The sequence below is a fragment of the Xanthomonas arboricola pv. guizotiae genome (assembly GCF_002940205.1).
Lineage (GTDB): Bacteria > Pseudomonadota > Gammaproteobacteria > Xanthomonadales > Xanthomonadaceae > Xanthomonas > Xanthomonas arboricola_C.
The window spans coordinates 1-56771 of the sequence record NZ_MDSK01000027.1 but is presented as its reverse complement, the minus strand read 5'-3'; the positions used below and the strand labels follow the sequence as shown (position 1 = coordinate 56771).

At 66.7% G+C, this 56771-nt stretch carries 44 protein-coding genes, 7 pseudogenes and 1 riboswitch (1 of these 52 running past the window's edge); of the genes and pseudogenes, 20 read left to right on the top strand and 31 right to left on the bottom strand.

What is annotated here, in order from left to right; translation table 11 throughout:
* Window positions 1–764 carry the 3' portion of a 4-oxalomesaconate tautomerase gene (locus XarbCFBP7408_RS15855; RefSeq protein WP_104563766.1) on the top strand. Its footprint begins 292 nt before the window's first position, so only the last 764 of its 1056 coding nucleotides appear in the window; the start codon falls outside the window, past its left edge; its stop codon occupies window positions 762–764.
* A gap of 366 nt (window positions 765–1130) precedes the next feature.
* On the top strand, window positions 1131–2153 hold the full coding sequence (locus XarbCFBP7408_RS15850; protein ID WP_104563786.1) for an amidohydrolase family protein: 1023 nt from the start codon (window positions 1131–1133) through the stop codon (window positions 2151–2153).
* 345 nt (window positions 2154–2498) lie between these two features.
* Here the strand turns inward: XarbCFBP7408_RS15850 and rpmG are convergent, their stop codons facing one another.
* The 8 genes from rpmG to rsmG form a co-directional block, all read right to left on the bottom strand.
* Window positions 2499–2666: a 50S ribosomal protein L33 gene (gene rpmG / locus XarbCFBP7408_RS15845; RefSeq protein ID WP_002809462.1), complete on the bottom strand. Its 168-nt coding sequence runs from the start codon at window positions 2664–2666 to the stop codon at window positions 2499–2501.
* A 13-nt stretch (window positions 2667–2679) separates the two neighbouring features.
* Window positions 2680–2916 (bottom strand): 50S ribosomal protein L28, encoded by a 237-nt coding sequence (gene rpmB, locus XarbCFBP7408_RS15840; RefSeq protein ID WP_002809459.1) that lies wholly within the window; start codon window positions 2914–2916, stop codon window positions 2680–2682.
* 202 nt (window positions 2917–3118) lie between these two features.
* Window positions 3119–6298, bottom strand: a complete 3180-nt coding sequence (locus tag XarbCFBP7408_RS15835) for an efflux RND transporter permease subunit (RefSeq protein WP_104563765.1) — start codon at window positions 6296–6298, stop codon at window positions 3119–3121.
* A gap of 380 nt (window positions 6299–6678) precedes the next feature.
* On the bottom strand, window positions 6679–7950 hold the full coding sequence (locus tag XarbCFBP7408_RS15830) for an efflux RND transporter periplasmic adaptor subunit (protein ID WP_104563764.1): 1272 nt from the start codon (window positions 7948–7950) through the stop codon (window positions 6679–6681).
* 209 nt (window positions 7951–8159) lie between these two features.
* Window positions 8160–9431 carry a TolC family protein gene (locus XarbCFBP7408_RS15825; RefSeq protein ID WP_104563763.1) on the bottom strand — a complete coding sequence of 424 codons (1272 nt, stop codon included), beginning with the start codon at window positions 9429–9431 and terminating at the stop codon, window positions 8160–8162.
* Window positions 9432–9486: 55 nt separating this feature from the next.
* Window positions 9487–9870 (bottom strand): hypothetical protein, encoded by a 384-nt coding sequence (locus XarbCFBP7408_RS15820; RefSeq protein ID WP_181106652.1) that lies wholly within the window; start codon window positions 9868–9870, stop codon window positions 9487–9489.
* Window positions 9871–10663: 793 nt separating this feature from the next.
* Window positions 10664–12484: a DUF885 domain-containing protein gene (locus tag XarbCFBP7408_RS15815; RefSeq protein WP_104563762.1), complete on the bottom strand. Its 1821-nt coding sequence runs from the start codon at window positions 12482–12484 to the stop codon at window positions 10664–10666.
* A gap of 135 nt (window positions 12485–12619) precedes the next feature.
* On the bottom strand, window positions 12620–13261 hold the full coding sequence (gene rsmG / locus XarbCFBP7408_RS15810) for a 16S rRNA (guanine(527)-N(7))-methyltransferase RsmG (protein WP_104563761.1): 642 nt from the start codon (window positions 13259–13261) through the stop codon (window positions 12620–12622).
* An 84-nt stretch (window positions 13262–13345) separates the two neighbouring features.
* Here rsmG and XarbCFBP7408_RS15805 point away from each other — a divergent pair.
* Together XarbCFBP7408_RS15805 and XarbCFBP7408_RS15800 are read left to right on the top strand one after the other, a co-directional pair.
* Window positions 13346–13510 (top strand): annotated as a pseudogene (locus XarbCFBP7408_RS15805) (alkaline phosphatase D family protein); the annotation flags it as partial.
* A gap of 258 nt (window positions 13511–13768) precedes the next feature.
* Complete coding sequence (locus tag XarbCFBP7408_RS15800; RefSeq protein ID WP_104563759.1) at window positions 13769–15355, top strand: alkaline phosphatase D family protein; 1587 nt, start codon at window positions 13769–13771, stop codon at window positions 15353–15355.
* A 108-nt stretch (window positions 15356–15463) separates the two neighbouring features.
* On the opposite strand, the gene XarbCFBP7408_RS15795 is transcribed toward XarbCFBP7408_RS15800, so the two are convergent.
* The gene (locus XarbCFBP7408_RS15795; protein ID WP_104563758.1) at window positions 15464–16060 is read right to left on the bottom strand and encodes a 4'-phosphopantetheinyl transferase family protein; all 597 of its coding nucleotides are present in this window, start codon (window positions 16058–16060) and stop codon (window positions 15464–15466) included.
* A 126-nt stretch (window positions 16061–16186) separates the two neighbouring features.
* On the opposite strand from XarbCFBP7408_RS15795, the gene XarbCFBP7408_RS15790 reads away from it, so the two are divergent.
* Entirely contained in the window at window positions 16187–16438 is a 252-nt protein-coding gene (locus XarbCFBP7408_RS15790; RefSeq protein WP_016901812.1) for a GlsB/YeaQ/YmgE family stress response membrane protein, read from the top strand.
* A gap of 61 nt (window positions 16439–16499) precedes the next feature.
* Here the strand turns inward: XarbCFBP7408_RS15790 and XarbCFBP7408_RS15785 are convergent, their stop codons facing one another.
* Genes XarbCFBP7408_RS15785 through XarbCFBP7408_RS23210 form a run of 5 tightly spaced genes read right to left on the bottom strand, consistent with a single transcriptional unit; the run spans window position 16500 to window position 20679 of the window.
* Window positions 16500–16937, bottom strand: coding sequence for a GFA family protein (locus XarbCFBP7408_RS15785; protein WP_104563757.1), 438 nt, complete (start codon window positions 16935–16937; stop codon window positions 16500–16502).
* The gene (gene xth, locus XarbCFBP7408_RS15780; protein WP_104563756.1) at window positions 16934–17713 is read right to left on the bottom strand and encodes an exodeoxyribonuclease III; all 780 of its coding nucleotides are present in this window, start codon (window positions 17711–17713) and stop codon (window positions 16934–16936) included. Before xth ends, XarbCFBP7408_RS15785 begins: the two co-directional genes overlap by 4 nt.
* A 56-nt stretch (window positions 17714–17769) precedes the next feature.
* Window positions 17770–19026: a phosphodiester glycosidase family protein gene (locus XarbCFBP7408_RS15775; RefSeq protein ID WP_104563755.1), complete on the bottom strand. Its 1257-nt coding sequence runs from the start codon at window positions 19024–19026 to the stop codon at window positions 17770–17772.
* Window positions 19016–19828 (bottom strand): TonB-dependent receptor domain-containing protein, encoded by an 813-nt coding sequence (locus tag XarbCFBP7408_RS23215; protein ID WP_258072149.1) that lies wholly within the window; start codon window positions 19826–19828, stop codon window positions 19016–19018. Before XarbCFBP7408_RS23215 ends, XarbCFBP7408_RS15775 begins: the two co-directional genes overlap by 11 nt.
* Window positions 19825–20679: a TonB-dependent receptor plug domain-containing protein gene (locus tag XarbCFBP7408_RS23210; protein WP_258072148.1), complete on the bottom strand. Its 855-nt coding sequence runs from the start codon at window positions 20677–20679 to the stop codon at window positions 19825–19827. The genes XarbCFBP7408_RS23215 and XarbCFBP7408_RS23210 overlap by 4 nt, the downstream gene beginning before the upstream one ends.
* Before the next feature lie 159 nt (window positions 20680–20838).
* Here XarbCFBP7408_RS23210 and XarbCFBP7408_RS15765 point away from each other — a divergent pair, with 159 nt between their 5' ends.
* Window positions 20839–21984, top strand: coding sequence for an ROK family transcriptional regulator (locus tag XarbCFBP7408_RS15765; protein WP_104563784.1), 1146 nt, complete (start codon window positions 20839–20841; stop codon window positions 21982–21984).
* Between the two features lie 77 nt (window positions 21985–22061).
* Here the strand turns inward: XarbCFBP7408_RS15765 and XarbCFBP7408_RS15760 are convergent, their stop codons facing one another.
* The 6 genes and pseudogenes from XarbCFBP7408_RS15760 to XarbCFBP7408_RS15735 form a co-directional block, all read right to left on the bottom strand.
* Complete coding sequence (locus XarbCFBP7408_RS15760; protein WP_429001395.1) at window positions 22062–22868, bottom strand: hypothetical protein; 807 nt, start codon at window positions 22866–22868, stop codon at window positions 22062–22064.
* 13 nt (window positions 22869–22881) lie between these two features.
* Window positions 22882–23761: pseudogene (locus tag XarbCFBP7408_RS15755) on the bottom strand (peptidylprolyl isomerase).
* Window positions 23762–23852: 91 nt separating this feature from the next.
* A pseudogene (locus XarbCFBP7408_RS15750) lies at window positions 23853–24959 on the bottom strand (glycerophosphodiester phosphodiesterase family protein).
* A gap of 428 nt (window positions 24960–25387) precedes the next feature.
* A complete protein-coding gene (locus XarbCFBP7408_RS15745) occupies window positions 25388–27115 on the bottom strand; it encodes a cation acetate symporter (RefSeq protein WP_104563754.1) in 1728 nt (575 codons plus the stop codon).
* Window positions 27112–27429, bottom strand: a complete 318-nt coding sequence (locus XarbCFBP7408_RS15740; RefSeq protein WP_104563753.1) for a DUF485 domain-containing protein — start codon at window positions 27427–27429, stop codon at window positions 27112–27114. Before XarbCFBP7408_RS15740 ends, XarbCFBP7408_RS15745 begins: the two co-directional genes overlap by 4 nt.
* Before the next feature lie 85 nt (window positions 27430–27514).
* The gene (locus tag XarbCFBP7408_RS15735) at window positions 27515–28897 is read right to left on the bottom strand and encodes a DcaP family trimeric outer membrane transporter (protein ID WP_181106654.1); all 1383 of its coding nucleotides are present in this window, start codon (window positions 28895–28897) and stop codon (window positions 27515–27517) included.
* A gap of 292 nt (window positions 28898–29189) precedes the next feature.
* Between XarbCFBP7408_RS15735 and acs the strand changes: the two genes are divergently transcribed.
* Window positions 29190–31133: an acetate--CoA ligase gene (gene acs / locus XarbCFBP7408_RS15730; RefSeq protein ID WP_104563752.1), complete on the top strand. Its 1944-nt coding sequence runs from the start codon at window positions 29190–29192 to the stop codon at window positions 31131–31133.
* Between the two features lie 301 nt (window positions 31134–31434).
* Window positions 31435–32103, top strand: coding sequence for a response regulator transcription factor (locus XarbCFBP7408_RS15725; RefSeq protein WP_016901792.1), 669 nt, complete (start codon window positions 31435–31437; stop codon window positions 32101–32103).
* Window positions 32104–32402: 299 nt separating this feature from the next.
* On the opposite strand, the pseudogene XarbCFBP7408_RS15720 reads toward XarbCFBP7408_RS15725, so the two are convergent.
* Window positions 32403–32680 (bottom strand): annotated as a pseudogene (locus tag XarbCFBP7408_RS15720) (DUF4424 family protein); the annotation flags it as partial.
* A gap of 161 nt (window positions 32681–32841) precedes the next feature.
* Between XarbCFBP7408_RS15720 and XarbCFBP7408_RS15715 the strand changes: the two are divergent.
* Window positions 32842–33438, top strand: a complete 597-nt coding sequence (locus XarbCFBP7408_RS15715; protein ID WP_104563751.1) for a peroxiredoxin family protein — start codon at window positions 32842–32844, stop codon at window positions 33436–33438.
* A gap of 382 nt (window positions 33439–33820) precedes the next feature.
* On the opposite strand, the pseudogene XarbCFBP7408_RS15710 reads toward XarbCFBP7408_RS15715, so the two are convergent.
* Window positions 33821–34111 (bottom strand): annotated as a pseudogene (locus XarbCFBP7408_RS15710) (family 43 glycosylhydrolase); the annotation flags it as partial.
* Between the two features lie 10 nt (window positions 34112–34121).
* Complete coding sequence (locus XarbCFBP7408_RS23205) at window positions 34122–34601, bottom strand: hypothetical protein (RefSeq protein WP_258072153.1); 480 nt, start codon at window positions 34599–34601, stop codon at window positions 34122–34124.
* On the opposite strand from XarbCFBP7408_RS23205, the gene XarbCFBP7408_RS23525 reads away from it, so the two are divergent.
* The 6 genes from XarbCFBP7408_RS23525 to XarbCFBP7408_RS15675 all read left to right on the top strand — a co-directional run bounded on the left by XarbCFBP7408_RS23525 (window position 34519) and on the right by XarbCFBP7408_RS15675 (window position 39883).
* Complete coding sequence (locus XarbCFBP7408_RS23525; protein WP_104563750.1) at window positions 34519–34716, top strand: hypothetical protein; 198 nt, start codon at window positions 34519–34521, stop codon at window positions 34714–34716. The genes XarbCFBP7408_RS23205 and XarbCFBP7408_RS23525 overlap by 83 nt on opposite strands.
* Window positions 34713–35720 (top strand): aldo/keto reductase, encoded by a 1008-nt coding sequence (locus tag XarbCFBP7408_RS15695; protein ID WP_104563749.1) that lies wholly within the window; start codon window positions 34713–34715, stop codon window positions 35718–35720. The genes XarbCFBP7408_RS23525 and XarbCFBP7408_RS15695 overlap by 4 nt, the downstream gene beginning before the upstream one ends.
* Window positions 35717–36589, top strand: a complete 873-nt coding sequence (locus XarbCFBP7408_RS15690; protein WP_104563748.1) for an amidohydrolase family protein — start codon at window positions 35717–35719, stop codon at window positions 36587–36589. Before XarbCFBP7408_RS15695 ends, XarbCFBP7408_RS15690 begins: the two co-directional genes overlap by 4 nt.
* On the top strand, window positions 36586–37356 hold the full coding sequence (locus tag XarbCFBP7408_RS15685) for an SDR family oxidoreductase (RefSeq protein ID WP_104563747.1): 771 nt from the start codon (window positions 36586–36588) through the stop codon (window positions 37354–37356). Before XarbCFBP7408_RS15690 ends, XarbCFBP7408_RS15685 begins: the two co-directional genes overlap by 4 nt.
* Window positions 37357–37498: 142 nt before the next feature.
* Window positions 37499–38356 (top strand): fumarylacetoacetate hydrolase family protein, encoded by an 858-nt coding sequence (locus XarbCFBP7408_RS15680; RefSeq protein WP_104563746.1) that lies wholly within the window; start codon window positions 37499–37501, stop codon window positions 38354–38356.
* Between the two features lie 204 nt (window positions 38357–38560).
* Window positions 38561–39883: an L-fuconate dehydratase gene (locus XarbCFBP7408_RS15675; RefSeq protein WP_104563745.1), complete on the top strand. Its 1323-nt coding sequence runs from the start codon at window positions 38561–38563 to the stop codon at window positions 39881–39883.
* 420 nt (window positions 39884–40303) lie between these two features.
* Here the strand turns inward: XarbCFBP7408_RS15675 and XarbCFBP7408_RS15670 are convergent, their stop codons facing one another.
* Complete coding sequence (locus tag XarbCFBP7408_RS15670) at window positions 40304–40669, bottom strand: L-fucose mutarotase (RefSeq protein WP_104563744.1); 366 nt, start codon at window positions 40667–40669, stop codon at window positions 40304–40306.
* Window positions 40666–41970 carry an L-fucose:H+ symporter permease gene (gene fucP, locus XarbCFBP7408_RS15665; protein ID WP_104563743.1) on the bottom strand — a complete coding sequence of 435 codons (1305 nt, stop codon included), beginning with the start codon at window positions 41968–41970 and terminating at the stop codon, window positions 40666–40668. Before fucP ends, XarbCFBP7408_RS15670 begins: the two co-directional genes overlap by 4 nt.
* Before the next feature lie 180 nt (window positions 41971–42150).
* On the opposite strand from fucP, the gene XarbCFBP7408_RS15660 reads away from it, so the two are divergent.
* The 3 genes from XarbCFBP7408_RS15660 to XarbCFBP7408_RS15645 all read left to right on the top strand — a co-directional run bounded on the left by XarbCFBP7408_RS15660 (window position 42151) and on the right by XarbCFBP7408_RS15645 (window position 44262).
* Window positions 42151–42900 (top strand): IclR family transcriptional regulator, encoded by a 750-nt coding sequence (locus XarbCFBP7408_RS15660; RefSeq protein ID WP_104563742.1) that lies wholly within the window; start codon window positions 42151–42153, stop codon window positions 42898–42900.
* Between the two features lie 215 nt (window positions 42901–43115).
* Entirely contained in the window at window positions 43116–43382 is a 267-nt protein-coding gene (locus XarbCFBP7408_RS15655) for a hypothetical protein (RefSeq protein WP_104563741.1), read from the top strand.
* 119 nt (window positions 43383–43501) lie between these two features.
* A riboswitch (yybP-ykoY riboswitch) is annotated at window positions 43502–43667 on the top strand.
* A gap of 10 nt (window positions 43668–43677) precedes the next feature.
* The gene (locus XarbCFBP7408_RS15645; protein ID WP_104563739.1) at window positions 43678–44262 is read left to right on the top strand and encodes a manganese efflux pump MntP family protein; all 585 of its coding nucleotides are present in this window, start codon (window positions 43678–43680) and stop codon (window positions 44260–44262) included.
* 95 nt (window positions 44263–44357) lie between these two features.
* Here the strand turns inward: XarbCFBP7408_RS15645 and XarbCFBP7408_RS15640 are convergent, their stop codons facing one another.
* The 3 genes and pseudogenes from XarbCFBP7408_RS15640 to XarbCFBP7408_RS15630 all read right to left on the bottom strand — a co-directional run.
* The gene (locus XarbCFBP7408_RS15640) at window positions 44358–47807 is read right to left on the bottom strand and encodes a hybrid sensor histidine kinase/response regulator (RefSeq protein ID WP_104563738.1); all 3450 of its coding nucleotides are present in this window, start codon (window positions 47805–47807) and stop codon (window positions 44358–44360) included.
* A 246-nt stretch (window positions 47808–48053) separates the two neighbouring features.
* Window positions 48054–50453, bottom strand: a pseudogene (locus XarbCFBP7408_RS15635) (GH36-type glycosyl hydrolase domain-containing protein); the annotation flags it as partial.
* 4 nt (window positions 50454–50457) lie between these two features.
* A pseudogene (locus XarbCFBP7408_RS15630) lies at window positions 50458–51837 on the bottom strand (MFS transporter); the annotation flags it as partial.
* Between the two features lie 158 nt (window positions 51838–51995).
* Here XarbCFBP7408_RS15630 and XarbCFBP7408_RS15625 point away from each other — a divergent pair.
* Window positions 51996–52580 carry a gluconokinase gene (locus XarbCFBP7408_RS15625; RefSeq protein WP_104563736.1) on the top strand — a complete coding sequence of 195 codons (585 nt, stop codon included), beginning with the start codon at window positions 51996–51998 and terminating at the stop codon, window positions 52578–52580.
* 571 nt (window positions 52581–53151) lie between these two features.
* Complete coding sequence (locus tag XarbCFBP7408_RS15615) at window positions 53152–54882, top strand: PQQ-binding-like beta-propeller repeat protein (protein WP_181106658.1); 1731 nt, start codon at window positions 53152–53154, stop codon at window positions 54880–54882.
* A gap of 191 nt (window positions 54883–55073) precedes the next feature.
* On the opposite strand, the gene XarbCFBP7408_RS15610 is transcribed toward XarbCFBP7408_RS15615, so the two are convergent.
* Genes XarbCFBP7408_RS15610 through XarbCFBP7408_RS15600 form a run of 3 tightly spaced genes read right to left on the bottom strand, consistent with a single transcriptional unit; the run spans window position 55074 to window position 56176 of the window.
* The gene (locus XarbCFBP7408_RS15610; protein ID WP_016903869.1) at window positions 55074–55301 is read right to left on the bottom strand and encodes a hypothetical protein; all 228 of its coding nucleotides are present in this window, start codon (window positions 55299–55301) and stop codon (window positions 55074–55076) included.
* Complete coding sequence (locus XarbCFBP7408_RS15605; RefSeq protein WP_181106660.1) at window positions 55282–55731, bottom strand: 3-dehydroquinate dehydratase; 450 nt, start codon at window positions 55729–55731, stop codon at window positions 55282–55284. Before XarbCFBP7408_RS15605 ends, XarbCFBP7408_RS15610 begins: the two co-directional genes overlap by 20 nt.
* Before the next feature lie 10 nt (window positions 55732–55741).
* Entirely contained in the window at window positions 55742–56176 is a 435-nt protein-coding gene (locus XarbCFBP7408_RS15600; protein ID WP_104563734.1) for a hypothetical protein, read from the bottom strand.
* Window positions 56177–56771: the final 595 nt, after the last annotated feature.

Here is a 56771-nt window from a genome sequence, read left to right as displayed (position 1 = left end):
TGGCCGGGGTTGCACCGTTCGCGCTGGAGCGCGGCCTGTTGCCGGCACGCGATGGCCACACCGAGGTGCGCATCTTCATGCGCAACACCGGCACGCTGGCCACCGCCAGCGTGCAGACGCCCGGTGGCCAGGTGCGCTACGACGGCGACGCCCGCATCGACGGCGTGCCCGGCACCGCTGCGCCGATTGCGCTGGCATTTGCCGATATCGCCGGCTCCTCGTGCGGCGCCTTGCTGCCGACCGGCAACAGGGTCGACACCCTGGCGGGCGTGGAGGTCACGCTGATCGACAACGGCATGCCCTGCGTGGTGCTGCGCGCCCGCGATCTCGGCATCAGCGGTTACGAAGACCGCAGCACCCTCGATGCCGATGAGGCGCTGAAGACCCGCCTGGAATCGCTTCGCTTGCAGGCCGGTCCGTTGCTGCAGCTGGGCGATGTTGCCGAGGCCACCGTGCCCAAGATGATGCTGGTCGCCGCACCGCGCCATGGCGGCGCGATCAACGTGCGCTCGTTCATTCCGCACCGCTGCCACGCCTCGATCGGCGTGCTCGGCGCCGTCACCGTGGCCACCGCCTGCCTGCTGCCCGGCTCGCCCGCGCATGCCTTGGCGCAGCTGCCTGGCGGCACCACCCAGCAGCTGGAGGTGGAACATCCCAGCGGTGCGAGCAGTTGCGTCATTACGCTGGATGCGCACGGTGAGGTGGTGCGCGCTGCAGTGCTGCGCACTGCACGCAAATTGTTCGATGGTGAGCTGTTTGCTTGAGCACGGCCGCCAGCATGCGATGCGGCAGTCGGCATCACGCTGGCCTGAACCCGGGTCGTCGACGCGTGGTTTGCGGCATCCTGCAGTCTGCGCATCTGCTACTACCGATCGCGCGCCGCGCGCTCTCCACCCACTCGAGCGACGCAACTGGCTTTTCGGGCCACTGGCCGGATATCAGCACGGCGTTGCGGTTCGCTCGGGTGCGATGCGTTGCTTCGCCGATAACTGCACACCGATGGCAATGCATACGCGCAGTTGCATGGCTGCCAAATCCATGCAGCTGAATCCAGACGTCCGCCCACATGCGCACTGCACATCTTTCGGTCGGATGCGCAGCGCGCTCTGCGCACCTTAATGAGCATTCCCATGATCATCGACTGCCACGGCCACTACACCACCGCGCCCGCGGCGCATGACGTCTTCCGCAAGGCGCAGGTCGCGCAGTACGACGATCCGGCCCTGCCCGCGCCGGTGTATCCGTCCATCTCCGACGACGCATTGCGCGAAAGCATCGAACAACACCAACTGCGCCTGTTGCGCGAGCGCGGTGCCGACATGACGATCTTTTCGCCACGCGCCAGCAGCATGGCGCACCATCTCGGCGACGAGACGGTCAGCCAGGTGTGGACGCGCCACTGCAACGACCTGATCGCGCGCGTGGCGCAGCTATATCCGCACACCTTCATCGGCGTGTGCCAGTTGCCGCAGTCGCCGGGCGTGCCGATCGCCCAGTCGATCGCCGAGCTGGAACGTTGCGTCAGCGAACTCGGGTTTGTCGGCTGCAATCTCAATCCCGACCCCTCCGGCGGCCACTGGAACGGCGTGCCATTGACCGATCGCGCCTGGTATCCGTTCTTCGAAAAGATGGTCGAGCTCGACGTGCCGGCGATGGTGCATGTGTCGGGCAGCTGCAACGCCAACTTCCACGCCACCGGCGCGCATTATCTCAATGCCGATACCACCGCGTTCATGCAGTTTCTCGAAGGCGATCTGTTCGCTGATTTCCCCGACTTGCGCTTCGTCATTCCGCACGGCGGCGGCGCGGTACCGTATCACTGGGGCCGCTTTCGCGGCCTGGCCGACATGCTCGGCAAGCCGCCGCTGTCCACGCATGTGATGCGCAATGTGTTCTTCGACACCTGCGTGTATCACCAGCCCGGCATCGATCTGCTGTTCGAGGTCATCGACATCGACAACATCCTGTTCGGCTCGGAGATGGTCGGTGCGGTGCGCGGCATCGACCCGCAGACCGGCCAGTATTTCGACGACACCAAGCGCTACATCGATGCCTTGGCGATTTCCGACGCCGACAAGCGCAAGGTATTCGAAGGCAATGCGCGGCGGGTGTATCCGCGCCTGGATGCGCAATTGCGCGCGCGCGGGCTGTAACCCTTCCTTACCTGCGGGAGAAGGTGCCCCGCAGGGGCGGATGAGGGGGGCGCCTCGGAAAGCGGTCGCCGCCTGCGATGCCAAACGCGTCGCCACGCGCCTTCAGAAGTAAGACACCGGCTGCTTCGCCTCCAACTGCAAGCTACTCACGGCGCGTGCAATCGGAAAAACCACGTTTCGCTTGCGAGTGGCTTCGCCCCCCTGCCCTCACCCCTCCCCCTCTCCCGAAGGGAAAGGGGAGTGCACGCCGACCATTGTTGCGATCACCCCCCGCAACACTCCACAAACGCAAACACCCGCCTTGCGGCGGGTGTTTGCCTGGATGCAGATCGGGTAATCGGTGGATTACTTGATCTTGCCTTCCTTGTACATCACGTGCTTACGCACGACCGGGTCGTATTTCATCATTTCCATCTTCCCCGGAGTGTTCTTCTTGTTCTTGTCCGTGGTGTAGAAGTGGCCGGTAGCGGCCGAGGAAATCATACGGATCTTGTCACGCTTGCCTTTTGCCATGACTGCTTACTCCTCAGACCTTTTCGCCGCGCGCACGCAGCTCTTTCAGAACGGCATCAATCCCGTTCTTGTCGATGGTGCGCAATGCATGCGCGGAGACACGGAGCTTCACCCAACGGTTCTCGCTGGCGACCCAGAAGCGGCGCTCGTGCAGGTTGGGCAGGAAGCGACGACGGGTTCTGTTGTTTGCGTGGGAGACGTTGTTACCCGTCTGCACACGCTTGCCGGACACTTGGCATACGCGGGACATTACGCACCTCGATAAATGAATTGCCACCCATAGCCTGGGGAGCGGCGGCCCCGACAGCGTCAAGCTGCCACGCAACGTTGGGAATCAAGAACTTACGCTGGGAACAAGCCGGCAACCCCATCGCGCTGGGTGCCGCCATCCGGAGCGATCCGGGCACAGCGAGCCGCGCATTATGCACGGCTTTCCCATGTGCCGCAAGCACTTAGCCCACACTCCCCGCCCGCCCGCGGTGCAGCCAGCGATACAGCACCGGCAGCACCAGCAGGGTGAGCAGGGTCGAGGAGACGATGCCGCCGATCACCACCGTGGCCAGCGGGCGCTGCACCTCGGCTCCGGCGCCGACATTGAAGGCCATCGGCACAAAGCCCAGTGCGGCCACCAGCGCCGTCACCAGCACCGGGCGCAGGCGGCTCAGCGCGCCCTCGCGCAAGGCCTGCTCCAGCGACATGCCCTCGCCCCGCAGGCTGCGCACGAAGGCGATCATCACCAGGCCGTTGAGCACCGCCACCCCCGACAGCGCGATAAAGCCGACGCCCGCGGAGATCGACAACGCCAGGCCGCGCAGCGCCAGCGCCACCACGCCACCGGTCAGCGCCAGCGGCACGCCGCTGAACACCACCAGCGCATCGCGCAGCGAGCCGAACGACCAGTACAGCAGCGCGAAGATCAGCAGCAAGGTGCCCGGCACCACCCAGGCCAGGCGCTGGCTGGCGGAAATCAGTTGCTCGAAGGTGCCGCCGTAGCCGATCCAGTAGCCGGTGGGCAGCACGACCTCGGCCTGCACACGCTGCTGCACCTCGGCGACGAATCCGCCCAGGTCGCGGTCGCGCACATTGGCGGTGATCACGATGCGGCGCTTGCCGTCTTCGCGATTGATCTGGTTGGGCCCGAGCACGGTGTGGATCTTTGCGACCTCGCGCAGCGGCACCGTGGTCGGTTCGCCACTCCGCCAGCCGGCCGCGCGGCTGGACTCGTCGACATCGGCGCGCTCGCCATCGCCACGCAACGGGATCGGCAGATCGGCCAACGCGGTCGGGTCCTGCCGCAGCCCTTCGGGCAGGCGCACCACGATGTCGAAGCGGCGGTCGCCTTCGAACAACTGCCCGGCCGCCTGACCGCCCACCGCCGCCGACACCGTGTCCTGCACCACGCCGGGATTGAGCCCGTACCCGGCCAGCGCGGCGCGATCGGGCACCACCGCCAGCATCGGCAGGCCGGTGGCCTGCTCCAGGCTCACGTCGGCCGCACCCGGCACTGCGCTGGCGATTTCCTGCACGCGCTGCCCCAGCTCGACCAGCGTGTCCAGATCGTCGCCATAGACCTTGATCGCGACATCTGCGCGCACGCCGGAAATCAGCTCGTTCATGCGCATCTGGATCGGCTGGGTGAACTCGTAATTGTTGCCGGGCAGCTGCTTGACCGCCTGCTCGATCTCGGCCAGCAACTGCGCCTTGGGCTTGCGCGGGTCCGGCCACCGCGCGCGCGGATGCATGATCAGGAACGTATCGGCCACCGACGGCGGCATCGGGTCGGTGGCCACTTCGGCGGTGCCGAGTTTGCCGAACACATGCGCCACTTCCGGAAACTGCTTGATGCGTTTTTCCAGCGTGGATTGCATGGTGATGGCCTGTTCCAGGCTGGTGCCGGGAATGCGCAAGGCGTGCAGCGCGATGTCGCCTTCGTCCAGGTTGGGGATGAACTCGCTACCCAGACGCGTGGCCACTACCGCGCACAGCGCCACCGTTGCGAATGCCGCAATGCCGACCCAGCGGCCGTGACGCAGCGCGCGATCGAGCAAGGGCGCATACACGCCGCGCGCCCAGCGCATCGCGCGGTTCTCGTGCTCGGCCACCTTGCCGCCGAGCAGCAAGGCGATCGCTGCGGGGACAAAAGTGAGCGACAGCAACATCGCACCGCTCAGCGCCAGCACCACGGTGATCGCCATCGGATGGAACATCTTGCCTTCGATGCCGGTGAGTGCGAACACCGGCAGATACACCGCCGTGATGATGCCCAGGCCGAACAGGCTGGGCCGGATCACCTCTGCCGTGGCTTCGGCAGTCAGTTCGAAACGCTCGTCGCGCTCGAGCACCCGACCCAGGCGCAATTGCGCTTGCCCGAAGCGGCGCAGGCAGTTCTCCACGATGATCACAGCGCCATCGACGATCAAGCCGAAATCCAGCGCACCCAGACTCATCAGGTTGCCGGACACGCCACCGCGCACCATGCCGGTGAGGGTGAACAACATCGCCAGCGGAATCACCGCCGCGGTGATCAGGGCCGCACGCACATTGCCCAGCAGCAGGAACAGCACCACGATCACCAGCAACGCGCCTTCGATCAGGTTCTTGGCGACGGTGACGATGGTGCGGTCCACCAGCGCGGTGCGGTCGTAGACCGGCACCGCCTGCACGCCGGCCGGCAAGCTGGCATTGGCCGCTTGCAGCCGCTGCGCGGCGGCCTGCGCCACGGTGCGGCTATTGGCACCGACCAGCATGAACACCGTGCCGAGCACCACTTCGGTGCCGTCCTGGGTGGCCGCACCGGTGCGCAGTTCGCGCCCTTCGCCAACCTGCGCCACATCGCGCACCCGGATCGGCACGCCTTGGCGCCGATCCAGCACGATCGCCCCGATCTGCGCGATATCGTCCACCTGCCCCGGCACCCGCACCAGGAACTGCTGGCCGTTGCGTTCGATATAGCCGGCGCCGATGTTGCGGTTGTTCGCCTCCACCGCGCGCGCGACATCGTCCAGCGTGAAACCCAGGGCGACCAGGCGTGCCGGATCCGGGGTGATGTGGATCTGCCGCGCATAGCCGCCGATGGTATTGACCTCGGTCACGCCCGGCACATTGCGCAACTGCGGGCGCACCACCCAGTCCTGCAGGGTGCGCAGATCGGTGGCCGTCCACGCACTGCCATCGGGCTTGCGCGCATTCGGTTTGGCTTCGACCGTGTACATGAAGATCTCGCCAAGCCCGGTCGCGATCGGCCCCAGCTGCGGCTCCAACCCGGCCGGCAGTTGCGACTTGACCTGCTGCAGCCGCTCGGCCACCTGCTGCCGCGCAAAATACAGGTCCGTGCCATCGGCAAAGACCGCCGTCACCTGCGACAAGCCATAGCGCGACAACGAGCGTGTGGATTCCAGCCCCGGCAAGCCGGCCAACACCGTCTCCAGCGGAAACGTCACCCGCTGCTCCGACTCCAACGGCGAGTACCCCGGCGCGGCCGTATTGACCTGCACCTGTACATTGGTGATGTCCGGGGTGGCATCGATCGGCAGGCGCGAAAAACTCCACGCCCCGATCGCAACCAGCACCGCCGTCAACGCCAGCATCAACCACCGCTGCGCGATCGCGAACCGAATGATGTTAGTGAGCATGACAAACACCTCCGTGCACACCTGGCACCGCAATGCGCCGGTCGGTTCCCGCGTCGTGCCACCAACAGATCGCGCCGCCTCCCCATCGCGGCGCGGCACGCAGGGATGCGCGACGTTTTTGTAAGGGACAGGGATGTCCCTTACAAAAATTTCTGCCGGACTTGCGGACCCGTAGCGCCGCAGGCACGGAGGGCGCGAGGACGGGGTGTGCTTTCTTTTGCTTACTTTGGTCAGCCCGCGGCTGCCGTAGAGCGCTTCTTGCACAAGCAAAGAAAAGTGACTCGCGCCCGACAGGGCGTGAAAGCCTTGGATGTGGCATGCACCCCTGCATCCGGCAAACGCCTCCACTCCAGGGCGCAATGACATCCATCCCAACGCGCTCAATGATCATGCGAGGCCCCCGACTTTTCGATGTCGGCCTTCACCAGATAACTCTGTTCCACCACCACTGCGTCGCCTGCCGCCAGACCCGACACCACCTGCAGCTGCTGCGCATCGCGCGCGCCCAGCGTCACCGGCCGCATCTCGTACACATCCCCCACCCGCACGAACACCACCTCCCAGTCGCGAAACTGCTGCAAGGCTCCCACCGGCACCACCATCGCCGCCGGCTGCTGCGCCACCGTCACCCGCGCCTTCACCGCCGAGCCCGGCCGCCACAGGCCGTCGTCGTTGCGCAACACCGCGCGCGCCACCGTGCTCTGACTCGCGGTGGCCGTGCCCGGCAACACGCGCTCCAACGTGGTCTGCGCCACCCCGCCATCGCTGATGCGGGTCACCGCCACCGGGGCGCCGGCGGCGATGTGCCCGGCATCGGCGCCGAAGATGTGCAGATCCACCCACAGGCTCGACAGGTCGGCGATCTCGAACAACGCCTGGCCCTCGCTGGCGTTGCTGCCCAGGCTGGCGTTGCGGGCGAGCACGGTGCCGCTGATCGGTGCAGTGACCGGATACGTGGTCAGGCTCAGATTGCTCTCCACCGTGGCCAGCACCTGGCCGGCGCGCACCTGGTCGCCGACATTGACGCGCAGGCTGCGCACCGGCCCGGGAAAGCGCGCGGTGGCCTGCGCCTGCGCACCTTCTGCCGGCGTCAGCAGGCCTTGCACTTCGTGCTGGTCGGCGATGCTGCCGGGACCGACCGGCGCGACCCGGATACCGGCGTCCTGCGCGATCCTGGACGCGATGGTGGTGCGCCCTTCATAACTGGGATAGGCCCAGCGATGCGACCTGCCCTGCACGGTGGCGCGCACCTCCACATCGAACGAATGCGGCTCGCCGACCGTGCTGTCGGCCAGCAGGCTGCCATCGTCGCGCGCGCGCAAGCGATGCACTTCGTTGATACCGCCGAGCCGGGTCAGACGCACTTCGACACTGCCGGCGCTGGGCGGCAAGGGCTTGCCGTCGCGGTACAGCCAGGCGCGATAGGTCGGCGGCGTGCCGTCTTCGGCAATCGCCAGCTCCACGCTGTCGCCGTCCTGGCGCAGCAGGCGCCCGCCGTGCGCGCCTTTTTCGGCGTCCTCGCCATGTGCATCGGCATCGCCTTCGGCGCCGGGCGTTGCGTGGTCATGGGCTTCTTCGCCGTTGCCGCTGTTGCCGCCGCAGCCGCTCAACAGCAGCGCCAGCACAAGCAGCACAATCAAAAAACTTTTCATCGAAATTGGTCCTGGTTGGCGCCGGCGCAGTGCGTCGGGCGAACGAACGAAGATGGTCTTTGCTGGATCCGCGGTAGGCGCGCTAGGCGCGCGCAGCGCTTGGCGACTGCTGGATGCCGACGCGGTTGCTAACGCCGAGACCGATACCGGCGCAGCAGACCCAGGCGGACGCAGGCAGGCAGGGCGAGAACGCGCAGCGGAGGTAGCGCTCATGGCCCCACCTGCGCAGTGTTTTCGACCACGAACGGTTGTCCGGTCAGGCGCTGGATTTCGATCAATGCGGTCTGCGCTTCCAACGCGGCGGCCAGTTGCTGCTGGCGTGCATCGCTGCGCTGTGCCTGCAGCTGCGCCCAGTCCAGATAACTGGTGGCGCCGGCGCGGTACGCGCGCTCGGCGGCGGCATCGGCACGCGCAAGTGCGGGCAGCACATCGCTGCGCATGCGCGCCACTTCCAGCTGCGCGGCGCGGTAGCGGCCATGCGCGTCGGCCAGCGTGGCGTAGAGCGCCAGTGCCTGCGATTGGCGTTCGATGTCCAGCAACGACAGCTCCGCTTCGGCGGCGCGGATCTCCGGTTGCGCACGCGCGGCGCTGCCCAGCGCCAGCGAGACGCTGCCCAGCAGCGCGGTGGCGTCGTTGGCTTCGAGCCGGCGCACGCCCACCTGCCAGTCCAGGTCCGGGCGCGCCTGGCTGCGTGCCAGCCGCACCCGCGCCTCGCGCACGCGCTGCTCGCCGTTCAAGCGCGCCAGCTCGGGGGTGGCATCGAGCAGCTGCGCCAGCACCTCGAATTCGGGAATCGCCGGCAGTTGCAATGGGTCGCCGGTGACAGCGCCGAAGTCCGGCGTGCGCTGGCCCCACAACACCGCCAGCTGGCGGCCTGCGGCCAGCAGTTCCTGCTGCGCGCGATCGCGCTCCAGTTCCGCGCGCGCCTGCAGGGCCTGGGCGGTCAGCAGCACCGACTCCGGCGATGCGCCGGCCTGCAGCCGCTGGCGCGCGGCACTGACGGTGCGTTGGCGCTGGGCCAGGGTTTCCAGCGCGACCGCGTGCCACTGCGCGGCCATGCCGATGGCCAGGTAGCGCCGGGCCACTTCCGCCAGCACGTCCAGGCGTGCCAGCGCACGTTGCGGGGCCAATGCATCGATGCGTGCCTGGGCCAGGGCGCGGCGCGCGTCCAGCTTGCCGCCCCGTTCCAGCACGCCAGCCAGGGTGACGGTGAGTTCGGCCTGGTCCAGCGCACGCGCCGGGCCGCTGCCGAACACGTTTTCCAGTTCGGCACCGATACGCAACGGCGGACGCAGCGCGTCGCGCTCGGCGCCGGCGGTGAGGACCGCGCGCTGACCATCGGCCAGGCGCAGGTCGGGGTGCTGCCGGGCGACGCGCGCAATGGCGTCGTCCAGGGTCAGCACGGGTTTGGGCGGTGCGTCCTGCGCCATGGCGCACGGTACGACCGCGAAGACGGCAAGTGCCGTCAGTCGCAACCACATGAGGGTGTCTCCGGAATCGGGATCGATGGGCAGGCCGGCAGCTGCCGGCGACGCATCAGGCCGCGATCGGGGGACGCAATCCGGTCTCGCCCAGGTGCGAGCGGTAGTACGCGAGCACGGCCACGGGCTGGGCCTGCGCGTGCGTGGACAGCGGCAGCCAGGCCAGCGCCGGCAACACGGCCGGATTCTGGCCGTGGCAGTAGCCGCTATGCATCAGGGCGTGCATCAGGCCGGCCCCATCGCGCTCGCCGGCATCGCCTTCGTCGGCGCCGTCATGGCCGTGCGGCGCGGTGTCTTCCAGATACATCTGGTCGTGCGCCAGCGCATGCACATCGCCCAGCGCGCAGGCCACCGGTGCGACCAGCACGCCCATGGCCAGCACCGCCAACGCCATCAGGCGCAGCAAGGGGTGCAACAGGCGGGCGCGACGCAGCAGCATGGGCGCAGCGTATCGGGGCCGGGGCAGTTACACAATCGCATGCACGGCCCGGCACGCAGCGTCGTAGGAGCGGACCTGGCCGCGACGCCGCCCGGCCCGATCGATGGCATCCCGCCGGGATGCCGGTTGCGCGCGCGCAGCGCACGGGGCATCGTTCGCCAGCAGCGATCACCTGATGATCCAAGCCATGGCGGCGCCAGGGTCGGGACGGCTTCGCGGCCGGGTCCGCTCCTACGTGGAGCGGAGCGTTGGCCTGGGTCGGGGCGGCGGCGCGACGCAGCAGCAGGGGCGCATGCGTCTCCGGGGGCCGGGGAAATTCGGCACGCAGCGTCGTAGGAGCGGACCTGGCCGCGACGCCGCCCGGCCCGATCGATGGCATCCCGCCGGGATGCCGGTTGCGCGCGCGCAGCGCACGGGGCATCGTTCGCCAGCAGCGATCACCTGATGATCCAAGCCATGGCGGCGCCAGGGTCGGGACGGCTTCGCGGCCGGGTCCGCTCCTACGTGGAGCGGAGCGTTGGCCTGGGTCGGGAAGCGGCGGTGCGACGCAGCAGCAGGGGCGCATGCGTCTCCGGGGGCCGGGGAAATTCGGCACGCAGCGTCGTAGGAGCGGACCTGGCCGCGACGCCGTCCGGTCGGATCGAGGACATCACGCCGGAATGCCGGTTTCGCTCACATCGCGCGGGGCGTCGGTGCCAGCGATCACCTGGATGATCCAAGCCATGGCGGTGCCAGCGTCGGGACGGCGTCGCGGCCGGGTTCGCTCCTACGTGGAGCGGAGCGTTGGCCTGGGTCAGGGCGCGGCGGCGCTGGGCTTGGACGTTGCCGGGCGCGCCTTGCTCTCGGCGATGAAGGCGCGCACCTGCTGCTCCAGCACCGGCAAGGTCACCGAGCCCTGCTTCAGCACCGCGTCGTGGAAGGCCTTGATGTCGAAGCGGTCGCCCAGCGCCTGTTCGGCCTCGGCGCGAAGCTTGACGATGCTGATCTCGCCCAGCTTATAGCTCAGCGCCTGGCCGGGCCAGGAGATGTAGCGGTCCACCTCGGTGGTGACCTCGTGCTCGCTCAGCGCGGTGCGCTCGCGCAGGTAGGCCAGCGCCTGCTCGCGGCTCCAGCCGTCGTGGTGCACGCCGGTGTCGATCACCAGCCGGCAGGCGCGCCACATTTCGTAGGTGAGCCGGCCGAACTCTTCGTACGGGGTCTCGTAGATGCCCATCTCCTGGCCCAGCTTTTCGGTGTACAGCGCCCAGCCCTCGCCATAGGCGGAGATGTAGTTCTGGCGACGGAATGCCGGCTGATCGCCCTGCTCCAGTGCCAGCGAGCCCTGCAGCGAATGCCCGGGCGAAGACTCGTGCAGGGTCAGCGCCGGCAGGTTGTACAACGGCCGCGACGGCAGGTTGTAGGTGTTGACCCAGTAGGTGGTGGCGCCGCCGCGGCCGGCGGTCCAGAACGGGGCGATATCGTCCGGCACCGGCTTGATGGTGAAACGCCCGCGCGGCAGCGTGCCGATGAACCTGCCGACCTGCCCGTCCACCCGCTTGGAAATCCACGCGGCGCGATCGAGCAGTTCCTGCGGGGTCTTGGCGTAGAACTGCGGATCGGTGCGCAGGACGCTCAGGAACTGCGCGAAGCTGCCCTTGAAACCGACCTGCTGGATGATCGCGTCCATCTGCGCCTGGATGCGCGCCACCTCGTCCAGGCCGATCTGGTGGATCTGCTCCGGGGTCAGGTCCAGCGTGGTGTATTCGCGGATCTGCTGGCGATAGAACGCCTTGCCGTCGGGCAGCGCTTCGGCCGCAAGCGTGGTGCGCGCCTTGGGCATGTACTCGTCGCGGAAAAAGCTCAGCAGCTTGCTGTAGGCCGGCAGCACCGCATTGCTCAGCGCGGCCTCGGCCTGTGCGCGCAACTGCGCCTGTTCGGCGGCGGGGATCTGCGCCGGCAGCTGCTTGAACGGCGCATAGAAGCTGGACGCGGTGGGATCCTTGACCTCGGCCACGGTGGCGATGGACACGTCGCGGCCATCCAGCACCGCGCGCGGCACGCTGAACCCGCGCGCCAGGCCGGCGCGCATGTTGGCGGTCTGCTGGTCGAAGTAGCGCGGCACATCGTTGAGGCGCGCGATATAGGCGCGGTACTCGGCCGCGGTCTTCATCGGCCGCTGCGCCATGAAGCCCAGGTTGGACCAGAACGAGCTGTCCGAATTGAACGGCATCTCGTACAGGCGCAGGCGCACCTCGGCGGCGAGGTTTTCCACCTGCGGGCGGTAGATGGCGTAGTTGACCTGGTTGGCGGGCGAGAGCTGTTTCGGGTCGATGCCGTCGAGCTGCTTGAGCACGCCGTCCCATACCGCCAGGCGCGCCTGCTGCGCGGCCGGGCCGACATCGGGCAGATGGGTATTGTCGCCGGTGGTGTCGCTGTCTTCGTCGGCCTGGCCGGTCTCGGCCTGGCGCCAGCTCCACTCTTTTTCGTAGATGGCGCGGAAGCGCGCATCGGCGGGGCGCTCGGCGGTCAGCGTGGCGGGCGCCGCTGGTGCCGGTGCGGCGGCCTGCGCCGAGGTGGCGGCGAAACTTGCGCCCAGCAGGGCGAGCGAAAGTGCGGCGGCGAGGGAAGATGTCACGTGCGGGCGGCCTGCGTTCGGATCGAACGTCCGATCATGGCAGCCCGGGCGGCAGCTGCCATGGGCCGGAAGTCCCAGCGCGGGGATGGGGGATTAGGGATTGCGGAATGCGCACGACCGGACAGGCCGGCCGCTTCAGCCTGCCTTGCGCACCATCACCAGATGCCGCTCGCCGTCCAGGCCGGGCACCTGCAGCGGATGCACCTCGCCCACGCTCCAGCCAGCTGGCAGCGCGGCGATTTCTTCGTGCGGGTAGATGCCCTTCATCGCCAGCAGGCTGCCGCCCGGGCGCAGCAGGTGGCCGCCAACGGCGATGATGCCGGCCAGCGTATCCAGCGCGCGCGCGGTGAGATGGTCGTAGGCGGCCGGTTCGTCCAGCGCCTCGGCACGCGACTCGGCCACGCGCGCGTTGCCCAGCGCCAGCTGGCGCAGCGCCTCGCGCATGAAGCGGGCCTTCTTGCCGTTGCTTTCCACCAGGGTCACCTGCAGCTGCGGGCGGGTGATCGCCAGCGGAATGCCGGGCAGGCCGGGGCCGGTGCCCAGATCGGCCAGCGTGCCGCTGGCGATGTAGGGCTGCATGGCCAGCGAATCGAGCAGATGGCGGGTGACCATCTCGCGCGGGTCGCGCACGGCGGTGAGGTTGTAGGTCTTGTTCCAACGCACCAGCAGCGTCAGATAGCGCAACAACGGCGCGGCGAAGGCCGCATCCAGGGATTGGGCCTGCAGGCCATTGGCCAGCGCAGCGGCTACATCGGGGGCAAGTGCGGCATCGTTCATGCCGCGATTATCGCAGCTGGGCGGGGTGCAAGTGCGTGGGTGCGTGGGTGCGTGGGTGCGTGGGTGCGTGGGCAGGATCGTCCGCATGCCGAAGGCGAAACCCGTGGCGATGTCGCGGTGGCGCTGACGCCGGGCCGGATGGAAACGCGCCCGCAAGGCATCTCCGACCGCCGCGACCGCCAGGCCACGGTCGCGACGTCGACGCGCTTGGTGGTCGAAGACGGCAAGGCCGGTGCGGTGGAGGCGTGAGTCTGCGCCGTGCTGGCGCCGGTGGTGGCGACTTCATGCCCGCATCCACCAGCCTGCTTCTGCCGATCTCCGCGACCGTCGCAGCGCGCGTGGACCGCTCTGCACGCCCTTGCCGCGCAGAGCTTGCGGTGCGTGCCGCGCAACGCGGTGGCTGCATCCATCCCCACAGGCCGGGCGCATCATGCAGCGCGATGGACACGCGCCGGTAAGACGGCGGCGCTATATCTGCAGGCCGCTGCCAGACACATCGAGGATGCCATGACCGCCTCCGATCCCGCCCGCCGCCGCGTGTTGCAAGGGTTGGCTGCCGGCCTGTTGCTGCCGGCCACCGCCGCTTGGTCCACGCGCAGCCTGGCCGCGCCGTCCGGGCGGCCGCTGATCACCGATGGGGTGCAGAGCGGCGATGTCGTGGATGGCCGGGCGCTGCTGTGGAGCCGCTGCGACCGGCCGGCACGGCTGCGGGTGGAATGGGATACGCGCCCGGGCCTGCGTCAGGCGCGTCGCGTGGATGGACCTGTGGCCTCGCCGGCGCACGATTTCACTGCGCGGGTGGATCTGGGCGCATTGCCGCGCGATCAGGACATCTTCTACCGGGTGCGCTTCGAAGATGCCGACAACGGCGTCCTGAGCGCGCCGGTGCACGGCCATCTGCGCAGTGCGCCGCAGGCGCGTGGCGATGTGCGCTTTGTCTGGAGTGGCGACACCGTCGGCCAGGGCTTCGGCATCAATCCGGACATCGGCGGCATGCGTATCTACAGCGCGATGCGCGAGCGCAACCCGGATTTCTTCCTGCACAGCGGCGACACCATCTATGCCGACGGCCCGATCCCGGCCGAGCTGATCGTGGAAGAAGGCAAGCGCTGGCGCAACCTCACCACCGCGGCCAAGAGCAAGGTGGCCGAAACGCTGGACGAATTCCGCGGCAACTACCGCTACAACCTGCTCGATGAGCATGTACGCCGCTTCAATGCCGAGGTGGCGCAGGTCTGGCAATGGGACGACCACGAAACCACCAACAACTGGTCGCCCGGCAAGCAGCTGGACGAGCGCTATCGGGTGCGCGATATCGGGGTGCTGGCCGCTCGTGCGCGGCAGGCATTTCTGGAATACGCACCGATGCGCAGCGTGCATGCCGATGGCAACGGACGCATCTACCGCAAGCTCAGTTACGGCCCGCTGCTGGATGTGTTCGTGCTCGACATGCGCAGCTATCGCGGCGCCAACAGCGACAACCTGCAGCCGCAGCCGGGCGCGGACGCGGCCTTTCTGGGCCCGCAGCAACTGGCCTGGCTGCAGCGCGAACTGGCCGGCTCGCGCGCGCAATGGAAGGTGATTGCCGCCGACATGCCGATCGGCCTGCAGGTGCCCGATGGGCAGGACGCTATGGGCCGCACGCGCTGGGAGGCGATCGCCAATGGCGATCCGGGCGTGCCGCGCGGGCGCGAACAGGAGATCGCCGTGCTGCTGCGTTTCATCAGCACGGCGCGCATTCGCAACACGCTGTGGCTGACCGCCGATGTGCATTATTGCGCGGCGCATTACTACCACCCGGATCGCGCGGCGTTCCAGCAGTTCGAGCCGTTCTGGGAATTCGTGGCCGGCCCGCTCAATGCCGGCAGCTTCGGCCCGAATACGCTCGATGCCACCTTCGGGCCGACGGTGATCTTCCAGAAAGCGCCGCCCGCACCCAACCTGTCGCCGCTGGCAGGATTCCAGTTCTTCGGCGAAGTGGAGATCGATGCACGCACCGGCGTGCTGACGGTGACCTTGCGCGATCTGGATGGGGTGGCGCAGTTCCGTCAACCGATATTGCCGCACGCCGCAGCGCGGCCGGAACGTGCCTGAGACGCCGGTCGGGCCGCCACCGCAAGCATCCACGGCCGGCACGCGCTGCACCCCGGTCCGGGACGCAGCGCGCGCTTGTGCAGCCACGCAGTAAAGCGATCGCTGCGGCTATTCGGCCGGCAGCGGGTAAAACGCCAGCGCAGCGCGGCAGTCCGGTGCGGGCCACCATTCGTGCAACTGCCAACGCGTGGCCTGGCCGAGCGCGGGGTCGCACCACTGCAACTGCAATGCGCCGTCCGGCGCCACTGCATAGGCGAGCCGATGCAGGCCGAACGACAGGCCATGCCCATACGCCTTGAGCAACGCCTCCTTGGCGCACCACAGGCGGAAGAACAGCGCCTGCTGCGCGTCCGGCTGCAGGCCGGCCAGCAACGCGATCTCGTCGGCATGGAAAAATCGCTGCGCGATCTCCAGCAGACGCGGGCGGGCGCGGATGCGTTCCAGATCCACCCCCAGCCGCACGCCCCGCCCCAGGCCGACCAGCAGATAGTCGCCGCTATGGCTCCAGCCGGTGTCCCGATCGGGCAAGGCCGGCTGCAGCGAAGGACGCCCGCGCTCGTCGCGCCGCAGCGGCACCTGGTCGGGTTGCAGGGCCAGGGCCTGGCCCAGCAACTCGCGCGCCTGCGGTTCGCCGCGCTCGCCAGGCCGGTGCGGGCGCAGCCACAGCTGTACCGGGCCGATGTGCCAGCTCGCGTGCGCTGTCACGCTGCGTGCACCAAGCACAACCGCCGCATGCGTAGGTGGCAGCGCTCGACAGTCACTTCACGCCGGTCTGCGTTGAATGGCGCCCATGCACTACTTCCGGTGCAATCGAATGAGGAGTTCGGCAACATGGGCATCATCATCTGGTTGATCGTCGGCGGCATCGTGGGTTGGCTGGCCAGCATCATCATGCGTCGCGATGCGCAGCAAGGCATCATCCTCAATATCGTGGTCGGCATCGTCGGCGCGCTGATCGCCGGTTTCCTGTTCGGCGGCGGCATCAATCAGGCCATCACGCTGTGGACCTTCGTGTGGTCGCTGGTGGGTGCGGTGATCCTGCTGGCGATCGTCAATCTGTTCACGCGCGGCCGCGTGCGCTAACGCATCGCGTCAGACACACGTCGCGTCATACAACGCCCGGGCCTGCCCGGGCGTTGGCGTTTCAGCCATTGGCCGCAACGCGATCGGCTGGGTGATGCACGCCATCTTCCACCGGCACGGCGATATTCAGCGCATACGGATTGACGCCCTCCAGGCAACCGACGTTGTAGCCGTACTCATCGGGATTGGAGCGGCGCCGATGATGCGTGTAGATGCCGCACACGCCGCAGAAATAATGCGCCGCCGCATGCGTGTTGAACTGGTACAAGCGCAGCACCTCTTCGCCCTGCAGCACGTGCAGGCCGTCCAGCGTGACCGAGGCGACGATGGCGCCGCGGCGTCGGCACATCGAGCAGTCGCAACGGCGCGGGTCCAGCAGCCCATGCGGCAGATCCAGAGCGATCTGCACCGCGCCGCAGTGGCAACTCAGCCGGTGCACCGGCCCCAGCGTGATATCGCCCACCTTGTGCGTGCTGCGACGCAGATGGCGCTCGCTCATGCGCCCACCTCCGCCAGCCGCACCCACGCCGGTGCGTGATCGCTGGGGCGCTCCCAGGTGCGCGGCTCGCGGTCGATGCCTGCGTCCACCGCGCGTGCGCGCAAGGCCTCCGAGACCAGGGTCAGGTCGATGCGCAAGCCGAGATTGCGGCGGAAGCCGGCCTGGCGGTAATCCCACCAGCTGAACTGCTCGGCGTCATCGTGGTGCAAGCGGAACGCATCGTGCAGGCCAAGCGCCAGCAGTTGTTCCAACGCGGCGCGCTCGTCGGTGGAGGTAAGGATGTGGTGCTCGTTCCACACGGCCGGATCGTGCACGTCGCGCGCATCCGGGGCGATGTTGAAGTCGCCCAGCACCACCAGCTGCGGATAGGTTTTTAGCTCCTGCGCGATCCAGGCGTGCGCTGCAGCCAGCCAACGCAATTTGTAGGCGTACTTGTCGGTGCCCACGTCCTGGCCGTTGACCACATACAGGTTGACGATGCGCACGCCATCGACGGTGGCGGCGATCACGCGCTGCTGCACGTCGTCGAAACCGGGGATGCCCATCTGCACGTCCAGCGCCGGCGAGCGCGACAGGATCGCCACGCCGTTGTAGGTCTTCTGCCCGCAGAACACGCTGCGGTAGCCCAGCTCGGCCAGCGCGGCATCCGGAAACTTGTGGTCTTCCAGCTTGGTTTCCTGGATGCCGACCACGTCGGGTGCGAACGTGCCCAGCCACTGTTGCAGGTGCGGCAGGCGCACGTTGAGCGAGTTGACGTTCCAGGAGGCAATCTTCATGGCGTGGCGCGGACCGTGGTTCAAACCACCAATGGTACCGCGGCATGTGGCGGGCCTCAGGGTTGTGGGGCGACGCGCACTCCCAACTGGTTAGCGACCGGGCGTTCGCGCCCCGGAATGCCGGTGTGGATGGGCCGGTTGAGCGCGCGTACGCGCCCGTCCACGCGCGCGGCCAGGGTGCTGGAGCCGCCGCCATCCAGGTTGATCGCCGCAGTGGCGCCGAGCTGCTCCAGCACCGTGGTGAGTGCATCCAGGCTCATGCCGGCGCTGTAGCCGGGCTGGCGGCCGTCGGCCACCACCATCCACAGCGTCTTGCCGGCCCGATCCAGGCCCAGCGCGCTGCGCGGTTCGGGGCCGTTGTAATACGCGGCGCGGCTGGCTTCGCGCGGCTGGCGCTTGCCGTCGAGCAGCAGCAACGGGCCGGCACCTACGCCCAGGCGCGTGCCGCTGGGGCAACTGCCACGCACGATGCGCACCACCTCGCGCTTGCTGACGCACAGCGCTGCGTTGACGCGCTTGTCCGTGGTGGCTGCCGCCGAGTCGATGCGTCCGTCTTCGATCGCCAAGCCTTCGGCGGTGACGCCCTGCCCTGTGGCCGGCACGAACGCCTTGTCGAACAGATGCCCGCCATCGAACGGCAGAAAGTAGTCGGCATTGATCGCCACTGCCAGGCCAGCATTACGCACGAACGCGGTGGTGGGATTGGCGAGAAATTCGCCACCGCCGCTGTGCGCGCCACACGTGCCGACCAACTGCAGACCCGGCGTGGCGAGGTCGATTTCGACCAGATGCAGCATCACCGGTTGCGGGCCGCTCAGCGCCTGCCGCCAGTAGCGCACGCCGGGTGCGAGGGTGACCGGCGCAACCGGTGCCGGCAGCGCTTGCACCAACGGCTCGATGCTGACGCGTGCGCGTGCCTGGGCCTGATCCAGCGCTGCCAGCACTGCATCGATGCGTGCCGGCGGCGTGCGCAATAACAGCTGTTGCGCCGGTGCGCGTTGCAGCACTTGTGCCAGCGGGGCGCAACGCGCGTCGCTGCAGAATGCGTCGGTGCTGCCGACGCGTGCCGGGCCGTCGGCATCGTCGAGCACCTGCAACGCCATGCGGTTCCGCTCGGCCGGTTTGCACTGGCTTACTGCCGCCAGCACGTCGTTCGGCCACTGGCCCCAGCAATCGCCACTGACCAGGGTTTCCATCGCCACGAACTGCGGGTCTACCGCTGATGCAGCGCTGTCCTGTGCAGGCGTAGTGCCGGTTGCTGCCAACAACACCGCCACCAACAGCGCAGATGCGCGGCGTCGATCAGAACGCATAGTCCACTCCCAGGTAATACGCGCGGCCGTTGTCGAGCTGCTCGCGCAGCAGTTGCTGGTCGGCGCCGATCACCCGGGTAAGCCGCGCATTGCTGAGGTTGCGCCCCTGCACGGTGAGCCGCAGTTGCGGGCTGAAGCGCCATGCCAGCTGTGCGTCGTAGCTGGTGATGGCGTCGTAGTAGCGGTCGTTGACGCGATTGTCGGTGGCGGCCGAGAGCAGCTGCGCGCCGGTGTAGTTGGCGCTGACGCGAGCGCTGAACGGGCCGATGTCGTACAGCAGCGAAGCGTTGGCGCGGCGCTTGGGCGATTCCATCAGGCCCGGTAGCGCGCGGCGCGTGCCGTCGGCCATTTGCACATCGGCCGTGCGCGGGTCGAGCAAGGTCGCGTTAAACATCGCGCCCAGGTGCGCCCAGGCGCCGGGCAGAAAATCGAAACGCGTGTCGATGGCGGTGATTTCGATGCCCTGCACCTGCGCGTCGCCGGCATTGATCGCCTGGGTGGTGGTGACTTGATAAGTGCCGACCAGACCGCCGGGATTGTGTTGGACGTCGGTGCTGGTCAGGCGCACGATTTCATCGCCGATGCGCTTGTGGAACAGCGCCACCGACAGCTGCGAATCGCGGTCCGGATACCATTCCAGCGACAGATCCAGATTGTCCGCGCGGCGCGGGCGTAGCTGCGGGTTGGCGATGCTGCGGTTGATGGTGAAGCCGGTGACATCCACCACCGGGCTGCTGTTCTGGCCGATGTCGACATAGGTGGGCAGGCCAATGGTGCGGCTGCCGGCGATGCGCAGCTTCACTGCCGGCGCTGGCGCACATTGTCGTAGGTAAGCGGGCGAAACCGGTCCGGCACGATCGCCATGCCGTCGGTGTCCAGGCCGGGGGTGAGGTTCTGGCGCACACCGTTGGCGTAATAGCTGTAGCTGTCGATGGCGGTATTCAACGACGACGAGTCGCGGCGGAAATAATCCGCCGACAGCACCACGCCGAAATGATTGTCCGGCCCGAAGGTGTCGCTGAAGGTGCCTTGCACCTGCCCGGACGGCGTGCTGCCCTGCAGTTGCCGGCGGTTTTCCCAGTCGGCCAGGTTGGCCCGCACGGTGGCGAAGCGGCCGTCGTGATCGAAGGCGCTGCGCGTGTGCAGGGAGGCAATGCCGCCAATGGCGTTGCTGTCCATGTCGGCGTTGAAGGTCTTGTAGATGTCCACCTGCTGCGCCAGCGATGCCGGGATCACGTCCAGCGATTGCACGCGGCGGCTGGTTTCGGTGGATGGCAGCGCCACCCCGTCGATCAGCACATTGTTGTAGTCGGGGTTGAAGCCGCGCAGGCTCATGAACTGCGCTTCGCCACGGCCGTTGTTGACCACCATCGACACGCCCGGCACGCGCTGCAGCGCCTCGCCCAGGCCGAAGTCGGGAATGGAACCGATGTCGTCGGCGGCCACACCATCGGACACCGCCGCCGCCTCGCGCTTGGCGCCGATGGCCTGGCGGATCGACAGATGCTGGCCGGAGACCTGCACCGTATCCAGCTGCACAGGCGCCGCATTGCCGGCAGGCGTGGCTGGAACCGCCTCTATCGGAACGGGCTCGGTCGTGCCACCCCCGGCAAGAGCGGGCTCGGCGGCGTAGGCGCCCAGGCTGGCGCTCACGCACAGCGCCAACAGGCAGACACGGGGACACGAAGGAGAGCGAACGCGTGACATGGGACAACCGGAAGTGGCAGATCCTGTCAATTTAATAACTTGCTGTAAATTAATTATTTCAGTGGAAGCGGGTAAGCTAACGGCTCCCCCGTGACACCGCTCGCCATGCCGTCCTCCGTCGCCGTCGCGTTGCCGCCGCATTCGCCCGCCTTCCTCGGCCTGAGCCGCAACGAGCGCGACATGCTCGACCGCCTGCGCCTGGCCGGCGTGCTCACCCGCGCCGACCTCAGCCGCGGCACCGGGCTGACCGTGCAGACCGCGGTGCGCCTGATCGAAGGCCTGCAGGCGCGCGGCATGGTGCAGATGGGCGATGCAGTGGCGCGTCTGGGCCGCGGCAAGCCCGGCGTGGCGGTATCGCTGAATCCGGCGCATGGCCACACGCTGGGCATCTCCATCGCCACCGATGCGCTGACCCTGGCATTGGTGGATTTTTCCGGGTCAGTGCGTGCGGTCAGCGAGCTCGCGCTGACCGATACCACCTTGTACGGCGTGCTCACCCAATTGCAGGCAGCCGATACCGCGCTGCTGGCGCGCGTGGACGATGCCGGCCCGCGCCTGGGCATCGGCGTGGCGATGAGCGGGTTCTTCACCGGTGAGGATGCCTTCATCAACCCGCCCGAGCCGCTGCGCGCGTTGGGCCAGATCGCACTGTGCCCGTGGCTGGCCGACGCGTTCGAGCAGCCGGTATGGATGGACAACGACGGCAGCGTTGCGGCGGCCGGCGAAGCGATGCTGGGCATCGGCCAGCGCCATCGCGACTTCGCCTATCTGTATCTGAGCTATGGCCTGGGCGGCGGCCTGGTGATCGACGGCCAGGTGATGCGCGGCGCACGCGGCAATGCCGGCGAGTTCGCCGGCATGTTGCCGGCGCAGCAGCTCGAACGCGCCACGCTGGAATTGCTGCGCGAGCTGCTGGCCGAAGACGGCGTAAGCTTTGCGGATGTGCGCAGCCTGCTGGCGGCCTACGACCCGGCCTGGCCGGCGATCGAGCGCTGGATCGCGCGCAGCGCGCCGGGCGTGTCGTTGATCGTCTCGGCGATCACCTCCGTGTGCGACCCGGAAGCGATCGTGTTCGGCGGCCGCCTGCCGGCCGATCTGGCACGGCGCCTGATCGCCGCGGTGCAGATCGACAACCTGCCACGCCGCGGCCAGGCGCGCCCGCTGCCGCTGCTGCTGCCGGCCGAAGCGCCCGCCGATGCCTGCGCGATTGGTGCAGCGACCTTGCCGTTGAAGGCGCGCTACTTCCGCTGAGCGCGATGCCGCTGCGCGCATGACATGGACGGCGGCGGCAGGTGCGGCGCGCGCTTTCGTTGACAACGCGCCGTGCGTTACTTCGCAGTTGCAGGTGTGCGGCAGCAATCGTTGAACAGCTCCACCGCAAAAATACGTGCCTGTTGCTGCTGCTGTTGGGTGAGCGAGTCCAACACCTCGTCTTCGCCCCGTAACGGTGCAGCTGCATCCAATGCATGGGCCGGCGGCTGGCGCGCGGCCAGTCGCCACGCAGCCGCATAGACCGGGTCGGGCGTATGCAGCAACGGCGACTCCACCAGCTGCGCCAAGGTATCGATGGCATCGTGGTGACCTGCCAATGCCAGCGCTTCCAGTTCACTCACGATCGCAGCCACCTCGCGCTCCGCATCCGGCGACAGCGTCGTCTGCATGCCTGCAGGCGTTGCGTCCACTGCGCGCCGCATCACCTCGGCCACGCGTTGCGCCAGTAGGTACCGTTGGGCATCCACATCGCCACGCGCTGCAGCCGTACGCAGCATCGCTTCGATCTGCAACAGCGTGCCCGCTACGCACCCGGCACGGGCAGGCTGCCCAGTGGCAGCAACCGCACCGCGGGCGACCTGCGCAGCCTGTACGTGTTGGCGCTCGCGGCAGGCGAGTTGTTGCATGGCGGTATCGAACAGGCTGCGCGATACGCTGTCGGATGACTGGCGCGATCGGGCTGCGACCGATGGCGTGCTTGGCGCAACCGTTTGATCCTGCACGCGCTGTGCTTTCGGTGCATGCAACGCATGCAGTGACCAAGCACTGCACGCCAGCAAGGCCATGACCGTAACCACCATGCCCAGACGTGTCCAAGCTCGCCGAGCGCCCGCACCCTGCACTGTTTGCGACCGGCTTGTCATGACCCACCCCGCCTCAACGCAAAGCCGCTTCCAGCGCGGCGTGATCGAAGCTCACTGGATTGGCCTGACGCAGGCACTCCAATGCGCTGGCGGCAGCCTGATCGCGCAGTTGCACTTCGATTTGACCGCGTGCGCCATCCAGGGTCGCGGGTTGCCGCGCATCGACACGGATCAGGTGGTAGCCCTCCGGGCCACGCACTGGTGCCGATACCGCCCCAACGGCCAGATCCTGCACCGGCCCGACAAACGCATCCGCCACATTGCGCAGGAAAATCGACGACAGTTCGCCGCCTTCGGCCGCGGTGCTCTCATCGTCGGATTCGCGCATGGCCACTTCGGCAAACGACGCCCACCGCATCCAATTGCTGCTTGAGCCGTTGCGCACGTGCGAGTGCCTGCGCATCACTCAAGGGGGTGCCACACCGCACCTCGCCTTGCGGCTTGAACGCCACGAACAGGTGACTCAGCCGCACTTCGTCGTAATCGTGCGGATGCGCATCGAACTGCGCCTGTACCTGCGCCTCATCGATGCGTGCGGTATCACGCACACGTGTCTGCACCGCCTTGGCCAGGATGTCGTCGGTGGCCTGGCGTATGCGTGCGGCCACGACCGGATAGTCCTGCATGTGCGCACGCCGGGCCTGGTCCACCAGCAACAGACGGTCGGCGAATTCACGCACGAAATCCGGGTCGGCGGCGGCGCCTGGATCAACATCCCGCGGAAACTCCGCCAAGGCAAGCGCGCGGTATTCCTGGGTGCTGAGCGAGTGCGTGCCGATCTGCAACACGGGGGCCGAGGTGTTCGGTGTGCGGGTATCGGCAGCCTGGGCAAGCGGCACACCTGCAAGCAGGACACTTGCCAGTGCCGCGGTAAGAAGACGGATGGAAAACATGCAACGAAGCTCCATTGGACATGAACCGACGGTAGCCGAAGCCATCGCAGGGATGCCGGCCCAATGGGCCGGCTCGAATGAAACGACGTGCTCATTCGTGTTTGCCGCGTGCACGCAGGTATGCAATAGCCGCTTTTCGGGTCATCGGTGGTGATCAGGCGAGACGCCTCGTCATGCAAGATGTAATCGAGGTTGCCGCGGTTGTCAGCGGTATCGCGGCCACCCGAGTAGGAGAAGTACGGATCCGACAGCGCATAACAACAGGCACCGCTGTTCTGATAGAACTTGCCAGCAGAAGGGCCGTCAGGAATTGCCTGAAAGACGCCGACCCGGTACCCGCGCTCCCGAATGAAATCGGCATCGCTCTGCAGTAGGCCGCCGAGCTGCTTGACGTTGATTTCCATCGTGTGCATCGGCGTATCCATCCATGCGGTGATGGTCTGCCGCACGTTGATCTTGCCAAGCATGTTGGTGGTAAACACCGGGATGCCGATCATGCCGCTACCGTCTGCACGGTAGGAATCGCGGCTGGTATACAACGTTGCATTGACCTTTACGGCAACATAGCCACCTTGCCTGCCGTCAAATGCCGTTACAGCCGCGCTCCGTACGGCGCGCACCGTTGCCGCGTCCTTGATATCGAACACCATCGGCGTGCGCAGGTCGTGCTGCTTGTAGTAGGCGAACAGCTCATCCACACGCGGCACGTGATAGCCGGTGGTGGTGCGACGATCCGGGGTCAGCAGGAACAACTGGCTGACCTGCGACCACGGTGTGACAAGAACGGACGGGTTGACGCCCTGATTGGTGATCGGGTCGTACTTGGTGCCTGGGTGTTGCTGCCACACGTTGGTGGTGCGGCCCAGGTTGTAGTCGTGCAGCAACACCGGCACGCCGTCGCTGGCGAGTTTGACGTCCAGCTCGACCCCATCCATGCATTGGTCGTTGGCGACCTGCAGCGAACCGCGAGAATTTTCGGGCATGTCGGCAATCCCTGCAAACTTGCCCCACAGACCACGGTGCGCCAGCACGGTCGTCTTAATTAGCGCTGTTGAACAAGATGGCGTTCATTTTGATGTCGGTGGCGTCACTGCACGAGGCAGCCATCGCCCACTGCGGTAGTGCCGCCAGCACGACAAGTGCACCGACGCGCCGGCACGCGCGTTGCCACTGGATGAATTACGGAAAGGGTGGTCATTTTGGCTATCCGAAGAAATAGGGGAAATGTTCGGGGCGGCAGCTGAGTCGAGGGTCGACGCCATCGACGATTCGCCTGAAGTGCACTCGCTCAATGGCCAGGACCGGGAGGGAGAGCCAAGCCATCCGTGGTGGGCGGCGGCTTGGCGATGAATGTAGTGACTGAAAGTGACTTAGCTGTCGCCCGTTTGTTGCAGCCGCGAGAAACGAAGCAAAGGCCTGCGGCGTGAAGCAACGGGGGCACAGCAGCATCTGCAGGCTGCAGTGCAGCAGGGCGTATTGACCGCGGCGCACACCGCGTTCCGCGCTAGTCGGGATCGCGCGATGTGCCGGGCTGGCGGCACGAGGCATGTGAATCGACAACGCCAAAACGCAGAACGCCGGCACTGGGCCGGCGTCTGCGATCACAACCACAAGCGGTCTGGTCGATCAGTGACCGGAGGCGCCGCTGGCCCCCAGGCCGGTTTCGGCACGGATCTGCTGGGCCTTGAACGCGGCACGTTCGTTGGCGGCCTGCGGGCTGTGATCCAGGATCGAGAACAGCCAGATGCCGATAAACCCGATCGTCATCGAGAACAGCGCCGGCGAGGTGTACGGGAACGGCGCCGAACCGGCCGCGTTACCCAGCGTGTCCACCCACACCGACGGCGACAGGATGGTGAGCACCAGCGAGGAGAGCAGGCCCAGGAAGCCGCCGGTCACCGCACCGCGGGTGGTGCAGTTCTTCCACAACAACGACAGGATCAGCACCGGGAAGTTGGCCGAGGCGGCGATGGCGAATGCCAGCGACACCATGAAGGCCACGTTCTGCTTCTCGAACACGATGCCCAGCAGCACCGCGATCACGCCCAGCACCAGGGTGGTGGCACGCGAGACCTTGAGCTCCGAGCCCGGCGCCGGATTGCCCTTCTTGATCACCGTGGCATACAGGTCATGCGACACCGCCGAGGCGCCGGACAGGGTCAGGCCCGCGACCACCGCCAGGATGGTGGCGAAGGCCACCGCCGAGATGAAGCCCATGAACACGTTGCCGCCCACTGCATTGCCGACCAGCACCGCCGCCATGTTGGCCGCACCCTTGCCGCCGTGGATGGTGCCGGTGGCGACGTTGGCGAACTGCGGGTTGGTCAGCACCAGCGCGATCGCACCGAAGCCGATGATGAAGATCAGGATGTAGAAGTAGCCGATCCAGGTGGTGGCCCACAGCACCGACTTGCGCGCCTGCTTGGCATCGGGAACGGTGAAGAAGCGCATCAGGATGTGCGGCAGGCCGGCGGTGCCGAACATCAGCGCCATGCCGAACGAGATCGCCGAAATCGGGTCCTTCACGAAGCCGCCCGGCCCCATGATCGACAGGCCTGCTTTTGCCGCATCCTCCGGCGATGCCCCGCCATTGGCCGCGATCGCGGTCTTCACCCGCACGCCCTCGGCGAACAGCGCCTCGAAGCTGAAGTTGAAGTGCCACATGATCGCCACCGCCATGAAGGTCACGCCGGTCAGCAGCAGCACGGCCTTGATGATCTGCACCCAGGTCGTGGCGGTCATGCCGCCGAACAGCACGTAGACCATCATCAGCACGCCGACCAGGGTCACCGCCACCCAGTAGTCCAGGCCGAACAGCAGCTTGATCAAGGCACCGGCGCCGACCATCTGTGCGATCAGATAGAACAGCACCACCACCAGCGTGCCCGACGCGGCGAAGCTGCGGATCGCGGTCGGTGCGAAGCGATAGCCGGCCACGTCGGCGAAGGTGTACTTGCCGAGGTTGCGCAGCCGTTCGGCCATCAGGAAGGTCAGGATCGGCCAGCCGACCAGAAAGCCGATCGCATAGATCAGGCCGTCGTAGCCGTTGGCCATCACTGCGGCGGTGATGCCCAGGAACGAGGCCGCCGACATGAAGTCGCCGGCGATCGCCAGGCCGTTCTGGAAGCCGGTGATGCCACCGCCGGCGGTGTAGAAGTCGGCGGCCGATTTGGTCTTGGCCGCCGCCCATTTGGTGATCCACAAGGTGCCCAGCACGAAGAAGCCGAACATGCCGATCGCCACCCAGTTGGTGGACTGCTTGTCGACCTGGCCCATGTCGCCGCCGGCGGCCAGCGCGATACCGGCCGGCATCAGCCCGGCCAGGATCAGAAGAAGGCGCGAATACTTGCTCATTTGCGTGCGTCCTCGAGGATCTGCGCGGTCAGCTGGTCATAGGTGTTGTTGGCGCGACGCACGTAGATGGCGGTGATGAGGATGGTGAAGACCATCACCCCGATCGCGATCGGAATGCCGACCGAGGTCACGCCGTCGCCGATCGGCCTGGCCAAGAAGGCCTTGTCGAAGGCGATCAGGCCGATGTAGCCGTAATAGGCCAGCAACATCAGCACGGTGAGCGTCCAGCCCAGCGTATTGCGCTGGCGCTTGAGTGCGTGGTACTTCGGATTGGCGTCGATCTTGGCGATCAACGCGTCATTCGAGACGGTCATGGTCTGTCTCCTGGTTAGAGCGCTGGTAAAACGAAGGCGGCGACGCCCGCCCCACCGCAGTGGAACGGGCCGCCGGTGGCAGAAACTAGAAGCTGTACTTGGTGGTGAATTGCAGCCGCGAAATATCGCCGCTGTCGCCGTTCTCGGCTTCGCGGCGGCCATACATCAGCTCGGCACCCACATCCACCTTCGGCAGCGGCGAATAGAACACGTTGGCGCGGATGCTCTGCTGCGATTTACTCGCAAGCGCGCCGGTATTGGCGATGTCGTGGTCGTAGTTCACGCGCGAATACATGATGGTGCTGCGCAGCTTGGCGTTGTAGTCGTGGCGCCAGGCCACCCAGCCGGCGATCGTGCTGACGGTCTGGATATTGCCGTCCATGTCGATCTCCACATCCGAGCCGTTGCCCAGGCCCAGATAGCGCCCCAGGCCTTCGCCATAGCTGAGCTGGTAGCGCAGATCGTTGTTGGAGTTGATGATCCAGCGGCCGCCGCCGGCGATGGCGCCGCCGAAGTCGGTGTCGTTGGTCAGCGCACTGCGCGTGCGGTACTGCCGCGCGATCGCCGACAGGCCGAACGTGCCCCAGGTGCCCTTCCAGTTGTAGCGCGCGGTCAGGTCCGGCATCGCGCCATGGTCGGAGGCCAGGATGGTGTTGCCGCCCTGGTAGGGCGTGGTCAGCGTCTCGGGATTTTCCGCCGACACGCTGAAGGCGCCACGGGTGTAGCGGATCTGGGTCTGGCGGCTGAACAGCGCGCCGTCGGTCGGCCCGACGATGTCGGCGGCCTCGGGCAGGATCGTGGAATCGATGAAGTTGGACCAGGTCTGGCCGGCCAGCCAGTTGTTCCAGCTCACGTAGGCGTGGCGCAAGGTGCCGCCGTACAGATTGTTGACCTGGTTGGCCAGCGCGTTGCCGAAGAAATCCAGTTCGATGAAGCCGGTGATCTTGTCGCCGTTTTCGGTGACGGTGTCCACGCCCAGGTTGAAGCGCGAGAACTTGGCGTGGAAGTCGGTGTCGGTGCTGGAGGCCTGGCCACCGACCGGCGTCTGGGTCGGGATATACAGGTAACGGCCCACCGCGCCTTCGGGCAACGCGCCGTCGGAGGTGCGGGTGGTCATGAAGTCGGCCTTGATGAAACCCCCGTAGCGGAACGTGGTCCCCGCCGCTGCGTTCGGCGTGATGCTGGTCAGCTGGATCGGCCGCTTGCCGGCCGGCACCGCAGGCGCGGCCGGTGCCTGCGCCTGCGCGGCGCGGACCTCGGTCACCTGGGTCTGCGTCTGCGCGATCTGGCCCTGCTGTTGTTGCTGCGCCGACACCAGCAGCTGGACCTGACGCTCGAGCTCGGCAATGCGCGCTTCCAGCGCCTTTTCCTTGGCAGTCTGGGCGAACGCCACCCCCGGCAGGATGCTCGCCACAAACAAGGCAGCCGCCAACGGATGGCGCACCAACGGTACAGTACGGTGTGTCATGGACCCCTCTCCCCGATAAGGCCTCGCGCTTGATGGCGATGCTGTGCGGAGCGTGAGGCAGTCCGCGCTTTGGAGCCTATTCGTCTTTGGTCGTAGCTGCAACGCAGCATTCCGCAGGATGACCGATCGTCGCACCAGCGCCGGCGACCGATTGCCGATCGCGCTGCGGCGGTTAAGACCAAGGTCTAAGGCCCGGTTGAATGCCGGGACAGAATGGATACGGCACACTGCTTGCCTACCGAGGGCAGCCGCAACGTCCTCTTCCGACAAGTTCATCGCAAGTGAGGGTGCCATGGCTGATGTTTATCCCGTCGATCCCGCGTTCGCCGCCGATGCGCGCATCACGCGCGAGCAGTACGCAACGCTGTACCGCGAATCGATCGAACACCCCGAGCAGTTCTGGGGCAAGGCCGCGCAGCGGCTGGACTGGTTCAAGCAACCGACCCAGATCAAGGACGTCAGCTACGCGCTGGACGACTTCCATATCCGCTGGTTCGGCGACGGCGAGCTCAATGCCAGCGTCAACTGCCTGGACCGCCAGCTGGCCACGCGCGGCGACAAGACCGCGCTGCTGTTCGAACCCGACAGCCCGGATGCGCAGTCCTACCCGGTCACCTACCGCGAGCTGTACGAGCGCGTCTGCAAGCTCGGCAATGCGCTGCGCAATCTCGGCGTCAGGAAGGGCGACCGGGTCACCATCTATCTGCCGATGATCGTCGATGCCGCCGTGGCCATGCTCGCCTGCGCGCGCATCGGTGCGGTGCACTCGGTGGTGTTCGGCGGCTTTGCCGCCAACTCGATCGCCGACCGCGTGATCGATTGCCAGAGCAAGCTGATCATCACCGCCGACGAAGGCCTGCGTGGCGGCAAGAAGATTCCGCTCAAGGCCAATGTCGATGCGGCGCTGAAGATTCCCGGCACCAACACGGTCGAAACCGTGCTGGTGGTGCGTCATACCGGCGGCGCGGTGGAGATGCAGGCCCCGCGCGATCGCTGGTTCCACGATGTGGTCGACAGCCAGCCGGCCGCGTGCGAACCCGAGCGCATGAACGCGGAAGATCCGTTGTTCATCCTCTACACCTCCGGCTCCACCGGCAAGCCCAAGGGCGTGCTGCACACCACAGCCGGCTACCTGCTGTTTGCCAGCTACACCCACGAAGCGGTGTTCGACCTGCGCGAGGACGACATCTACTGGTGCACCGCCGATGTGGGCTGGGTCACCGGCCACAGCTACATCGTCTATGGCCCGCTCGCCAACGGCGCCACCGCAGTGATGTTCGAAGGCGTGCCGAACTACCCGACCGTGTCGCGCTTCTGGGAAGTGATCGACAAGCACAAGGTCAGCATCTTCTACACCGCGCCCACCGCGATCCGCGCGCTGATGCGCGACGGCGAGGCGCCGGTCAAGAAGACCTCGCGCAAGAGCCTGCGCCTGCTCGGCAGCGTCGGCGAGCCGATCAACCCGGAAGCCTGGCGCTGGTACTACGAGGTGGTCGGCGACAGCCGCTGCCCGATCGTGGACACCTGGTGGCAGACCGAAACCGGCGGCATCCTGATCTCGCCGCTGGCCGGCGCAGTCGATCTCAAGCCCGGCTCGGCCACCCTGCCGTTCTTCGGCGTGCAGCCGGCGCTCGTCGATGCCGAAGGCAAGATCCTGGAAGGTGCCACCGAAGGCAACCTGGTGCTGCTGGATTCGTGGCCGGGCCAGATGCGTAGCGTGTATGGCGACCACCAGCGTTTCATCGACACCTACTTCCGCACCTATCCGGGCAGCTACTTCACCGGCGACGGTTGCCGCCGCGATGCCGATGGCTATTACTGGATCACCGGCCGCGTGGACGATGTGATCAACGTCTCCGGCCACCGCATCGGCACCGCCGAAGTGGAAAGCGCGCTGGTCTCGCACCCCAAGGTGGCCGAAGCAGCCGTGGTCGGCTTCCCGCACGACGTCAAGGGCCAGGGCATCTATGCCTACGTCACCCTGATTGCCGGCGAGACCCCGAGCGAGGAACTGCACAAGGAACTGGTGAGCTGGGTGCGCAAGGAGATCGGCCCGATCGCCTCGCCCGATCACCTGCAGTGGGCCCCCGGGCTGCCCAAGACCCGCTCGGGCAAGATCATGCGCCGCATCCTGCGCAAGATCGCCGAAAACGCACCCGATCAACTCGGCGACACCTCGACCCTGGCAGATCCGTCGGTGGTGGATTCGTTGGTCAATGAGCGTCTGGCGCGCTGACGCGCTGGGAATGGGGAATCGGGAGTAGGGAATCGGTAGAGCGGTTCCCTGGTTGCTGATAGTGGGATTGGGATGGGGATTCGTCGAAGCGAATCTCCTCCCTGCGCTGCCATCCTCATCAACTGATGTCCTTCAACGACACCCCACTCAATTCGTTCCTAGCTTCTTTTGTCGTCGTTTGCTGTCCGTGCCGTCGTTAGTTGCTGCTTGCTTGCCTGCTTCTGGCCTTGCTGTTGATTTTGCGATTCCCGATTCCCGATTCCCGATTCCCGATTCCCCACTCCCGATTCCCGGCTCCAAAATGACCACCCTGCTGATCGCCGACGACCATCCCCTGTTTCGTGAAGCCCTGCGCGGGGCGGTGCAACGCGTCATGCCGGGGGTGCAGTTGTTCGAGGCCGACACGGTGGATGCGTTGTACACGCTGGCCGATGCGCAACCGGACGCCGATCTGCTGCTGATGGATCTCAACATGCCGGGCGCGCAGGGATTCAGCGCGTTGGTGCACATGCGCTCGCTGCATCCGCAATTGCCGGTGGTGGTGGTGTCCGCACGCGAGGAACCGACGGTGATGCGGCGTGCGATCGACCATGGCGCATTCGGGTTCATTCCCAAATCCGCCGATTCGGACACCATCGGGCGCGCGTTGGCCACCGTGCTCGACGGCGAGCGCTGGATCCCGGCCGAAGCGCAGAACCTGCCGCCCACCGACAGCGAAGAACGCGAGGTCGGGCAGCGTCTGCGTGATCTCACCCCGCAACAATTCCGCGTGCTGCAGATGCTCGGCGCCGGGCGTCTCAACAAGCAGATCGCCTACGATCTGGGCGTGTCCGAAGCCACCATCAAGGCGCATGTCACCGCGATCCTGCGCAAGCTCGGCGTCACCAATCGCACCCAGGCGGTGCTGATGGCCGGCAAGCTCGCCATCGATGCCGACGGCATCGTGCTGCCGCCGCCGGAAGAAGACTGACGCGCGCAGGTGTAGATCTGCGTGCGCTGGGGTTGCTCGGTGACGCTTGGTCGCGTCCGGGTGCGCTCCTGCCTGTGATCCCGCTACCTCGGCCATCATCGGTGGTGGGCAATCGACGGACTTGCCATGCAACGCAGCGTGGCATCAACGTAGGAGCGCACCTGGGCGCGATGCGCGTTCTCGGCAACGCTTCATTTGCACAAGACAACCGATGCGCGTTGGCGCGTGCGCTCGTGATGGGCGTTGCAGGTAACGCTTCGTCGCGCCCGGGTGCGCTCCTACGCTGCTGCTTGCCGGGTTTATTCCGGTGCGCGCACGAACAGGATGTTCAAATCGCGCATCGGCACGAAGTTGGCCTGCTTGAACTGGAAGGTCAGCGGGTCGATCTTCTTCAGTTCGCCGTCAAGGCACAGGTCCAGGATGTCGCTGGCCGCCTGCTTGCGGATGGTCAGCTGGAAATCCTTGATCGGGCCGTTCCAGTTCTTGCCGGTGGTGAGCAGGTAACGCAGGTTGGCCCACCCAGCCCGTACCTGCCTTCGCGACGCTGCATGCTGGCTTTGGTGGACCTGACTGCGCAAACAGCACCCTCACCGCCGCGCGCCATTGACAAGCCCAAGCGCAGCGGCGTGACCGCCTCCACAGCCGTGCACCGCGCGACATCGCAGTTGTCGATATCACCATTGACCATTAGCTCATGCCTGGGCAAGGCTCGGGCTTGATGACCCTACTGGAGCTGGCATGGCGCGACGTTTCCCCTGGCTCTGGACCGGCCTGCTGATTGCCTGTGCATTGATCGCCGTGCTGGCATGGCAGAACAAGCAGCTGCGCGCGCAGCAGCAGGTGTTGCAGGCCCGCACCAGCGCGCCGTATGACGGCATGTACGTGCCGCGCCTCCAGGTCACCGATACCGCGGGCCAGCGTCATCTGCTCGGCGCGCCGCAGGGACAGGGACAGGCCCAGGTACTGTTCTTCTTCACCACCACCTGCCCGTACTGCCAGCGCTCGGCACCCACCGTGTTGCGTGCTGCGCGGCAGTTGCAGGCCAATCTGCCCGGCCGTCCGCAGTTGCTCGGCGTGTGCCAGTGCGACCCAGCGCAGGCTGCGCGCTACGCACATGTGCACGGATTCGATTTTCCCGTGGTCACGTTGACAGATCGTCGCGCGTTGATGCTGTTTCGCGCGCGCAACGTGCCACTGCTGATGGCCATCGATGGGGAGGGGCGCGTACGCCATTCCCATGTTGGCGTTTTCGATACCATGGAGCGGGTGCAGGATCTTGTCGCCGCCTTGCGCCGCACGGACGCGCCAGCGGCTTTTGCAACGGTGAAGGAGTAATGCACGAAGAAGCGTTGGGTAACCTTGCGCAGTGCGTTGATGGCGGCGACCTTTCTGGCCAGCACCGGATTCGGTGCGTTCCAGGTGATGGCGGTCGATAACGCACAGCCGAAAGTGGAATCGTGTAGTGCATGGGCCTGCAAAGCCGAGTGTCCGGAGTTTGGCGGCGACCTGGGTCAGGGCAACGTCTGCTACTGCTGCGGTTGACAGCGATCGATAGCGCGACTGCGCAGCGATCGGATGGAGATGGCCGGCGTGCGGAACCGTGCGCACCCCACTGACACTGTGCGGCGGGTTGATCGTCACTGTGACTGCTGACGGCGAGGTCCCCCCGGGCCTCGCCGTTCGACTGCAGCGCGGCGCGACGCGGCGTGATGCGCGCTCAGGTCAGCGCGCGATAGCGGAAATCGCGCAATACCACCTCGCCTTGCTGCGCGGCATACACGCCAAGCTGCAGGCTCAGAAAACCGCCGAACACGTTGTGATGGAATCCGGACACTTCCATGCGGGTGGGGTGGCGCGTCCATTGCCGGCCCTCATCGACCAAATACTCGAACCCCACCACCTGGTGATCGTTGGTCAGCCGCACGCGGATGCGCCGATGCGTATTGGGCGCACGTGCCCACACCCGTTCTTCCGAATATTCGTAGGTGTTCATGCTGTCGGCAGTAACGACGAAAACGTCATGTAGTCGTCGTCACCGTCCTTGAGGATGGTGGGGTCGGGGTGATCGCCAGCCACGATGGGATTGAGGTAAGTGCCGTTGCCCAGGTCTGCCTTGCGCTGGCCTTCGATGCCGCGCGCCCACTGCGGGAGGCCGCGCGCGCGTCGCCCGCCGGCGCGGTCGGCGACAGCGGGGCGACGACGGCGCCGGCGGCAAGCACCTTGAACAGGTCCCGGCGGGTGGTGGTTGGCATGGGCGTGCGTTCGTGCGGGACGGGCTGGTATCTAGCCCCAGGCATCGGACCGAGGCAATCGCGCAGGCGGCGGTACAGGAAGCGGTCATGCCAGCTGCGGATTTCGACATAGATCGGGTGCCACCTCGCGCGCAGCTCGCGGGCGGGCGAGGTGCTGGAATCCATGCATGACCCGCGTGCTGCACCGTCACCCGCTGCGATGCTGCACTGCAGCGTGATCTGTTCACTTATGATTGCGATATTCATATGCGAACAGTCCGGCACCGGCCGGCTGGTGGACGTTGCGATGCCCAGTGACTGCTACAACGATTGCGTCAGCACCTGCCCCGCGACCGCCAGATGCGCGGAGTGTGGGGCATGACCATCGCGCGGCAACGTCTGGCCGCCACCGACGTGCAGCTCTCGGCACTGGGCTTTGGCGCCGCACCGATCGGCAATCTGTATGCCGAGGTCGACGAGGGCCAGGCACTGGCCGCCGTGGCGGCTGCGTTCGAGGCCGGCATCCGCCATTTCGATACCGCACCGTACTACGGCTACGGGCTGAGCGAGACCCGCCTGGGCCGTGGCCTGACCGGTGTGCCGCGCGCCGCCTACACGCTGTCGACCAAGGTCGGCCGCTGCATCTACGACGATGCGCAGGCCGCCGCCGGGCGCGACGGCTTTGCGGTGGCGGGCCGCCGCGCCGAGTTCGACTACAGCGCCGACGGCGTGCGGCGCGCGTTCGCCTCCAGCCTGGAGCGCCTGGGCACCGACTATATCGACGTGCTGCTGCTGCACGACATCGGTGCGCTGACCCACGGCGACAACCACGCCAACGTGCTGCGCCAGGCCTTGGAGGAGGCCTTGCCGGCGATGGCGGAGCTGAAGGCGGCCGGCGCCTGCGGGGCGATCGGGCTGGGCGTCAACGAGCAGGAGGTGGCACTGGAGGTGCTGCCACGCTTTCCGCTCGACTGCGTGATGCTGGCCGGCCGCTACACCCTGCTGGAACAGCGCGGCGCCCGCGCCCTGCTCGAGCAGGCGCAGCAGCGTAACGTGGCGATCCTGTCGGCCGGCCCGTACAGCTCCGGCCTGCTCAGCGACGCACGCGGCCCCGGCGCCACCTACAACTACGCCCCGGTCGATACCGCCACGCTGCAGCACGCGCAGCGCCTGTACGCGGCCTGCGCGGCGTTCGGGGTGGATATCGGCGCGGCGGCCTTGCAGTTCCCGCTGGCGCATCCGGCGGTGACCACGGTGGCGGCCGGCATGCGCACCGTGGCCGAGGTGCAATCGGCCGCCACGCGCCTTGCGGCCGCGGTTCCACCGGAGCTGTGGCAGCGCCTGCGCGACGGCGGCCTGCTCGATGCGGACCTGCCCACGCCATGAGCCGCATCGACGCACACCTGCATTTCTGGCAGCTGGCCCGTGGCGACTACCACTGGCTGACGCCCGAGCTGGCGCCGCTGTACCGCGACTTCGGCCCGGATGATGTCGGCGCTGCGCTGGACGCCGCCGCTGTCGACCGCGTGGTGGTGGTGCAGGCCGCCGCCACCGAGGCCGAAACCCGTTACCTGTTCGAGCTGGCGCAGGCCGATGCGCGCATTGCCGGCGTGGTCGGTTGGGTCGATTTCGCCGCGCCCGATGCGGCCGCGCGCATCGATGCACTGGTGCAGGCCGGCGGCGGCGTGCTCAAGGGCCTGCGCCCGATGGTGCAGGACATCGCCGATGTGCACTGGCTGGCCGACCCCGCACTGGATGCCGCCTTCGATGCATTGCTGGCGCACGACCTGGCCTTCGATGCGTTGATCCGCGCCGCGCATGTGCCGGCACTGCAGGCGCGCCTGAAGCGCCATCCGCAGCTGCGCGTGGTCATCAATCACGGCGGCAAGCCGCAGATCGCCGCCGGCGAATTCGTCGCCTGGGCCGCCGGCATGGCCGCGCTGGCGCAGCATCCCAACGTGCATTGCAAACTCTCCGGCCTGCTCACCGAAGCCGCGCGCGGCGCCGGCGTGGAGGCGCTGGCACCGTATGTCGCGCATCTGTTCGCACGCTTCGGCCCGCAGCGTGTGCTGTGGGGCAGCGACTGGCCGGTGCTGACCCAGCGCGCCGACTATGCGCAGTGGTTCGACATCGCCCAGCAGCTGGTCGCCACACACGCCGACGGCCATGCCGAAGCGGTGTTCGGCGACAACGCACGCACGTTCTATCGTCTGCCACGGCCGGCGGCCCCCACCCACGGAACCTCATCGGTATGACTGTCTCGATCCCTGCAACTCCCAACGACCGCCTGCACGGCAAGCGCTGCCTGATCACCGCCGCCGGCGCCGGCATCGGCCGCGAAAGCGCACTGGCCTGCGCACGCGCCGGTGCGCAGGTGATCGCCACCGATATCGACGCCGCTGCCCTGCAGGCGCTGGCGGCCGAATCGGAGGCCATCACCACCCAGCTGCTGGATGTCACCGACGCGGCGGCGGTTGCCGCGCTGGTCGCGACGCACGGCCCGTTCGATGTGCTGTTCAACTGCGCCGGCTTCGTGCACCAGGGCAGCATTCTCGATTGCGACGAGCCGGCCTGGCGGCGCTCGTTCTCGATCAACGTCGATGCGATGTACTACACCTGCAAGGCGGTGCTGCCGGGCATGCTCGAACGCGGCCGCGGCAGCATCATCAACATGTCCTCGGTGGCCTCCAGCATCAAGGGCGTGCCCAACCGCTTCGTCTATGGCGTGACCAAGGCCGCGGTGATCGGCCTGAGCAAGGCGATTGCCGCCGATTACGTGGCCCAGGGCGTGCGTTGCAACGCGATCTGCCCCGGCACCATCAAGACGCCGTCGCTGGGCCAGCGCGTCAAGGCACTGGGCGGCGACGAACAGGCGGTGTGGAAGAGCTTCACCGACCGCCAGCCGATGGGCCGCCTGGGCGACCCGCGCGAGATCGCGCAGCTGGTGGTGTACCTGGCCTCGGACGAATCCTCGTTCACCACCGGCCAGACCCACATCATCGATGGCGGGTGGTCCAACTGAGCGCGCTGCGTACCCCAACGTGGGCGGCCAGTGCCGGATGCGAGCTGTACTGCCTTGATTTGAGCACGCCGTCCTTATCCACCCGATGCATGCGCGCTAGCGTTGCTGGCCGCTCCATTCCTCACCTGCAAAGGAAGACTGCATGAAACTCGTACGCGTTGGCGCCCCCGGCCAGGAACGTCCTGGCCTGATCGATAGCGAAGGCCGCATCCGCGATTTGAGCGGCGTGATCGACGATGTGGCCGGCGAGCACATCACCAATGCCGGCCTGGACAAACTGCGTGCGTTGGACGTGTCCACGCTGCCGCTGCTCGAAGGCGAGCTGCGCTATGGCGCCGCAGTGGGGCAGATCGGCAAGTTCATCTGCGTGGGGCTGAACTACGCCGACCACGCGGCCGAATCGGGCATGGACGTGCCCAAGATGCCGATCCTTTTCATGAAGGCCACCACTGCGGTGACCGGCCCCAACGACACCGTGATCATCCCGCGCGGCTCGGTCAAGAGCGACTGGGAAGTGGAACTGGGCGTGGTGATCGGCGATGTGGCGCGCGATGTGGCGGTGGACGACGCGCTGAACCACGTCGCCGGCTACGCGGTCATCAACGATCTGTCCGAGCGCGAGTTCCAGCTCGAACATGGCGGCCAGTGGGTCAAGGGCAAGAGCGCCGATACCTTCGGCCCGATCGGCCCGTGGCTGGTCACCCGCGATGAAATCACCGACCCGCAGAACCTGTCGATGTGGCTGGAAGTCAACGGCCACCGCTACCAGAACGGCAGCACCCGCACGATGGTGTTCGGCGTGGCCGAACTGGTCAGCCACATCAGCCGCTACATGACGCTGATGCCGGGCGATGTGATCAGCACCGGCACCCCGCCCGGCGTGGGCCTGGGCCAGAAGCCACCGGTGTACCTCAAGCCGGGCGATGTGATGGAGCTGGAGATCGAAGGCCTGGGCCGCCAGCGCCAGCCGGTGGTGGCGCATCCGCGCGATGGGGGTTGAGGCCATCGGCTTCCCGGACCTTGGTTCTCAAAGAAAGATTGAGTGAAGGCAAGTGGCTAAGTCTTCGCACGAAGTATTCGCACCAAGCAGCCTAAAGCCCCTCTCCCGGAGGAAGAGGGGCTCTGGCGCCCGTCTCCGTTTCCGTTCCCCGTTTCAGTTTTATTTCGCGCGTTTTATTCCCGCCTTCCATCGCCCAGGACTTCCATGAGCACCATCATCGCCCTCGACACCCATGACGTCCGCTTCCCCACCTCGCGCGAGCTGGATGGGTCGGATGCGATGAATCCGGATCCGGATTACTCGGCCGCCTACGTCGTGCTGCGCACCGATGCTGCCGATGACCTGGCCGGCTACGGCCTGGTGTTCACCATCGGCCGCGGCAACGATGTGCAGACCGCCGCAGTGGCGGCACTGGCCGAGCACGTGGTCGGCCTGTCGGTCGAGGAAGTCATTGCCGATCTGGGCGCGTTCGCGCGCCGGCTCACCAACGATTCGCAGCTGCGCTGGCTGGGCCCGGAAAAGGGCGTGATGCACATGGCGATCGGCGCGGTGATCAACGCCGCCTGGGACCTGGCCGCACGCGCGGCGAAGAAGCCGCTGTGGCGCTACATCGCCGAACTCGCGCCCGAGCAGCTGGTCGACACCATCGACTTCCGCTACCTCAGCGACGCGCTCACCCGCGACGAAGCGCTGGCGATCCTGCGCGCTGCGCAACCGCAGCGCGCGCAACGCATCGCCACGCTGATCGAACAGGGCTATCCCGCCTACACCACCTCGCCCGGCTGGCTGGGCTACTCCGACGAAAAGCTGGTGCGGCTGGCCAAGGAAGCGGTGGCCGACGGCTTCCGCACCATCAAGCTCAAGGTCGGCGCCAACGTGCAGGACGATGTCCGCCGCTGCCGCCTGGCGCGCGAGGCGATCGGCCCGGACATCGCGATGGCGGTGGATGCCAACCAGCGCTGGGACGTGGGCCCGGCGATCGACTGGATGCGCCAGCTGGCCGAATTCGACATCGCCTGGATCGAGGAACCGACCAGCCCGGACGACGTGCTCGGCCACGCCGCGATCCGCCAGGGCATCACCCCGGTGCCGGTCTCCACCGGCGAGCACACCCAGAACCGCGTGGTGTTCAAGCAGCTGCTGCAGGCCGGCGCGGTGGACCTGATTCAGATCGACGCCGCGCGCGTGGGCGGCGTCAACGAAAACCTCGCCATTCTGCTGCTGGCCGCCAAGTTCAATGTGCGCGTCTTCCCGCATGCCGGCGGCGTCGGCCTGTGCGAGCTGGTGCAGCATCTGGCCATGGCCGACTTCGTCGCCATCACCGGCCAGATGGAAGACCGCGCGATCGAATTCGTCGACCACCTGCACCAGCACTTCCTCGACCCGGTGCGCATCCAGCATGGCCGTTACCTCGCTCCAGAGGTGCCCGGCTTCTCGGCAGAAATGCACGCATCTTCGATTGCGGAATTCAGCTACCCGGGTGGACGTTTCTGGGTGGAAGATCTGGCAACCGGTGCGAAAGACTGAGGCCACCCCTCCCCTCATCCGCCCTTCGGGCACCTTCTCCCGCTTGCGGGAGAAGGAAGCACCTATGCTGGCTCCCGCTTGTGGGAGAAGGGAGCAACCCTGCTGCCTCCCGCTTGCGGGAGAAGGGAGCAACTCTGCTGCCTCCCGCTTGCGGGAGAAGGGAGCAACACTGCTGCCTCCCGCTTGCGGGAGAAGCAAGCAACCCTGCTGGCGGGACGGTGACGTGATCGCTCACGAGCCGCTCGGGAAGGACGGGACGCTGGCCAGGCGATGCATCGCATCGCGGCAACCAGGCAGGATGTGCAGGACACCGCACCGCATGCATCCCGCAGCCGAATTGGCCCCTCCACCACCAGCGCTGATCGCGCCCTTCTCCCGCCTGCGGGAGAAGGTGCCCGCAGGGCGGATGAGGGCCCCCGCTCAGCGCTGCGCTTGGATCGCCTCGCTCAACGCAAAAATCCGCCCGGCCTCGCGCCACTTCTCTCCCGGCGCACTGCCAGGCAACGGCTTTTGGAAGCGCCACATCAGCTCTTCCCAGGCCTGGATACGCGGATCGGCCGCATCCCGCGCGGTCTTGGCCGCCGGATCGTAGTCGTCGCCGACCTCCATCAGCATCACCAGGCGGTCGCCGCTGCGAAAGATCTCCAGCTCCTGGATGCCGGCCTGCTGCAGCGAGGCCACCACTTCCGGCCAGACCTCGCTTGGCCGATGCCAACGCTCGTACTCGGCGATCAACTGCGGGTCGTCGTGCAGATCCAGCACGTAGCACAGACACCGCTTGCTCATGCGCCCGCTCCTGCAACCGCCGGCGCAGCGCGGCGCGCACGCAACGCGAACAGCAGGATCACCGCAAAGCACCCGCCCGGCACCACCATCGCCCAGTGGATACCGGCCATGTCCGACACCGCGCCCATCACCGCCGTCAGCAGCGCACCACCGATGATGGACATCACCAGCAACGACGAGCCCAGCTTGCGCGCATCGTCGTGCATGCCATCCAGGCCCAGCGCGAAGATGGTCGGGAACATCACCGACATGAACACGCTGGCGGCCACCAGCGCGTACAGGCCGGTCCAGCCGGGGAAGGCGATCGCCACCGCACACAGCGCCAGATTGATCGTGGCAAAACTGGCCAGCAGCTTCGCAGGCGCCAGATAGCGCAACAGCGCGGTGCCGATGAAACGGCCGGCCATGAACAGCACCAGCGAGATGGTCAGATAGGTGGCCGCGGTTTTTTCCGGCGTGCCCGGCACCGCGTCCTGCAGGTAACGGATCAGATAGCTCCAGATGCCCACCTGCGCGCCCACGTAGAAGAACTGCGCCACCACCGACAACACGAACAGCCGGTTGCGCAGCAACTCGCCGAAGCGTGCGCGCCTGGGCGCGGCCTCGCCAACACCGGCAGCGCCGGTGGGAAAGCGCACCAGCGCGATCAGGATCGCCCACAGCACCACCACCACGCCGATCACCAGGTACGGCGTCTGCACGGCAGCCGATTCGGCGGCAAAGAACGCCTCGCGCGCCGCCGGCGCCATTGCCGCCAGTTCCGCCGGGGTGTGTTCCACGCCGGAGAAGATGAAATGCTGGCCGACCAGCACGCCGGTGATCGAGCCCAAGGGGTTGAATGCCTGGGCCAGGTTCAAGCGCCGCGCCGCACCGTCGGCCGGGCCGAGCACGGTCACCAGCGGATTGGCGGTGGTTTCCAGGAACGCCAGGCCGCTGGCGATCACGAACAAGGCCAGCAGGAACAGCCAGTAGGTATGCACCTGCGCGGCCGGATAGAACAGGAACGCGCCGCACGCATACAGCAGCAAGCCCAACACCACGGCCGCCTTGTAGCTGTAGCGGCGCATGAACATCGCCGCCGGCATCGCGAACACGAAATAGCCCAGGTAGAACGCGCTCTGGACCAGCCCTGCCTGCAGGTCGGTCAGCTCGAAGGCCTTCTTGAACTGCTTGATCAGGATGTCGTTGAGGTTGTTGGCCATGCCCCATAAAAAGAACAGGCTGACGATCAACACCAGGGGCACCATGGCGGTACGCGCCAGGTTGCCGCGCGGTGACGCGGCAATGTCACTGTGATGCATGCGACCGATCCCCTCCCAAGGCTGTGGCGCTTGCGTTGCTGTGCGGCGAGCGTACTGCGCACGCCAGCGCCATGCAAATATAAAAACTTTGTTTATATTTGCACGCAAGCGCCACATCTCACCGCAGCCCGCGATGCCTGTACCCTGGCGCGCCGCAGCCTTGCCTGGAGCCGCAAACGGATGAGCACCGAACCCGCCAAGTACCGCGCCCCCGCCCTGGACAAGGGTCTGGACATCCTCGAGCTGCTCGCCCGCCAGGCGCAGCCGATGAGCATGGGCGCGATCTCGCAGGGCATCGGGCGCTCGCGCGGGGAGATCTTCCGCATGCTGCAGGTGCTGGAGGAGCGCGGCTACCTCACCCGCGACGGCGAAGGCGACTATGTGCTGACCAATCGGCTGTTCATGCTCGGCATGCAGCAGCCGCAGGTGCAGAGCATCAGCGAAGCCGCGCTGCCGGTGATGCGGCGGCTGGCCGATGCGATCTATCAGCCCTGCCACCTGGTGGCGCCGTCCGGCGACCAGATCGTGGTGATCGCGCAGATGGACGTGCCCAGCGACCTCGGCCTGGTGGTGCGCCCGGGCCATCGCCGCCCGCTGACCCATTCCAGCTCCGGACTGGTGCTGTTCGCGTTCCAGCAGCCGGAGGTGCAGGCGCGCTGGCTGGACCTGCTCGACGCCAGCGAGGTGCCGTTCGAGCGCGCGCAGTTCCTGGCTGCGGCCGCGCAGGCGCGCAACGATGGCTACGCCATGCAGCCCAGCGAGGCAGTGGTAGGCGTGGTCGACCTGACCGCACCGATCCTGCAACGCGGCAGTGCCACCTACACGCTCACCGTGCCGTTCATCGCGCGCCGCCCGGAGCTGGTCGGCCCGCACGCGGCGTTGCAGGCCCTGTGTGCGGCAACGGCGGAGATCTCCGCCGCGTTGATGTAGCGCGGCCCGCGCCGGGAGTCTGCGTCGGCGCTGGTGTTCTGTCGCGCGCTTCCAAAGCCAGACTTCTGCGGCCCACCTGCGGCGCGGCCGACCCTGTGCATTGAACGCTGCGCGCTGTTTCCGCAGTACTGCGATGACAGCCTGGCCATCGCACTCCACCCCAACCGCTTCGCCGGCATCCCTGCGGCAGCGCAAGCCGTGCAAATCGAGAGGCCATGGAGATCGCGGCATCGTTGCCGATCGCGGCACTCCTGCACGACGTCCTGAAAGACAGCACGCAGCAGGCACTGGCTCATGCGCGCGCATCCAAGCATGACGTGTCCATTGCGCACTGCTTGCAGCACATCCCACATCAGCGGCTTTCCCCGCGTTTTTTCGCTACCTGCTTCACCGCCATGAGGACCGTTGGTCGCGATAGCCAAGGCTATCGGGCGCCGCATCGCTCCGTTGCGTGGACATGCCTTGCTGGCTTTGACGCCTGAAAACAAGGCAAAAACCGCGTCACCCCCCTGTTTGCAATAGCCACGGCTATAAAGATCAGACCGACCTTCGCGTGCGCTGCAGACGCACCGAACGCGGCCATGCGTTGCTACACTGCGCGCCCCCTTGGGGAGTAGCCTGCTTTCGCATCGTCGGAAGCGCCTGCATCAACATACTCGGCCGTTGCGCCGTGGTGCAGGCAACCAGTTCCGGTTTGGCGAGACCAGCGGCATGCGTGCACAGCAACGGTTGGCGCGGGCGCATGCCGTTGCGATCGCGCACAACCCGAGACTGTCGATGTCCCCCTTTTCCATTGTGTTGATCGGTTTCGCAATGTCGACCGACGCGTTTGCCGCGGCGATCGGCAAGGGCGCGGCGATGCGCAAGCCGCAGTGGCGCGATGCGCTACGCGCCGGCTTGATCTTCGGCTGCATCGAGGCGATCACCCCGGTGATCGGCTGGCTGCTGGGGCGCGCCGCCTCCGGCTATGTGTCCGACTACGACCACTGGATCGCCTTCGTGCTGCTCGGTGCACTGGGCACCCACATGATCGTGGCCGGGCTGCGCAACGATGCGGACGATGCTGAAGAAGCAACGTCCGAGACGCCGAAACGGCACGGCTTGCTGGCCCTGGCCACCACCGGTTTTGCCACCAGCATCGATGCGATGGCGGTCGGCGTGAGCCTGGCGTTTCTGGACGTGCATATCGGCGTGGTGGCGGTGGTGGTCGGGCTGTGCACCTTCAGCATGGTCACCGCAGGGGTCATGCTGGGCCGCGTGCTCGGCAACCTGATCGGCAAGCGCGCCGAGATCCTCGGCGGTGCGATCCTGGTGATCGTCGGCAGCGTCATCCTGTACGAACACCTCAGCGGCGCCGCGTAAGCGCCATCATCGTAGGAGCGCACCCGGGCGCGATGGAGCGTTATCGGTAATGCCCAATCGCGCGCAGGCACGCTCCTACGCTGCAGTCGCACCCGTCAGCGCGTCTTCGCATCATGATGCGCACTCAGGAACGCACGCAGCGAGGCCGGCTTCACCGGCTTGGTCAGCAGGCGATAGCCACGCGCACGCGCGAGTTGCTTGAGTTCGTCGCGGCCGTCGGCGGTGAGCAGGGCGCCGGCAATCGGTGCGGTGGCGACGGCCTGCAGCGCATCCAGGGTGTCCAGGCCATCGAGCCGGTCGTGCAGGTGGTAATCCACCAGCATCAGGTCCGGTTGTTCGCGCGCGCGCTCCAGCGCCTGATCCACCGTGCTGGCGGTGATCACCTCCACCTGCCAGCGTCCGAGCAGCGCGCGCATGCCGTCGAGGATTTCGCGGTCGTTGTCCACGCACAGCACGCGCAGGCCCGCCAGCGAATCGCCGCTGGGCAGCGCGCGCGCAACGGCCACCGGCAACGCCGGCGGCAGCGGGACTGCCGCCACGCGCGGCAGCAGGATCGAGAACATGCTGCCGCGGCCGACCTGGCTGCGCGCGCTCAGGTCGTGGTCGAGCAGGCGCGAGATGCGCTGGCAGATCGACAGGCCCAGCCCCAGGCCCTGCTCGCCCCAGTCGAACGGCTGCTGGTAGCGGCGGAATTCTTCGAAGATCTGCCGCATGTGGTGCTCGGGAATGCCCGGGCCGGTGTCCCACACCTGCAGCTCCACCTGTTCGCCGCGGCCGCGCATGCCCAGCACGATGCGGCCCTGGCGCGTGTAGCGCAGCGCATTGGCGAGGAAGTTCTGCATCACCCGGCGCAGCAGGCGGCGGTCGCTGCGCACCCACAACGGGCGACAGTGCACCTGCAGCTGCAGGCCGCGGCTGGAAGCCACCGGCGCGTATTGCGCGGCCAGTTCGTGCATCAGCGCGCTGGCATCGAAATCCTCGACCGTGGGCCGCAGGCCGCCGGCATCCAGCCGCGAGACGTCGAGCAGGCCATCGAGCAACTCCTCGGCCGCACGCAGCGAGGCATCCACGCGCTCGGCCAGATGGCGTTGTTCCTCGTTGTTCTGGTGGCTCTCGCGCAGGGCCGAGGCGAACAGCCGCGCGGCATTGAGCGGCTGCAACACGTCGTGGCTGATCGCGGCCAGAAAGCGCGTCTTGGATTGCTGCGCCAGCTCGGCCTCGCGCGAGCGGTCGGCCACGCGCTGCTCCAGGTTCTCGTTGGCGTCCAGCAGCGCGCGTTCGGCACGCTTGTAGTCGGTGATGTCGTTGTAGCTGGTGACATAACCGCCGCCGGGCAGCGCCTGGCCGCGCATCTCGATCACCTTGCCGTCGCTGCGGGTGCGCTCGAACACATGCGGCGAGCCGGCGCGCATGTGGCGGATGCGGCGATCGATCTGATCCTCGATATCGCCCTCGCCCAGCTCGCCGCGCTCGGCGTTGTAGCGGATCAGATCGGCCACCGGGCGGCCGACATACAGCATGCCGTCCGGGTAGCCGAACAGTTGCTGATAGCGGCGATTCCACGCGGTCAGGCGCATCTCCGGGTCGACCACGCTGACCGCGGCGCTGATGTTTTCCAGCGTGGTGGACAGGATCTCGCGATTGAAGCGCAGCTCCTGGCCGGCCTCGTCCAGCACCGCCACCACCTCGCCCAGGTCCATGCCCGAGCCGCGCAACAGGCTGGTCAGCACCAGGCGTGCGGAGGCCGCGCCGATCGAGGCGGCCAGCAGGCGTTCGGTGAACTGCACCCAGGCGCGATCGGCCACCACGGTGGGTTGCAGCTCGCGCTCCAGCAGCGCCGCCTGGTCGACGAAGGCGCGGTGCGCATGCCGCTCGCCCACCACGCGCTCGGCCAGGGCCTGCAGGTCGGCCACGCGCACATGCCCGGGCCAGTCGCCGGCCACCGCCGGCCGCTGTGCGTACGGGTCCAGGAACGGCGCGGCGCGCAGGCGTTCGTCCACTCCGGGGCGCCAGCGTGCGGAGACCAGCATCATCGCGCCGACATTGATCAGCAGCGACCAGAACGTGCCATGCGCCAGCGGTTCCCAGCCGCGCATGCCGAACAGCTGCTGCGGCTGCAACCAGGCGATGCCGAACGGCCCGTCCACCAGCCAGTCCGGCTGCAGCCAGCCCGCGCGCGTGGCGGCCGGCAGCAACAACGTGTAGATCCAGGTCATGAAGCCCAGCACCATGCCGGTCTCCACGCCCTTGCGGCTGGCGCCGCGCCAGTACAACCCGCCGATCACGCCGGGGGCGAACTGCGCCACCGCCGCAAAGGCCATCAGGCCGTAGGCCGCCAAGGTGGTGTCGTTGGCCACGCTGCGGTGGTAGCCGTAGGCGATCAGCGCCAGCAACAGGATGGCGACGCGGCGGATCCACAACACCCGCGAGGCCACCGCCGCGCGCGCATCGGCGCTGCCGCGGCGGCGCAGCAGCACCGGCATCACCAGGTCGTTGCTGACCATGGTGGCCAACGCGATGCTGGCCACGATCACCATGCCGGTGGCGGCCGAGAACCCGCCCACATAGGCCACCAATGCCAGCACGGTGTTGCCCTGGCTCAGCGGCAGCGCCAGCACCACCGCGTCGTCGACCACCGTGCTGCCCTTGCCGAACAAGGCCACGCCGGCCGATGCGATCGGCACCACCATCGCCGAGATGATCACCAGGTACGCACCGAACAACCAGCGCGCGCGACGGATGTCGCCGACGTCGCTGCATTCCACCACCGCCACATGGAACTGGCGCGGCAGGCAGATCACCGCCAGGAAGCTCAGCAAGGTCTGCGAAATGAAGCCCACCGACGGGGTGTGCTCGAACAAGGTGCGCGCCGAGTCGGCGATGGGCACCTGGTGGTCGCTCGGCCACACCCAGGCGAACAGGCCCACCGCGACGATGGCGATCAGCTTGATCACCGACTCCAGCGCGATCGCCAGCATCATGCCGCGGTGGTGTTCGGTGGCATCGACCTGGCGGGTGCCGAACAAGGTCGCGAACAAGGCCATCAACAGCGCCACGTACAACGCCGGATCGGCAAGGATGCCGCGCCCGGCACTGCTATGCCCGGTCAGCACCTCCAGGCTCATCGCCACCGCCTTGTACTGCAGCGCCAGATACGGAACGATGCCGACCAGCGCGATCACCGCCACCAAGGCCGCCAGCCGCCGCGAGCGACCATAGCGCGAAGAGATGAAATCGGCGATGGAGACGGTGTTTTCGGCGCGTGCGATCAGCGCCAGCCGCTCGATGATGCGCCAGCCGAACAGCAGCAACAGCAGCGGGCCCAGGTAGATCGGCAGATAGCCGATGCCATTGCGCACCGCCGAGCCGACCGCGCCGTAGAAGGTCCACGACGAGCAGTACACCGCCAGCGCCAGGCTGTAGACCGCCGGCCGCAGCCACGGCCGCTCCGGGTACAGCGGACGCCGGTCGCCCCACCAGGCCACGCCGAACAGCAGCACGGCATAGCCGACGGAGACCAGCAGCAGGATCCAGCTTGATACCAAGGGGCGTTCCTAGGCCAATGCGAACGGGGAGTTTACGCAGTGGGGAATCGGGAGTGGGGAACAACCCGCCTGGCCGCACGCCCGTAGGAGCGCGCTAGCGCGCGAAAGGGCACCGGCGGGAAGTCCTCATCGCCCGTAGGAGCGCGCTCGCGCGCGACAGGACACCGGCGGGAAGCCCTCGTCGCGCGCAAGCGCGCTCCTACACCGGCTTGGCAGTTATCGCATCAGCCGCCGCGGACACGCCACTCAGCCCGGCAGCCGCACCCGCACCTGGTACCTGCGTCCGGCGACAATGCCGTGCACGCGCTGGTCCGGGCAGGCGGCGCCATCCACCTCAACGTCGACGTGCGTGCGCCCCGGTTCACGCGTCAGCGTCACCTCGAACTGCGCGCCGCGGAACTGGCGCGTCACCCGGGCCTGCGGCCAGTGCGAGGGCAGCTGCGGGCGGATCGCCAATGCATCGCCCTCGCCGACCAGACCGAACAGCCCTTCCAGCACGCAGCGATACACCCAGGCCACCGTGCCGGTGTTGAACAGCTGGCTGGAACGCCCGGCGGTGCGCGGATACTGATGCCACGCGCCACGGTAGTAATTGGGCAGCGACACCGGCAGGTGGCCGCGCTGCAGCACGTCCTCGCGGCTGGGGCCGGGCAGCAGCGCGCGCAGGATCTCCCAGGCGCGGTCGGCTTCGCCGATCTGGTACAGGCTGTACAGATAGAACGCCGCCGCGTGGTTGTAGACCGCGCCGTTTTCCGCAGCGCCCGGCCACTTCTGCGTCAACCGGCCCACGTCATCGCGCATGCGCGTGTAGGCCGGAGCCAGCATCACCGGCCCGTACGGCGTATGCAACTGCTCGCGCACCGCCTCCAGCAAGGCCTCGCGCTGCGCGCTATCGGCGGTGCCGGCCAGCAGCGCAAAGCTCTGCGGATTGAGATAGATGCGTCCCTCCACATCCTCGGCGATGCCGAAGCGCACGCCATCATCGGTGATGCCGCGCGCATACCAGTTGCCGTCCCACAGCTCGCGATTGGCATCGGCGTTGATCGCCTGCACGGCCTGCGCAAACGTTTCCGCCTGCGCGCTTCGTCCATGCGCCGCGCAGATGCCCGACCACAGCCGCAGCGCATACGCGGTAGCCACGGTAAGCCAGCCGGACACGCCCTTGCCGCGCCAGCCGACCATGTTCATCGGGTCGCACCAATCGCCCTGCGCGATGAAACTCAAGCCACGTGCATCGCGTGCGTCCAGCAGCCACTGCATCGCCGCATCCAGTCGCTCGGCCACGCTGAGCGCCTGTCCATCGTGCGTGCGCACCACCGCATCGAGCACGCTGGCATCGCCGGTTTCGCCCAGATAGGCGCTCAGGAAGATCGGCAACCACACGCAGTGATCGGTATGCGGCACCTGGTTGATGTATTTCAGCTCGGCGCCTTCCACCAGCAGGATGCCGTCCGGCATCGCACCGCTGGGCTCCTGCTGCGAGAGCGCGTGCAACAACGCCGCGCGCGCGGTGGCCGGCTGCAGGTAGGCCATGCCCATGTGGTCCTGCAGATAGTTGCGCGTCTGCGGGTCGGTGGTCAGGCGATTGACGTCGCCGTGATAGAACACCTGCCGCGGCAGCCAATGGTTGACCAGGTTGTCCAGGGCCGGATCGGGCGTGGCGATCCGCGCGCAGCCCTGCCCGCCCTGCAGATACTGCGCGTAGTCGCGCGCGGCGGCGGCAAAGCCGGCTTCGGACAGATACCGCGCACGCAGCGCGGCGATCTCCGCATCGTCCTTGGCCGGCCCGAACGCGAAGCGGTACACGCGTGCCGCATCGGCGTCCAGCGTCAGCCGATATTGCAACGCGGCGGCCGGGTTCTCGTAGTGCGCATCGCTGTTGCCCAGCTGCTCGGCCTGGATGGCCGAGGGCGCATGCAGGCCGCCCTCGCCTTCGAAGGCCATCTGCTGCGCATCCCAGGCCACCGGCGGCTGCTCGTGCAACAGGAAGGTGCAGTCCTTGAAATCGCGCTGGCGGAAATAATCGTCCACCTTCTGGTACGGCGCCACGCTACGGCAGACGATGCCGCCCAGCGTCGGCTCGTAAGCGCCGCCCTGATGCATCCACGACATGTAGCCGATCGGAAAGTAGGGGTACAGGCTGAGCCGGCGCGTACGCCCGGACTGGTTATGCACGCGGCATTCCCACAGCTCCACGGCATCGTCGGTGGGCAACGCCACGCATAGCTCCACCACGATCCCGTCGTGGCGCACCCGCCAGCGCACATCGTGCTTGCCCGCGGAGAACTCGAACTGTTCCGGCGTTGCACGCACCGGTTCGTGCGGCACTGAATACAAGGCGCCGCTGTCTTCGTCCTTGAGATAGAAGAAGCGCCCGGGATGATGCGCGTAGTACGGCTGCTCGGGCATCATGAAGTTGCGCGCTTCCAGCAGCGGCGCATGCGCGTATTTGGCCGGTTCCGGCTGCATGAACTGCCCGGTGGCATAACCACGGCAGGTCAGCTGCAGCATCATGCGGCGATTCCACAAAAAGCCGCCGGCATTGGGCATTGCAGTGGGGCTATAGAGCGCGTAACGCGCACCATCGGCGCTGGGCGCCATCAAGCTGGACAGCGCATCGGACGTAGCGGTAGGCGTTGCAGACACGGTCGGGGTGCTCCGGTTCGTCGCGCTTGCGCGCGGCCAGTTCGTGCTGGATGCGACGCAACAACCCGTCATCCAGTGGATAAAAACGCATGGTCCAGGCCGCCAGCAGCGCCACCGCGCCCGGGATCACCGTCAGCAGCAGCACGATGCCGGTCAACGACCCGGACGACTGCGCGCTGTTGGCCACATAGCCCATGCCCGCCAGCACCCAGGCGATGCCGGCCGAAGCCAGCGCGCCACCGAGCTTTTGCGAGAAAGTCGCGGCGGCGAAGGTCATCGCGGTGGCACGCCGGCCGGTGCGCCACTCGGTGTAGTCGGCGCTGTCGGCATACATCGAAAATGCCAGCGGCGACTTCGGCCCCAATGCCAGCCCGATCAACATGTTCAAGGCGAAGATCGCCCACACCGCATCGGCAGGAACGAAGAACATCAGGCAACTCAATACGCCCACCACCGCCATCAGCGCGGTCATCAGCTGGCGCTTGTCCCAATGCCGGGTCAGCAACGGCGTGATCGCCGCGCCCACTGCCAGCGACACCGAATAGCCACCGAGAAACAGCCCGGTCAGCTCCGGCCGCTGTACGTAGTACTTGAGGTAATACACGCCCGCACCGCCGCGCATGACGATGGTGATCATGATGATCAGCGACAGTACGAACAGCACGCACCACGGCTTGTTCTGCAGCAGGTCGGCGATATCCCGGCGGATCGGCGTGCGCTGTTGCGGCGGTGGCTGCACGCGCTCGCGCGTGATCAGCGCCACGGTCACGAACAGCGCCACCGCCACCGCGCCGTACAGCATCATCGTGCGCTGCCAGCCCAGCGCATCGTTGCCGGCGCCGAACCAGGCCACCAGATCCAGCGTGCAGTAATTCACCAACGTGGTGCCGGCGAATGCGGCGATGAAACGCAGGCTGATCAAGCTGGTGCGCTGGCTGCTGTCGGCGGTGATCACGCCCGACAATGCCGAGTACGGAATGCTCACCACCGTGTAGGCGAGCATCATCACCAGGAAGCTGATCGTGGCCCACCACATGCGCCCGTTCTGATCCAGCGCTGGCGTGGTGTAGGCGAGCACGCCGGTCACCGCCATCGGCACGGCGCCCCACAACAGATACGGGCGGAATTTGCCCCAGCGGCTGCGTGTGCGATCGGCCAGTGCACCCATCGCCGGATCGGCGATCGCATCGGCGATCTTGGTCAACAGGATCATCGTACCCACCGCCGCTGCCGGCAGATGCATGGTGTCGGTGTAGAAGATCAACAGGAATGCGGAGATGTTGGCCCAGTACAGATTCAGGCCCAGATCGCCGGCACCGTAGCCCAGCTTTTCGCGCCAGCGCAGGCGCGCCGATGCAGGAGACGTTGCAGGCGATGACGTCATCGGCAAACCTTGGAGTGCGTTGAACCCGGCCGAGCGCGCCGTTACGCTGGGCGGCCCGCTCACCTGGCGAGGAGCGCCGACGCTACACCACGCATCGGCTGCCGCCAACGTGAAATCCGGCAAAATGCCGAATCGATCCGGAGATATAACCTGACGTGATGGACACCGCCGCCCCCGCTGCACCCGCGTCCGCTTCGCCCCTGGCCATCGTGGTGATGGGCGTTTCCGGCAGCGGCAAGACCACCATCGCGCGGGCCCTGGCAGCGCATTACGGCTACCGTTTTCTGGATGCCGACGACTACCACAGCGTGGCCGCACGCGCGCAGATGGCCGCCGGCCAGCCACTCACCGATGCGATGCGTCTGCCGTGGGTGGAGTTGCTGGCGGCCACCTTGCGCGACTGCGTACAGGCCGGCGAGTCGGTGGTGCTCGCGTTCTCGGGCTTGCGCGGCACGCACCGTCAATTGCTGCGCCGCAGCGGCATTCCGATCCGCTTCGTGTTCCTGCACGCGGCCCCGCACGTGATCGCCGCCCGCCTGAGCGCACGCGCCGGCCACTTCATGCCGGCCAGCCTGCTGGACAGCCAATTGCAGACCCTGGAATTGCCGTTGGACGAAGCCGATGTGGTGTCGGTGGACGTGGATGCCACGGTGGAGGCGGTGGTGCAGGATGCGATCGCGCAGTTGGCGCTGATCGCTCCCGCTGCAGTGCACACCGCCGTGCCCTCGCCTCGAAGCGCATAACGCGCCAGATAACCCAGCCCTATATGCCCATTCCCTTCTCGCTCCGGGAGAAGGTGCCCCGAAGGGGCGGATGAGGGGACGCGCAAAGCCTCGTGTATTTTGACGCCACAGAAGCTTCGCCCCGTACCCTCAGCCCAACCCCCGCTCCGCGCCCCGGCCCGCGTTTGCGACGCGGGCGCTCCAAGGCACGCGCACCAGTGGCGCGCAAACCGTGCCTTCTCGCCCCGCAGGGAGAGGAGCTGTTCAACACACTGGTCAGCCTCACAAGGTGGCGCAACATTTCCTGGTTACTTTTTGCGGACCATTGATTTGCGTGCAAATACGCATGCATCGCGACCAATCATTTTTTCTATCGCAACGGCCGCCGATCGTGATGAATCATCAGCATTTGTGCGAATAGCGAACACGCTGAACGCAAATTTTTCGAGCTGGTGGCACCAGATGCGAGCGGACCCGATCGTTGAATGAACGCGAGGAAGGTGCGCGTGTTGCACGGTCGCCACAATCGGCCATCGTCACTCGGCAGATCCGGGGGGATCCAGCGTTTCCTTCCATCTATGGACATGCCGTGATGACACATTCAATTCGCCGCTTGCGATTTCGCAGTTTGACGCTCGTTCCCTGCCTGCTTGCCAGCGCAGTGGCTTTCGCCCAGGCCGGCCCCGCAACCGAACAACAGTCGGTGTCGTCGCTGGATACCCAGGCTTTTGCACGCTCCGGCCAGATCTGGCGCAGCTTCGGCAATCAGCTGCCGTTTGCCAGCCCCACCAGCTGGACCACCGCCGGCGGCGGCTACTTGAACCAGCGCTTCGCGCCGGGCGAGTGGAAGATCAACCGCACCACCGTCAAAGGCCTCAAGCCGGCCTGGACCCTGACCACCACCGGCGACATCTCGGCCACGCCTAGCGTGGAAGGTGGAACGCTGTATGTGCCCGACTGGGGCGGCACGCTGTATAGCGTCGACACCCAGACCGGCAAACCGAACTGGCAGGCCAAGTTGTCCGACTACACCGGCAAGAGCACTTCGCTCTCGCGTACCACCCCGGCCATTACCCCCAGGAGCATCATCCTGGGCGACATGGCCGGCGGCACCGTGCTGGCCCTCGACAAGAAGACCGGCAAGTTGCTGTGGAAGAGCGAGGTGGAAACCAATCCGCAGGCCCAGATCACCTCGTCCCCGGTGGTCTATGGAAACCGCGTGTACCTGGGCGTGTCGTCCAGGGACTACGAAAGTCTTGATCCGACGCATCGGTTATCGTTCCGCGGCAGCGTCGTGGCGCTGGATCTGAACACCGGAAGGAAGGTGTGGCAGTTCTATAACGCGCCCGAGGGCTATACCGGCGCGTCGACCTGGGGCCAGGTCGCCGTCGATCCCATCGCACGCCGCATCTACTTCGGCACCGGCAACAACTACAACATTCCGGCCAGCGTGGGTAACTGCGTCTCCAACGCACGCTCCTACCGCGGCAGCGAACTCACCGTGCAGGACGAACTGGCGTGCATGGCGCCGGACAACTACGTCGACTCGGTGGTCTCGCTGAATCTGGACACCGGCAAGCTGGTCTGGGCCGACCGTGCACAAGGCTACGACGCCTGGAACCTGTCGTGCATCGTGGCGCCCACCAATGGCCTGTGCCCGAACACCCAGGCAACCAACCTGACCGGCCCTGATTACGACTTCGGCGGCGCCGGCGTGCAGCTGTTCACCGTGTGGCGCGATGGCAAGCCGCAGCAGCTGGTCGGCGCAGGGCAGAAGAGCGGCATCTACTGGGCCTTCGACGCCAAGACCGGTGCCAAGGTGTGGTCGACCCAGGTCGGCCCCGGCGGCGCCACCGGCGGCGTCGAGTGGGGTACCGCATTCGACCCCTATAAGTCGCAGGTCTATGTGGCCATCAACAACAGCACCAACGCCACCTACACGCTGGGACCGGACAACACCCAGAGCCACAACGGCGGCTCGTGGGCCGCGCTGGATGCCGCCACCGGCAGGATCAAGTGGCAGGTCAAGGTGCCCGGCATCAACCGCGTGAATCCGACCGTGCCGGCCGGCGGCCAGGGCTCGCTGACGGTGTCGCCGAACCTGCTCTACGCCGGTTCGATGGCCGGCAATATGGTCGCACTGGATACCGACACCGGCGCCACGCTGTGGAACCACGACGCCACCGGCTCGGTGCTCGCCTCGCCGGCGATCGTGGACGGTGCGCTGTACTGGGGCGCCGGCTACGGCCGCTTCAACTTCGGCACTGCCGCAACGGCCAACCAGCTGACCAAGTTCGTGCCGGATACCGCGGCAGCGAAGTAAGCAGCATCCTCGGCGAACGGCAATCACGCGTTCAGTCGCACCACGACACCGCCGCCTTCGGGCGGCGGTGTTTTCTTGCGATCGTGATTGGGCGATTTGTGGCTGCAAGCGCTGCGCGGGAGAAGCGACAATGCAATGCCGCACCTCCCGCAGCGACGCGATGCGTCCGCGCGCTAACCTGAGGTTCGCAGCTACAGGCGCGTGACCTGGCACAAGCGGATCTGCCCCGCTTCCAGTCCATGCGCCTCGGCCGCACGGCGGCGCAACGCAGTGACCAGCCCGGCGGCATCCAGCACGCCATCGGCGGGCACGTCCACGCTATGGGCCAGTTGCCCCCACAGCACCGGCCGACCGTCGCAATAACCCTCGTAGTCGGCGAAGTAATGCAGCTGGCGCAGCTCAGGTACCGACGTGGACATCGCCCTGGATCTCCGTGCAGCCCAGATGTTCCAACGCGATTTCCAGCCCGAGCAGATAGCTCTGCGCGCAGTAACCGCGCACCGTCGCAATGCGCTGCCCGAATCCCTCCGGCAGGCAACGCTCCGGACGGTCCACGCTATCGTCGTGAGCCTCCACGAACGGGTACGGCAACGCGCTGAGTACACGGTGCAGGCGCGCACTGTCCACGCAGCTGCCCGGATCGATCAACGAGATTTCCATCCGCGCCTGCCCGGCCACGCGCAAGGCATCCAGCAGCTCCTGCTCCGACCCGCAGGCACGCAAGGCCACCGTCTTGCCCGCGTCGCCGGCACACTGCACCAGCTGCCGAATGACGGTCCGCGGCAACGGCTGTGGCCCACGCACCAGCGGCATCGCCGCCTCCGGCCCATGCACGATCATGATCGACATGGCGGCCTCCTCAGGCAGCGGCGCACAAGGGCGCGCACAGCGACGGCAGACAACGCGCCGCAATACCCAGCGACATCGCATAGGCGCGCGGCGCATCGTGCGGCGTAATCACCACCGCCAGCGGCGCATGCTGCGGATGCAGCCACGGCTCCAGCTCCTGCGTCGCATCGGTGTGCAACTCGATGTAGGGTGCAGGCAACGCATCCAGTGCAGCACGCAATGCCGTCGCATGCACCTGCGCACGCTCGGAGGCCGACAAATCGCCCGAATCCAGCAGCACCAGCTCCACCTCGGCATCGCCACCGGCGGCCTGCAAGCCGGCGATCAAGCCATCGACATCGGCACACGCCAGCGTGCGCAACGCACGTCCGGCACACTCGGGCAGCTGCATCGGCGCCACCTGCGCCGGATCGGCCTGCGGACCTTGCAAAATCAGGATACACATCGTGTTCGACTCAACGCACCACAGTGCGAGAGTGCCAAGGTAGGCCTGCCGGGCATAAAGAGGCTATTTGCGGATTAGTGGTCGGGCATAAAGAATGCGTAGTCATTTCCACGCGCAGTACCAAACACAACTGGAACCTGTTCTCACACTGTGGCAACCTAGACGTGGGGCGTATCTGAGCGAGTTAGGGGAAACCAGGTGCGACAAGACACAACTATTCCGGTCATCGGATCTGCAAGTGCAGGTCCGATAGCGCATTGAGCAACACAGCTTGATTTAATTCACCCATCCTACTCCGAGATTTTTTATGATCCGCAGACTAGCTTTTCTGGCATTGATGTTAGCAAGCTCCCAAAGCTTCGCGGCCTACTCCGTCAGTGGGCAGAAGGTAAAGAACATATCCACTGGCTGGGGGGGCGAAGCTATATACGTTGTCACCGAAGGCCAACTTCCTGCCGGCGCAGGCTGCGGCGGTGGAAATCGCTTCATAATTGCACCTAAGGAACCTCTGAACAACTCTTGGCGTTGCGAGCGAATTTGGGATTTCGCTTGATCACGACAATCTCCGTTGCTGAAAATCAATCACTTACGCGTG

Bases quoted from the DNA above. Each gene is read 5' to 3' on its own strand.
- XarbCFBP7408_RS15605 (WP_181106660.1), bottom strand. From the start codon at position 55,731: ATGTCGATCATGATCGTGCATGGGCCGGAGGCGGCGATGCCGCTGGTG.
- XarbCFBP7408_RS15655 (WP_104563741.1), top strand. From the start codon at position 43,116: ATGGAGATCGCGGCATCGTTGCCGATCGCGGCACTCCTGCACGACGTC.
- fucP (WP_104563743.1), bottom strand. From the start codon at position 41,970: ATGCATCACAGTGACATTGCCGCGTCACCGCGCGGCAACCTGGCGCGT.
- XarbCFBP7408_RS15695 (WP_104563749.1), top strand. From the start codon at position 34,713: ATGACCATCGCGCGGCAACGTCTGGCCGCCACCGACGTGCAGCTCTCG.
- rpmB (WP_002809459.1), bottom strand. From the start codon at position 2,916: ATGTCCCGCGTATGCCAAGTGTCCGGCAAGCGTGTGCAGACGGGTAAC.
- XarbCFBP7408_RS15725 (WP_016901792.1), top strand. From the start codon at position 31,435: ATGACCACCCTGCTGATCGCCGACGACCATCCCCTGTTTCGTGAAGCC.
- XarbCFBP7408_RS15745 (WP_104563754.1), bottom strand. From the start codon at position 27,115: ATGAGCAAGTATTCGCGCCTTCTTCTGATCCTGGCCGGGCTGATGCCG.
- XarbCFBP7408_RS15615 (WP_181106658.1), top strand. From the start codon at position 53,152: ATGACACATTCAATTCGCCGCTTGCGATTTCGCAGTTTGACGCTCGTT.
- XarbCFBP7408_RS15830 (WP_104563764.1), bottom strand. From the start codon at position 7,950: ATGAAAAGTTTTTTGATTGTGCTGCTTGTGCTGGCGCTGCTGTTGAGC.
- XarbCFBP7408_RS15785 (WP_104563757.1), bottom strand. From the start codon at position 16,937: ATGAGCGAGCGCCATCTGCGTCGCAGCACGCACAAGGTGGGCGATATC.
- XarbCFBP7408_RS15685 (WP_104563747.1), top strand. From the start codon at position 36,586: ATGACTGTCTCGATCCCTGCAACTCCCAACGACCGCCTGCACGGCAAG.
- XarbCFBP7408_RS15680 (WP_104563746.1), top strand. From the start codon at position 37,499: ATGAAACTCGTACGCGTTGGCGCCCCCGGCCAGGAACGTCCTGGCCTG.
- XarbCFBP7408_RS23205 (WP_258072153.1), bottom strand. From the start codon at position 34,601: ATGAATATCGCAATCATAAGTGAACAGATCACGCTGCAGTGCAGCATC.
- XarbCFBP7408_RS15760 (WP_429001395.1), bottom strand. From the start codon at position 22,868: ATGACAAGCCGGTCGCAAACAGTGCAGGGTGCGGGCGCTCGGCGAGCT.
- XarbCFBP7408_RS15660 (WP_104563742.1), top strand. From the start codon at position 42,151: ATGAGCACCGAACCCGCCAAGTACCGCGCCCCCGCCCTGGACAAGGGT.
- XarbCFBP7408_RS15765 (WP_104563784.1), top strand. From the start codon at position 20,839: ATGCCGTCCTCCGTCGCCGTCGCGTTGCCGCCGCATTCGCCCGCCTTC.
- XarbCFBP7408_RS15600 (WP_104563734.1), bottom strand. From the start codon at position 56,176: ATGTGTATCCTGATTTTGCAAGGTCCGCAGGCCGATCCGGCGCAGGTG.
- XarbCFBP7408_RS23525 (WP_104563750.1), top strand. From the start codon at position 34,519: ATGCATGACCCGCGTGCTGCACCGTCACCCGCTGCGATGCTGCACTGC.
- rsmG (WP_104563761.1), bottom strand. From the start codon at position 13,261: ATGAACGATGCCGCACTTGCCCCCGATGTAGCCGCTGCGCTGGCCAAT.
- xth (WP_104563756.1), bottom strand. From the start codon at position 17,713: ATGAAGATTGCCTCCTGGAACGTCAACTCGCTCAACGTGCGCCTGCCG.
- XarbCFBP7408_RS15735 (WP_181106654.1), bottom strand. From the start codon at position 28,897: ATGACACACCGTACTGTACCGTTGGTGCGCCATCCGTTGGCGGCTGCC.
- XarbCFBP7408_RS15645 (WP_104563739.1), top strand. From the start codon at position 43,678: ATGTCCCCCTTTTCCATTGTGTTGATCGGTTTCGCAATGTCGACCGAC.
- XarbCFBP7408_RS15715 (WP_104563751.1), top strand. From the start codon at position 32,842: ATGGCGCGACGTTTCCCCTGGCTCTGGACCGGCCTGCTGATTGCCTGT.
- XarbCFBP7408_RS15775 (WP_104563755.1), bottom strand. From the start codon at position 19,026: ATGCGTTCTGATCGACGCCGCGCATCTGCGCTGTTGGTGGCGGTGTTG.
- rpmG (WP_002809462.1), bottom strand. From the start codon at position 2,666: ATGGCAAAAGGCAAGCGTGACAAGATCCGTATGATTTCCTCGGCCGCT.
- XarbCFBP7408_RS15610 (WP_016903869.1), bottom strand. From the start codon at position 55,301: ATGTCCACGTCGGTACCTGAGCTGCGCCAGCTGCATTACTTCGCCGAC.
- XarbCFBP7408_RS15850 (WP_104563786.1), top strand. From the start codon at position 1,131: ATGATCATCGACTGCCACGGCCACTACACCACCGCGCCCGCGGCGCAT.
- XarbCFBP7408_RS15740 (WP_104563753.1), bottom strand. From the start codon at position 27,429: ATGACCGTCTCGAATGACGCGTTGATCGCCAAGATCGACGCCAATCCG.
- XarbCFBP7408_RS15800 (WP_104563759.1), top strand. From the start codon at position 13,769: ATGACCGCCTCCGATCCCGCCCGCCGCCGCGTGTTGCAAGGGTTGGCT.
- XarbCFBP7408_RS15835 (WP_104563765.1), bottom strand. From the start codon at position 6,298: ATGCTCACTAACATCATTCGGTTCGCGATCGCGCAGCGGTGGTTGATG.
- XarbCFBP7408_RS15670 (WP_104563744.1), bottom strand. From the start codon at position 40,669: ATGAGCAAGCGGTGTCTGTGCTACGTGCTGGATCTGCACGACGACCCG.
- XarbCFBP7408_RS15790 (WP_016901812.1), top strand. From the start codon at position 16,187: ATGGGCATCATCATCTGGTTGATCGTCGGCGGCATCGTGGGTTGGCTG.
- XarbCFBP7408_RS15820 (WP_181106652.1), bottom strand. From the start codon at position 9,870: ATGCTGCTGCGTCGCGCCCGCCTGTTGCACCCCTTGCTGCGCCTGATG.
- XarbCFBP7408_RS15675 (WP_104563745.1), top strand. From the start codon at position 38,561: ATGAGCACCATCATCGCCCTCGACACCCATGACGTCCGCTTCCCCACC.
- acs (WP_104563752.1), top strand. From the start codon at position 29,190: ATGGCTGATGTTTATCCCGTCGATCCCGCGTTCGCCGCCGATGCGCGC.
- XarbCFBP7408_RS15825 (WP_104563763.1), bottom strand. From the start codon at position 9,431: ATGTGGTTGCGACTGACGGCACTTGCCGTCTTCGCGGTCGTACCGTGC.
- XarbCFBP7408_RS15690 (WP_104563748.1), top strand. From the start codon at position 35,717: ATGAGCCGCATCGACGCACACCTGCATTTCTGGCAGCTGGCCCGTGGC.
- XarbCFBP7408_RS15625 (WP_104563736.1), top strand. From the start codon at position 51,996: ATGGACACCGCCGCCCCCGCTGCACCCGCGTCCGCTTCGCCCCTGGCC.